The organism is Candidatus Thioglobus sp. (assembly GCA_028228555.1).
Lineage (GTDB): Bacteria > Pseudomonadota > Gammaproteobacteria > PS1 > Pseudothioglobaceae > Thioglobus_A.
Genome location: JAOJBP010000008.1, coordinates 1 through 57,671 on the forward strand (window position 1 = coordinate 1; position 57,671 = coordinate 57,671).

Sequence of the window (57,671 nt, forward strand, 5' to 3'; positions counted from 1 at the left end):
GTGTTCGAGTTCCTGGTGGTTTCGCAACAACTGCGCATGCGTTTGAAATGTTTCTCAAGCATAATAATCTAAAAAATAAAATTAATGAGCTGCTTAAAGACTTAGATCCTAATAACATCCAAGAACTAACAACTGTGGGATCTACTATTAGAGATTGGGTGCAAGAATCTCATTTTCCAGATGAAATACATGATGAAATTGTCAGTAATTATCAGCAACTTGAAAAAGAATTAGGAGAAACAGCTACATTTGCTGTGCGGTCTTCTGCAACTGCAGAAGACTTGCCTGAGGCTTCATTTGCTGGGCAACAAGAAACCTATCTCAATGTTCATGGTATCGACGACATACTTAGCTCAATTAAAAAAGTATTTGCCTCACTTTACAACGATCGAGCAATTTCATATCGCGTTCATCAAGGCTTTGAACACTCCGAGGTCTCCCTATCTGCTGGCATTCAGCAAATGGTTAGAAGTGATATTGGTGCTAGTGGTGTTATGTTTACTATTGATACAGAATCTGGATTTGATGAAACTGTATTTATCACCTCTGCTTATGGACTAGGAGAAACTGTTGTTCAAGGTTCAGTTAATCCTGATGAATTTTATGTACATAAACCAACATTACAAGCTAATAAATTGGCCATTCTTAGTCGCACTTTAGGCTCTAAAGAAATCAAAATGACGTATGCTCATGATGATCTAAAAAATACTGTCACTATTGAATCAGTCCATAAAGACCAACAGCAACAATTTAGTTTGAACGATGATCAAATTCAAGAATTGGCACGCTACGCTATTACTATTGAGCAGCACTATCAAAGACCCATGGACATTGAATGGGCACTTGATGGTAACAATAATAAACTTTATATCGTTCAAGCTCGACCTGAGACTGTTAAAAGTAGAGAAGATAATTCAAATACAATTGATAGATATAAATTAACGCAAAAGTCAGATGTGCTTATTGAAGGCAGAGCGATTGGTCAAAAAATTGGACACGGCCCTGCTCGCGTTATTAGCAACATTTCTGAAATGGATCAAGTCCAAGAAGGTGATGTTTTGGTCACAGATATGACTGATCCAGATTGGGAGCCAGTCATGAAACGCGCCTCTGCTATTATTACTAATCGTGGCGGGCGTACTTGTCATGCCGCTATTATTGCTCGAGAATTGGGCGTGCCTGCCATTGTAGGAACTGGCAATGCAACAGAAATACTGACCAACCAAACCCCTATTACCGCCTCTTGTGCACAAGGTGATACGGGTTATGTTTATGAAGGCATACTAGACTTTGAGCATACAAAATTATCTGTTGATGCGTTACCTGAAATTCCAACCAAAATCATGATGAATGTTGGCAACCCTAGTCGAGCATTTGATTTTGCAAACATTCCTAATTCGGGTGTTGGCTTGGCACGATTAGAATTCATCATTAACACTACTATTGGGATTCACCCGAAAGCCTTGTTAGAATTTGATCAATTGCCAGAAGATATGCAAGCAGAAATTAAACATAGGTCAGCGGGCTACAGCTCTCCTCTTGAATTTTATGTGAGTAAACTTACCGAAGGAATTGCCACTATTGCCGCTGCATTTTCTAAAAATCCAGTTATTATCAGAATGTCAGATTTTAAATCCAACGAATATGCAAACCTTTATGCAGGCACAAGGTATGAGCCTACTGAAGAAAACCCTATGATTGGCTTTCGAGGAACAGCTCGATACCTATCACAAGATTTCAGAGCTTGTTTTGAGCTCGAGTGTCAAGCGCTCAAAAAAGTTAGAGAGAAAATGGGATTGACCAATGTAGAAATCATGATTCCGTTTGTCAGAACTTTAAGTGAAGCCAAGCAAGTGATTGAACTTTTAAAAGTTAATGGATTGGAGCGCGGCGTTAACGGTCTTCGAATAATTATGATGTGCGAGATACCTTCAAATGCTGTACTTGCAGATGAATTCTTAGAATATTTTGATGGATTTTCTATTGGCTCAAATGACATGACGCAACTTACCCTAGGCATGGATCGTGATTCAGGCATTATTGCTGATGGCTTTGATGAGCAAGATCCTGCTGTTAAGAAAATGATTTCTATGGCAATCAAGGCCTGTCATGCACAAAATAAATACATTGGTATTTGCGGACAAGGCCCTTCTGATTATCCAGAATTTGCACAATGGTTACTAGAGCAAAAAATCAGCAGTATTTCGCTTAATCCCGATACAGTTATAAAAACGTGGTCACATCTTGGTCAATCAAAACAATAAAAATAGAGTTGTCTTCTTTATTTCTGACCGTACAGGAATAACAGCAGAAGCCTTAGGGAGTAGTCTTTTAAGCCAATTCGAAGGCTTAAATTTTACTAAAAATCATCTGTCTTTTATTGATACACTTGATAAAGTTCATGATGCCGTTAAGAAAGTTAATAGCGCATCTTTAGAGGCAGGTGAGCCAGTATTAGTTTTTAGCACTCAAATTCACAGCGAGTTTAGAGCCATGCTTTCTAAGAGTAATTGCGTGTTCTTTGATTTTTTTGAGACTTTTATCTCAAAAATGGAGAGATCATTAGATCTAAAATCTTCACATACTGCTGGGAAATCTCATGGCGTAAATCATAATAATAATTACTCAAATAGAATGAGTAGTATTAATTTTGCACTAGGTAGTGATGACGGATTAGGCTCTAAAACATATGAGAATGCTGATCTAATCTTGATTGGGGTATCTCGTTCTGGCAAAACACCTAGCTGCCTATTCATGGCATTACAATATGGTATCAATGCGGCAAACTACCCGCTCATCGAACAAGATCTAGAAAACACAAAACTGCCTGAAAGCTTGCAACAATTCAAACACAAACTATTTGGCCTAACCATTAACCCAATTCGCCTGCAAAAAATCAGAGATGAGCGAAGAAGTAATAGTAATTATGCTTCATTAAAACAATGTCAAAATGAAGTGAAACGCGCAGAAGATCTTTATCATTCAAACAATATTCCATTTATAGACACTACTCAAATTTCTATTGAAGAAATTAGTGCCAAAATTATCAATAAACTATCCTTAAGATAGCCATAAATAGCCTCATTTTCAAAAAATCTAAAATTTTTATTGGATTTTACTTCTATCTATCCTTTTAGCCATCAATTGGCTTATTTTTACTATAAAACCTTGGTTTTTAACTAAAAAATGGCTTTTTTAATGCTTAATAATCACTCTACAGCCCTTGTTAATAGTGTATTTGTACTCATTCTCATATTTTGCTAATTTTTTAATCCAACAGAAAGTAATAAATTTGTAATAAAGTGGTTGAAAGTGGTACAAAGTGGTATAAAATGTTTTTATAACTACTTGAGGAGAGTTATAAAAAAATGCAATTAATCACACACTTGGGAGAGAGAAATATGGAAGCTTTACTACATACATTTATCTACGCATCAGCAGCAGTTATCCTTTCATTAGGCCTTGCCACTATTGTTTAGCACTTTTAAAAAATGTTTAGAGGTGTGCACAATTTAACAGTCGATGCAAAAGGGCGAATAAAAGTCCCTACGCGTCATCAGGTTCAGATCGATAGTATTTGCGCCGGACAGATGGTGCTTAGTATTCATCCTGATGATCCTTGTTTATTGTTATACCCATTAAAAGATTGGCAAGCACTAGAAGAAAAAGTTAGTGCATTGCCATCTTTGAATATTCATACCAAACGCTTAAAACGTAAACTCATTGGGCATGCAACAGATTGCGAGTTAGACAAAGCAGCTCGTATATTAATTCCAGGCGCATTAAGAGATTATGCCAACATAGGTAAAAAAATTATCCTAAGTGGTCAGGGTCATAATTTTGAATTATGGGATGAAGAAACTTGGAATAAACAACTTAATAATTTAGACGCGTTAAGCAAAAAAGAAGTCATACCAATAGAAATATCCCAATTGTCATTATGACATCAAATCATCATCAATCAGTTATGTTTGATGAATCCATCAAAGCGCTCGAATTAATCGAAGATGGCATTTATATTGATGCTACTTTTGGCCGTGGTGGACACTCACAAGGCATTTTAGATCGTGTAGGTGATAATGCTCAACTGATTGCTTTTGATCAAGATATTAGCGCTATTAATTACGCCAAAGAAACCTTTGTCGACGCTCGTTTAAACCTAATCCACAGTTCATTTGCACAAATGCATACAGTAATTGAAGGCATGGGTCTTACTGGAAAAATTAACGGTATTTTGATGGATTTGGGTGTTTCTTCGCCGCAACTTGATAATGCAGAACGAGGGTTTAGTTTTAATAACGAAGGTCCTCTTGATATGCGCATGAATCAAACCACAGGATTAAGTGCAGCGCAGTGGTTAGCGCAAGCTGGTGAGGAGGAAATTGCTAATGTTATTTACCAATTTGGAGATGAGAAAAAATCTCGTCATATTGCCAGTCGTATCAAAAAATTTCAACTAGAACAGCCACTAGAGACCACTTTACAGCTAGCAAATATTGTTAGTGAAGTGGTTAGAGGTCAAAAGAAAAAACACCCTGCCACTCGAACTTTTCAAGCTATTCGTATATTTATCAATGAAGAGTTAAAACAACTCACAGAAACATTAGAGCAGTCCAAGCAAATGTTGACTTGCAATGGTCGGTTATCTATTATTAGTTTTCACTCTATTGAAGATAGAATTGTTAAAAGATTTATTCAGAAAAATTCACGACAAAAAACATTGCCAAAAGGTTTGCCAATTTTTGATCAGGCTTTAGAAAAAATGCCTTTTAAAGATTTAGGTAAGCAGTTTGCCAGTAAAGATGAAGTAACACATAATAAACGCTCACGCAGCGCCATTCTAAGAGTGGCTGCTAAAACCTAATGCTGCCTTCATACATTAGCAAGACTCAATTTAACTTAATAATACTCATTGGTATTATTACTCTGAGTCTATTAAGCATTATCTGGCATCATCAAACTTATACACTTTACAAGCAAATTAATCAAACAAATAGTGAGTATTATCAAGCGATGGCGCTTAATAAGCAGCTACTTAGTGAGCACTCTCAAATCATGAGTGGTAATGAAATTAAAGTACATGCGATTAACTCGCTGGGCATGAAAGAAGCGCAGAAAAAAGATTTTGGTCGATGGTATAAAGGCAATCTAGCGTTATGAAGTTTTCTTTATTTAAACTCATCCCTGGTGTTGAAAAAGTACAGGGATATTGGCGTCGACAAGGTTTTGTAAAATTTGTATTTGTTGCGTTATTTGGACTTTTCTCTTATCAAGCAATTTCGATTTCAAATACAAATCAATTAGGGCCATCTGTTCAAGAGCGCGCGCATAATCAAGCTAATAAAGTACAGACTAATACTGCAAGACGAGGAGACATTCTAGATAGAAATGGCAATATATTGGCCAGCTCTAGACTGCTTAAACGAGTTATCCTAGATCCTATGCTGATTGATCCAGAATTCATTCCAGGACTGGCAGCAGCATTGGACATGAATGAGGAGAAATTAAGCGTATTACTTGAAAGAAAAAGAGCAATAAAATCACGTTATTTACCCATTAAAAAAAACCTTACTCTCACCGATCCAATTCTTAAAAATTTGATTGCCTTTAAAAAACAAAAAACAAAAATTTGCAAGAAAAAACCGACTCATGCCAAAATCAGTCTACTTGATAAAGCACTTAATGCCATTCAATGGCAATCAGTTAAAGGTACAAAAATTATAATTGACAGCTGTTCAAATAAGCGAATTGGGCAAGCTGTCGTATTAAGACAAGACACTCAAAGGTATTACCCTAAGTCAGCCTCGATGGCGCCTCTTTTAGGACGTGTTAACTCAGAAAATAAAGGTGGCTCTGGCATTGAGGCAGAGTTTGAAAATATACTAGCAGGTGTTAATGGTAAAAATCATTTAAATTTTACCCATAATGCTGATAAGGCTTATTTCAATCCACAGGTGCAGTCTGAACTCACTCATGGTCATAATATTGAGCTCACCATTGATACAGATATTCAGTATCACGCTTATGCAGCTATTAAAACCTCTGTTTTAAAACATGAGGCCGATTCAGGTTCAGCTATTATTTTGGCGCCAAATGGTGAAGTGCTGGCCATGGTTAATTACCCTGCAGATGATCCTAATGATAAAAGTTTATACAACCCTGGGCATTATCGTAATCGTGTTTTGTCAGATAAAGTAGAGCCTGGCTCGACCATGAAGCCATTTACTATGCTTTTAGCACTTGATCAAAAAAAAATTAGTGCTGAAGATGACGAGCTGATAGATGTTAGTAAATCAATCGGGCATCTTAAAACGAATCGAGAGGTTATAAAATATGGTGATGCGATTACAGTTAAAAAAATACTACAAAAATCTCATAATTTAGGCACCGTTAACGTCTCTGAGCGACTCAGCAAACAAGATATGTACAATACTTGGAGTAAACTTGGATTTAGCCAGCCTTTGGGCTTAATTCCTAGTATTGAAAATTCAGGATCATTAAGGCATTATTCATCTTGGGGCTTAATGGATAAACGCACCCTTTCTTTTGGATACGGACCAATGAATACAAATCTCGCGCAACTTGCTAGGGCTTATCTTGTTTTTGCTAATGATGGAGCAATGCCTAATTTAAAACTTATTAAAAATATGTTTTATGATGAAGAAAAAGTGCAAATTTTTAATAAAAAATCAACTGATAAAATAGCAGAATTACTAGATAGCGTTGCTTCTAATGATGGCTCAGGCTATTGGTCAAGCATTAAGGGTTATAGCATTGCAGGTAAAACAGGTACAGCGGAGATGAGTATCAATGGCTCTTATGATAAGAATGGCGCTCAACGGACTTTCTTTGCAGGTTTTGCACCTGTTAAAGATCCGAAATATATTATGCTAGTCAGATTGGATCATCCTAAAAAGTGTTATTCGAAAGGCAAGAAACAAATCAAAAGAAATTGCCAAGGTTCCAACTCTGCTGCTATCGTATTTAATGAAACTATGAAGCACATTTTAACTAATGACAAATCAATTAGGATGAGCCTAAGATAACTAAGCCTTTCGCTTGCCTTTAAGAATGCCTTGCATAATTTGTTGTTGTTCTTCCAAGGTATGGGCATGATGAATGGAAGCTTTTATATGTTCAGCCTTTTGTTGGTTTTCTATGCTGGTTAGAATAGACAAAAACTCTTCTCGAGCTTGAACTTCACTTAAGTGAGGCTCAAGAACACATAACTGATTCAATCGTTTAAAAATTCCTTGCTTATCTTGAAAAGGCTTAATTAATTCTGATTGAGAAATATTCTCATCCATTTGTGCAGATCTAACAAGTTCTAATAGCACTTGTGAATTTTCAATAGCACGAACTCTAACCTCAATGGTTGACTCTGCTAACGTAGGATAATTTAATAATAAAGCTATCATCTTTGACATCAATACCTTTGTATTGGTCTTTTTGACTATAGGCTTATATTGGGCTGGCGACTGCTCTGCATAGCCTGAAAAACTAGACAGATCTATTTCATTAGGGATTTCGTATTCCGTATCCATCTCCGTATAAACTTGGATTGGTTCTTGCGCTTGGGGTTTTTGCTGGTCTGCAATTGAACGAACCTGATCAATACTTTGATCCACTACCTGGGCTAACCCTTCTAGTAATTGCTGTTGAAATACTTCGTAATTAACTGATTTTATTAAGGCTGTTGCTTTTTCTAAAAATAAGGTCTTACCTTCAATGGTATCAAAATCAACTTCTGCCTTAAGATGCTCAAATAAAAATTGAGACAAAGGCTGCGCTTTAGAAATTCGCTCTTCAAAAGCTTTGGCCGACTCTTTTTTTACTAATGAATCAGGATCCTCTCCATCGGGTAGGAATAAGAACTTAAATATTGCACCCGCTTTAATCACGGATAAAGTAATCTTTAAGGCTTTCCAAGCCGCTGCGCGACCTGCATCGTCTCCATCAAAACAAAAAACAACAACATTACTGGTTCGTATTAATATTTTCAGATGTTCTGGGCTGGTCGCTGTACCCAGCGTAGCAACTACCTTGGTGATGCCTGCCTGGTGAAGTGCCACAACGTCCATATAGCCTTCCACTACAAGCATATAATCCATTGACCTGGAATACTTGCGTGCATGATATATGCCGTACAATTCTTTTGATTTAGAAAAAATAACACTTTCAGAAGAGTTTAAGTATTTAGCCTTTACGTCTTTCTCAAATGCCCTACCACCAAAAGCGATAATATTACCTTTAGTGTTATGAATGGGAAACATAAGACGATCACGAAAAAAATCATAATCTCCGTATTGACCTTCTTTGACCAGTCCAAGTGTTTTTAAATCAGCAACTTCTTGTTCATTGTTTTCACAGTGCACAAGTAAATCTTTATTGCTCGGTGTTGCAAAGCCCAACTCGAAGCGTTTGGCAATGGTACCACTAATACCTCTAGCTTTTGCATATTGAACCGCTTTATCTTTGGCTGGTGAATTGCGTAATTGGGCTGTATAAAAGCCACCCACTTTCTTAGATAATAATCGATAGCGCTCAAATCTCGGATCAACAGGTTTAGAATTGGAATCATATTCAATAGCTAGTCCGCATTCACTGGCAATTGTTTCAATTGCTTCAACAAAATTCAAGTTGTCAAATTTTTGAATAAAACTAATAGCACCGCCACTCTCACCACACTTAAAACAATGATAAAATTGCTTGTGGGCATTGACTGAAAAGTTGCTATTTTTACCCCCGTGAAATGGACAAGGTGCGCGATAATCACTGCCAGATTTTTTAAGTGGCACGCGTTTATTGATCAAATCAACAATGTCGACTTGATTGGGGAGTTCGTCAATAAAGCTTTGACTAATATAAGGCATAAACCGTATTTTAATGAATAATCGAAAATTTTATCATCCTAAATTTCTACCAACTTGGCTACTAATCGGCCTTATGAAGCTGGGCGCTAAATTACCTTTTAATATTCAAGTAATGATTGGAAAACTAATGGGTATGACTTTATATCGACTTTTTAGTCGTCATAGAAAAATTGCTTTTATTAATATATCTCGCTGTTTCCCTAATAAAAATAAATCTGAAGTCGAGACACTCGTTAAACAAAATTTTGAGGCCTTAGGCATCTCAATTTTTGAAACTGCTAATGCCTATTTTGCAACAGATAACAAAATCAAATCTATGCTTAGCATTCGTAATGAGCATCATTTAACGCAGGCTATTGAAAACAAGCAAAGTGTTATTTTATTATCAGCACACTTTATGCCATTAATGCTCGGAGGTCGTGCGCTTTTACTAAAGCATCATATCGCTAATATTTACCGTCCTCAAAATAATCTCTTATTTGATACAACCATGCGTGAAGTTTATGAAAATCATGGTGCAACTATGATTAAAGCTAAAGATATTAAATCCTTACTTAATGCTATTAAAAATAAATTACCCATTTGGTATGCGCCTGATCAAGACTTAGGCGTCGAAAAATGCGTATTCGCGCCTTTTTTTGGTATTCAAACTGCCACGGTCTCTGCTACAGCTCGTCTTGCTAAAAACGAAAATACTGTTGTAATACCTTTTTTCTTTAATCGCATAGAGTCAGGCTATAGTATGAACTTTGAAGCACCTATTGATAATTATCCTAATGCTGATGCTATCATTAGTGCCACTATAACTAATCAGATAATCGAATCGCAAATTTTAAAATACCCTGAACAATACTTATGGACACATAAACGATTCAAAACGCGTCCTGAAGGCGAGAGCGATTTTTATTAACTTATTTGTCTAAATATTAGAACAATTATTCAAATTAGCGTATAATTAACCCTTTATTATTTTAAGTTTCAGAATTATTTATTATGCCAATTGATACACAAGCAATTATCAAAGAATACCAATCTACTGATGGAGATACCGGCTCTACAAACGTACAAGTCGCTTTATTAACAGCTCGCATTAAACATTTAACTGAGCATTTCCAAACGCATAAAAAAGATCACCACTCTAGAAGAGGTCTTTTGAACTTGGTTTCTCAACGTAAAAAATTACTAGCTTACCTTAAGGGTTCAAACGTGGATGCATACTCTGATTTGATTTCACGCTTAGGCCTGAGAAAATAATTTAAATTATTTTCACAAAAGCCCCTTTTGGGGCTTTTTTTATGTCCACTCAATAGTAAAATCAAGATCATGGAGCTATCACCTACTTATCAAAAAATTAATGACTTACTTGAGCGTTCAAGTTTATTGTCGACGCATCTTGAGTTGGAAGAAAAACAAGGTCGCTTAGAAGAGGTTTTACTCGAAATGGAAAATCCTGAAATATGGTCGAATCCAGATGAAGCTCAACTATTAAGTCAAGAAAAGATAAAGCTAGAAAATATTTGTCAAACATTTGAGCGAGCTGAAAATATTTTAGCAGATGCAGTGGAATTGCTCGACATGGCACAGGCAGAAAATGATGAACAGACTGCTGTTGGAGTCAAAGATGATTTAGAAGTTATCGAGTCATCTATTGCTAAATTAGAGTTTGAACGCATGTTTAACGGAGACTTAGATCCTAATTCAGCCTATCTTGATATTCAGTCAGGCTCAGGCGGGACAGAAGCCCAAGATTGGGCAGAAATGGTATTACGCATGTATTTACGCTGGGGTGATAAACATAATTTTAAAGTTAAACTTATGGAAGCTTCTGCCGGTGAAGTGGCGGGCATAAAATCTGCCACCATACATTTTGATGGTGAATATGCGTATGGCTGGTTAAGAAGTGAAATTGGAATTCATCGATTGGTTAGAAAATCACCTTTTAATGCTAATGGTAAACGCCATACATCCTTTTGCTCTGTGTTTGTCTCGCCAGAAGTTGATGATAATATAGATATTGACATCAACAAAACAGACATTCGTATTGACACTTATCGCGCTAGTGGTGCAGGTGGTCAGCATGTTAACAAAACTGATTCAGCAGTACGCATCACTCATCTACCCACTAACACAGTGGTTCAATGTCAAGATGGCAGATCCCAACATGCCAATAAAGATCAAGCCATGAAGCAGTTAAAATCAAAGCTTTACGAGCTTGAAATGCAAAAGCGTAATAGTGAAAATCAAGAGCTGGAAGACGCCAAATCTGATATCGGCTGGGGTCATCAAATTCGCTCTTATGTACTTGATCAATCTCGCATTAAAGATTTACGAACTGGGGTGGAGTCAAGCAACACTGGTGATGTACTTGATGGGAATTTAGACAAATTTATTGTAGCCAGTCTTAAAGCAGGCTACTAAACAACTGAAAAGCAAGACTCATTAGTTATACGGAGAATACAATGACAAATAAAACAACACATTATGACATGATTGCAATTGGTGCTGGATCTGGCGGCTTATCAGCAGTAGAAAGAGCTGCAGAATACGGTAAGAAATGCGCTGTCATTGAAGTTAAAACCATTGGTGGCACTTGTGTCAATGTGGGTTGTGTACCGAAAAAAGTCATGTGGTTTGCAGCTAACACTGCCACACAAATTAATAGCGCCAAAGGCTTTGGCTTTGATGTTGAAATTAAAAACTTCTCTTGGAAAACTCTAAAAGAGGGTCGAGATAATTATATTAAAGGTATCACTACTTGGTATGATGGCTACTTAGAAGAATTAGGTATTGACTATATTCACGGATTTGGTAAATTAATTGACCAAAATACAATCATAGTTAATGGTGTAGAGTATAGCGCTGATACAATCGTACTTTCACCGGGTGGTGAGCCTGCTGTGCCTCATGTTGAAGGTGCAAAATATGGCATCACTTCAGATGGATTCTTTGAGCTAGATGAGTTACCTAAAAAAGCTGCTGTAATTGGTGGTGGCTATATTGGAGTTGAGCTAGCAGGTGTGTTAAATGCACTTGGTTCGTCGGTAGAAATATTTGGCAGATCTGCTAAGTTACTTAGCGGCTTTGATCCAATGATTCAAGATGCGCTAGATAAGGATTATACAAATCACGGTATTAAGCTTCATCATAACACTCAAATTGACAAAATTTCAAAAGATAAAACCATACATACCAACAAAGGTGATTACTCTGGCTTTGATGTTATTATTTGGGCAGTGGGTCGAAACCCATTGACTCAACATTTAGGGCTGGAAAATGCAGGTGTTGAATCTGATCAACGAGGCTTTATTCCTACTGATAAATTCCAAACAACTAACATTAAACATATCTTTGCACTTGGTGATGCAACAGGTCGCGCACCTCTTACGCCTGTAGCTATTGCTGCTGGAAGAAGACTGTCTGATCGTTTATATAACGGCATGACCAATCGTCATCTTAATTATGATAATATTGCAACGGTGGTTTTTTCACACCCACCAATCGGTACGATTGGCTTAACTGAAATACAAGCAAATGAAAAATTTGACAAAGTCAAAGTTTACAAATCAGAATTTACACCAATGGCTGACGCTCTGCTTGATCATAAAACAACCACTGCTTTGAAATTAGTCTGTGAAGGTGACGATGAAAAAGTAGTTGGCTGTCATATTATGGGTCATGGTGCTGATGAAATGCTACAAGGTTTTGCCGTTGCTATTAAGATGGGGGCGACCAAGAAACAGTTGGATGATACAGTAGCAATCCACCCCTCTAGTGCAGAAGAACTTGTTACCATGCGTTAGTAACAATCTTAGTTAGTAAAGCCTATCGCTTCGAAAAATAAGAATAACGCAAACAAAATTAAAAGAACAAAGGTTAGATAAGTAAAGTTATCTTTTAGCAACTTGGCGCCTATCTTTCCAATAACGACATATAGAAAAAACATTAAGAATGATATTATCAGCATTGATGAGGCAAATAAAGCTGAGTTTATCAACATTCCTTGTTGCAACTGAATCGCTATAACTGCACCAGAGGGAAACAATAGCCATATCTTTGGCGACAGTAGCATCACCATTGCAAGATTTACAAAACTCAGCTGTGAATTAATATTTAACCGCTTACTATTCATAACCTTGAAGGCTAGATAGATAATATAAAGCCCACTCAAAATATAGAGCCAAAATCCAACATTAGAAAATATATTAAGTATATATTCTACAAAAATAACGCAAATAATAGCCTGGGGAACTTGAATAGACAAATTAACAGGCAAAAACGTTTTAAAGAAAAAATTCCAAATTTTTGCAAAAGACAAGTTACGAGTCACTTCCATAACTGACAACCATACTGGCCCAGGAGTAATAAAAAAAATTACCCAAAATAAAACTATTTTATTGACAATATTAATGTCCATAAACTCACCTTATAAATACAAAACTAACGTCGTTTCATTTTTCGCCATTTATATGGCTCGATAGGTGGCGTGTCAAAACCCCAAAAGCCTAATTTTTCTGATTTAGCTAAATCCTCTTCTTGACGATAAGTATCTTTATAAGAAAATGCCATACCCGACTCGACCATAAGCTTGCCAATGTTAGTATCACCTTTAAAAATACGAACCAAGATACGTTGATAATGATCAAAACCAGTAGGTTCTATTACAATTTTTCCTGGGATATTTTTAAGTAATTTTTGTAAATAGGCTTTCGATAGCCTTCCACAATCAATCATCTTAATTGCGCGCTTTCTACATGTTTGATTAATTTCTGGCGTATCTATGCCGGCAATACGCATTTGTAAACTCATACTATCGCCATCCACAATATACAGAGACCGCTCGCTATCAAGTGAAAAATTACCTACATCAGATAAAGCATTGACTGAGATAAGCAAGGCGAAAATAAATAATTTCATATACAATATTGGTAGCGGTAAAATTAATCATTTTATCTGATGAATGACACAAACTATGGATGCATTAGAGCAGCTAAAATTTGACGAGCAAGGGTTAATACCTGCCATTGCTCAAGATCATAAAACCAATGAAATTCTTATGTTTGCTTGGATGAACAAAGAGTCATTAGCATTGACCATCGAAAAACAACAGGCTGTGTATTATTCTCGATCTCGTAAGAAGCTTTGGTTTAAAGGCGAAGAGTCTGGTCACATGCAAATCATTAAAGATATTTATGCCGATTGTGATTGTGATGTTATCCTTCTAAAAGTTGAACAAGTTGGTGGTATTGCTTGTCACACTGGCAGAGCTTCATGCTTCTTTCAAAAATTAGATGATAATAACTGGCAAACTATAAGTAAAGCTATAAAAGACCCAAAGGATATATATGGATGATATTTTTAAACAATTAGAGATTATTTTAGAACAGCGAAAAAATGCAAGTGCCAGCAGCTCTTACGTCTCCTCTTTATATAGCAAAGGTACCGATGAGATTTTAAAAAAAATCGGAGAAGAGTCTGCTGAAGTTATTATGGCGGCAAAAGATGGTGTTGATAGCAAAATTATTTACGAAGTAGCCGATTTATGGTTCCATACATTAGTATTACTACGACACAAGAACATAGAAGTCGATAAAATAGAGCAAGAATTATCTAGACGCTTTGGTTTATCGGGGTTAGAAGAAAAAGCCAATAGAGATAAATAAACGAACAAACAAAATAGGAGAGAATTATGATGCCAGGACCTTTTGAACTGATTATTATTTTAGTAATTGTGTTGCTACTTTTTGGTGGTAAACGCCTAAAAAACATTGGTGGTGACTTAGGTGGCGCCATTAAAGGCTTTAAAAAATCGATGAAAGAAGGTGAGAACGACAAGCCAGCTAGCAAAGATGATGTCATTGAAGCTAAAGTTGTTGAAAGCGACAACGAAAAAGATACCAAATAAACAGTCTTCATGTTTGATATTGGTTTTTGGGAATTTGCCTTAATAGGTGTTATCGCCTTGGTCGTTGTGGGGCCTGAACGTATGCCTAGTATTGCTAGAGCGGCAGGCAAGTATGCTGGAAAAGCCAAGCGATTTATTGCCAAAATTCAAGAAGATGTAAGCGAAGAGTTAGAAGTTGACAAGCTTAAAGAGCAGCTCAGCGCTATGGACAAAGATGCCAATATTGTTGAGATCTTAGACGAAACCAAGAAAGATATTAATGACATCAAAACTGATGTTAGTAAAACAACAAAATGACCTCTAAAGAAATGACTTTTGTTCAACATTTAGTTGAACTACGTGATATTTTATTGCGCTCAGTAATTGCTATTTTGGTTGTTTTTATAAGTTTATTTCCTTTTGCCAATGAAGTTTATAGTTTCATTGCAGCGCCAATCATAAGTGCATTGCCTGAAGGTGGTAATATTATTGCTATTGGTGTTATATCACCCTTCTTAACGCCCCTTAAAATGGCACTAATTATGGCTGTTTATATTGCCATGCCTTATCTGCTCTATCAGATCTGGAAATTTATTGCTCCCGCTCTTTATAAGCGTGAAAAGCAAATGGTTGTGCCTTTAGTTGTCTCTTCAACTATTTTGTTTTATGCAGGCCTGTTGTTTTCTTTTTATGTGGTTTTTCCAGTTATCTTTGGGTTTTTATCTGACATCGGACCTAGCACTGTTGACTTTACACCTGATATTCAATATTACTTAGATTTTGTACTCAAAGTTTCTTTTGCATTTGGTGTGGCATTTGAAGTACCAATTGCTACCATTTTGCTTATTATGTTTGGCGCAACCACAATTGAAAACCTTAAAAAGAACCGACCTTATGTTGTGATTGGTGCCTTTATCTTGGGCATGCTATTAACCCCGCCTGATATCATTTCACAAACATTAATTGCTATTCCGATGTGGCTATTATTTGAAGCAGGTCTTATTTTTGCACCATTATTTAGTCGCAAGGATGATGAATCTGAGCCTGATGATACCGATCCTAATAATCCAGATAAACCTTCAAAATCAGATGATGACGATGATGAAGAGGAATGGGATGATGATAAGTTCGACGCTGAAATGGATAAAATTGACGAAGAATTCCAAGAAATGGATAAAGAGTTTGCTGCTTATCTAAAGAAATTAGACAAGGAAGATCCTAAAAAGGATAAGACTTAATAAGCTTATTCTAAAAGCTCAAAAGCATTAATTACACTCTCTGCCACATCAACAATACGCTTATTTTTATCCATAGCCATTTTTCTCAGCGATTGATAAGCCTCATCTTCATTAATTTTTTTGTGCTGCATCAATAGGCCTTTGGCTCTTTCAACTGCTTTACGCTCAGATAATTGGTTGCGAGTAGCATCTAGCTCATCCTTTAGCGCTTGAAACTCTCTAAATCTTGCCATAGCAACATCAATAATAGGCTGAACACGCTTCTCTTCAAGTCCATCTACAATATAAGCATTAACACCTGATTTAATAGCAGAGCTTGCCATTTCAGAACTAGACTCTTCAGTAAACATAACAATTGGCTTAGGCTTGGTTTTATTAACATCCGTCAAATTAGCAAAAACTTCTTCATCTGGAATATCAGCATTAACAATCACCACATCGGCATGAGTCATTTCATTGCTGTCTAGTAGGTTAGCGCTACTATTCATTCGACAGATCACTTCATGTCCTTTGTCTTGAAGTGCCCTGCGTAACATCGCAGAGCGTCCTGAGTTTTCATCAACTAAGATGATTTTTAGTGCTGTATTCATAAAAATAGGGTCCTAACTTACGAGATCATACAAGATTTAAAAATGGCTCTATTACATCGCCAATACTAATAATACCAATTAGCTTTCCATTTATTTACATTCTACATAATTAAACATGAAATTCCTAAGGGATTTATACCAAAAAACCCCGCTATAAGCGAGGTGAAAAATTGATTAAATTTTTACGGGAGGTTATTTTGTAAACTCTGGATAAGCTTCCAAGCCGCATTCAGCAAGATCTGCTCCAGAATACTCTTCTTCTTTAGAAATTCTTATGCCCATCAATGCTTTAAGTATTAACCACATTATCAGTGATGTACCGAATACCCAAACAAAGATTGTACCGGCGCCTGCTAGTTGTCCAGTGAATGAAACGCTTGGATTAGTTAATGGTACAGCTAACAAGCCCCACAAGCCAACAACACCATGCACTGAGATAGCACCTACTGGATCATCAATCTTGAACACCTTATCAAGCATTGAAATAGAAAGCACAACTAAGATACCACCAGCTGCACCAATTAAGGTTGCTTCTAATGCAGTTGGTGTATCAGGTCCAGCTGTAATTGCTACAAGGCCAGCTAATGCACCATTGAGCGCCATAGTAAGATCTGCCTTACCCCATAGTAATTTTACGAGTAATAATGCTGCAATAACACCACCAGCTGCCGCTGCATTAGTGTTTAGAAACACCATTGCAACTGCATTTGCACTTTCCTTGCTAGCCATTGCTAATACAGAGCCGCCATTAAATCCAAACCAGCCCATCCATAAAATAAATGTGCCTAAAGTTGCTAACGGCATATTTGCGCCTGGAATTGCATTTGATGAACCATCTTTATTGTATTTACCTGTGCGAGCGCCTAATATTATCACACCAGCTAGAGCAGCAGCAGCACCGGCCATATGCACAATGCCAGAGCCAGCAAAGTCTGAAAATCCTAAATCACTGAGCGTGTAAAGACCAAACACAGACTCTCCAGCCCATGTCCATGCACCTTCCATTGGATAGATGATGCCTGTAAAGACAATAGCAAAAGCGAAGAATGAAAACAACTTCATTCGCTCAGCAACAGCACCTGAAACAATACTCATTGCTGTTGCAACAAATACCACTTGGAAGAAAAAATCAGAGGCGTTTGAATATTTTTCACCCGCACCGCTAATACCATCTAAAAGAACGCCGCCACCATACATTAAGTCATAACCATAAACCATATAAGTTGTACAAGCAATGGCAAATAACCCAATATTCTTTGTTAAAATTTCTGCCGTATTTTTACTACGAACCATACCCGCTTCTAACATTGAGAAGCCTGCTGCCATCCACATCACCAACGCACCCATCATTAAGAAATAAAAGGTATCTAATGCAAATTGCATTTCTAAAATTGTATTTTCCATGTTGCCTCCTTTATAGCGCTATTGAGCCAGTTTCGCCCGTACGAATACGAACCACCTGCTCTAATGAAGTAATAAATATTTTTCCATCACCGATCTTGCCGCCTTCAGATTTTGCAGCAATGCTAATGGCTTCAATCACACTCTCTACTTGATCAGCAGAAATTGCAATTTCCAATTTAACCTTGGGTAAAAAATCAACTGTGTATTCCGCACCCCTATAAAGCTCTGTATGGCCTTTTTGACGACCAAAGCCCTTTACCTCAGTTGCCGTAATACCCGAAACACCTATCTGTGATAGAGCTTCTCGAACTTCATCAAGCTTAAAAGGCTTGATAATTGCCGTAATTATTTTCATTGTTTCCATCCTATTTTTAAACCAAAAAAAAAGCCAGCTATCTCAATTTGTAATAATTACAAATAAAAATAACTAGCTTCAATGCTATTTTTTGCACCACTCCCTCGTGAAGCGCGCAAAAAAAAACGTTTATTTAGATTCCCTAAAAAAGAAAACCTAAATAAACGTCTATGTTTGGTGTTAATTTCCCGTCTTTGGAAAACAACTAGGACGTATTATACCAAAAAAATAGGCTTAACTACAAAATTTATATCAAATAATACTAACCGAACTTATTCTCAAAATTATCCAAGAAATCATCGATTGATAAATAATGACTGCCATCACAAGAGAAGTTAAGCCCTATAGAGCCATTCATGATATTCAAACTGGCTGTTTTTAAGTATAGATTTTCATCCATAAAACGCAAATACTTAAACTTTTCAAATACGGTTTTAATTTGATCCTGGCTGACTTTAGCATTGTTGGGGTAATCTTTTTTTGGGTATAAAAGAAGAATATTAGGATTAATAATTTCATCTAAAACATGAACATGATAATTATAAGGATCATCCAAAGACCAAACTGTAGCCCTAGATGCAGGGTAATGAAGTTTTAAGTGAAATACACCCAACTCGGACAATAACTCTATCGCAATATCATGCACAGTATCCAAGGACTTATCCATGGCTGATTCGATACGTTGTTGATTAAACAAGTTTGATCGTATTTCAGGATCGCCTTTAATTTGTCGCCAATCTTCATGATTAAAATCTTGCTTAGGCAATGATAGCATCTCTATATCAAGGTCAAACACCAACATACCCATTATTTTGTCATCCCGACAAATAGTATGCACAATACTAATACATGGTTTTAATGTCGCACTAGAAATATAAGCATCAGAAATATAAATAGGATGATCACGGTCAATGGTGTTAAAAAAAGGTCGATCTGATAAATTCTGCCCTTGAAAGTCATCTGATATTTCTGACCTAGTAATATTGGCACTCAACTGCACGCCACTTTCATTTAAAACATATACCAAGTTGGCAAAATTATGGTTTTTCATATAAGACTGCAACAGCGCGTTTAAATGCTCCACATCTTTCTCAGCATCCAGATAATTATCACAAGCTTGTGACAATTGCATTAAACCTTCACTAAGTTGGTCTGTTAGAAAACTTTTTTGTTCAACAATAAGATCTGAAATATTCATAATAATAATATTCTACTGATTAATAAGTTTCAAATAATCTAATTCACTCAAAACTTCAACTCCAAACTCTTGTGCACTTTGAATCTTTTTAGGGCCTACATTTTCACCAACCACCAAATAATCGGTCTTTCGGCTCACGCCACTAGCAACCTTAATACCGAATGCTTTGGCTTGTTTTTTCATGCCTTCTCTCGAAGAATTCATCTTGCCAGTAAAGACAATACTTTTGCCAGATAGCTCATGAAAAAAATCTAAAGAATCTTGTTGCAAAGCTGTTGTTTCTAAATTAAATTGATAAGATTTTAATAAATCAAATTCTGGCTTAATAGCAAATAATCCGCTAACAATCATTTTTGACGTTAACTCAGCAAATCCATCTATTTCGGATATGCTAGATAAGTTTAAGCTAAATATTTCGTTCAAAGGATAAGCTTTCAATAGGTTTTCACAATTACCCATCCCCATTCTTGCCATTCCAAATGCTGCTAAAAAACGCCAATCTTCCACCTGTTCTGTGTGTGATCTTTTTAGTTGATTAATTAGGTTTTCACTTGTTTTTTCGCCAAAACCCATCGCCATTAATGCGCTATGATCTAATAGATAAATTTGTGAAATTTTGCGAATACCATGCTCATAGAGTTTTTCAATGGTGGCGATTCCAAAGCCATCATTATTAGCCAGTATTTTAAAAAAATACTCCATCTTACCAATCACTTGCGCAGGGCAAAGATTATGATTAACGCACATTAAGAAGTCAGACTCCCATTCTAATGGCGCCTTACAACTTGGGCAAAGCGCAGGAATATCAACATCTACGGATTTTAAAACCTTGTTAATCTTAGGAATCACTAGTCCAGAACGCATAAGCTCAATCACACTGCCAGCGCCCAAACCTTGTTCCTTGACTAAGCCATAATGATGTCCAGTCGCACGCACAATAGTTGCACCACTAAGCTGTGTTGGCTCTAATTCTGCAACTGGTGTAATCTTTCCGGTGCGTCCAACTTGCGGGGTAACTGACAAAACCTTAACTTGAGCTGTGTCTTTATTTTGTTTAAAAGCAACCTGCCAACGATGAAATTTTCGATTAGCGCCCATCTGTTTTTTTAACGCTTCATTAGTAGCCTCAAATACTACACCATCTACATCAAAATCAACCATGGATAATACATCAGCCACAATCAGATCAAAGCCATCAATAAGCTCTTTAATCCCACCCTGCCAGTTTGGTAATTGTGCAAATGGTACAAATAAAGCAGCTTTTTCGTTAATGGCTTGTTGGGCTTTTTTGTCCAGGGCTTTTTCTTTTATAAGGCTAGCTTGAAAATTACGAGGATATTCAAAACTATCAGATAAATGTGTTTGAAAATAGCTTTGCTTAATAACAATTTCACCAGCGCCCTGGCCACGACTTGAATCATTATAAACTTGGAGTCCGCGGGAAAATACTCTGGAAATATCACTGCCTTTTTTTCCATCTCCACGCGTATATAAACGCTCGCCATCATCAAAGCCTGCAAAGCCATCAAGCTTAGGCGTTGCTTTAAGTTGAATAGATTGAATATCTAGATTGATTTCAATGGCTGATTTTTCTAAGCGCTCAATCCATTTGTGAATTTCAATCCAAGAATAAGCTTTATCGGTAGAAAGCATGGCTTCAGGCAATAAAACCTTCTCCTCAGAAAATCCTTCTCCTTCTGGTTCAACCAATTGAAACAATGCATGTTGTGGAAGTCTTTGCTTTAATACAGGAAGATAAACGAAATCATAATCCTGATCACTAATGATAGGATTGCCATCACGATAAGTGGCATTAGCCAACTCGCAAAACTGAACTAAATCTTGGTCAGATAAATCATCCACCAAGATCTCCTGGCGAATAATTTGATCAATCGTCTGTTGTGACAATGTCACCTTGGCCCTAATTAGAATTGCTTAGCAACACTTCCCAAGAATTCATAACTAAAGTCAATGGTTGCTTGTTCATTTTCTTCGGAAAGATCATTAAAGTACACTTCTGTTTTTCCAGTATCAATCTGTTTAACGATAATTTGAAATGATTTCTTAATCGCATCATCACCAAACATGCGTGACCAAATACCCTGATCTTCAGTTCTGGCAATACTAATGTAGAAGCTACCTTCTTTAACATCTTTATCTTCAATTTCAGTATTTAGCTGATCTAGCGCCCAGCCCATATTATCCCAAGTGTCATATTGACCTAACGAGAAAGTCAACTTAGCATAGCCACCAATGCCTTTTCCTATCTCTACATTCAACACTTTATCTTCTTTAGCTTGGATAATTTTTTCTCTAGATGCCGCATGATCGCCACCTAAGAAGGTCATTAATCGATACAGCATTTCTGTTTCTAATGACTTATCTTTAGGACGAGACTGCCAAATGGTGTTCTCCTCATCTTTACCCTCATTAGTTAATACCTCTTCCATAGAGGTTAAAGATAAATAAACTTCTGATTTTTTACCATCAGCCATTGGCTCGATACGAATGCGATACTTGTCAACTATAGGTAATGCATAGCGAGCTGCGATAGCTTTTTTTAACATTGAGCGAATAATACCTAGAGAACGATCTGGAATTTCAGGCTTATTTTCTAAAAAATCTGTTTCCATCAAGCCAATTTTTTTATTGGTTTTTTTAATAGCAAAACCATTGGACTTAAAGAAGCTCTTTGATAAATTCCAAACTGCTTCTGGCGTTTTATCAACCGATAACCAACGACGATCTCCAGATTTTTTCACCTCAATATTAGACGGCGTTCTCAAGATACTTGACGCCTCTTTAATAGCTTCGTCTTTTTTAGAAAAACTAATCGTATCTTCTTGAATATTAGACACATAGTTCTCTAACTTAAATGCATTTTGCGAGCTAGGCTTGGTTAAATCTGGTGGGATTTCCAACGAAGAAACCGTCTTATTAGAGTAATATTTAATATCTCTTTCACCCAAACTTTGAGTTGGCTCTGGAGTTTTTTCTTCAAAAGAAAAACAACCTACTAAAGACAAAGAAAGTAGCGCTGTTAATGATATTTTGATCATACTATATAACTCCCAAATTAGATAAATCTTGCTCTAATACTACTCGAGCCTCTTGTGATAATTTTGTTAGCGGCAAGCGAATACCGCGCTCGCATTTGCCCATTTTATGCATCGCCCATTTCACCGGTATTGGATTAGACTCAATAAATAAACTTTGATGTATATTTGTCAGTGGCTGATTAATAGATATAGCCACCTCTTTGTTATCTTCAAATGCTGCTTGATAAGCTTTAGCCAAGGCCTCTGGTACAACATTAGCACTCACAGAGATGCCGCCATGGCCACCCATTAAAATAAACTCAATCGCTGTAGCATCATCACCACTATAAAGCAAGAAATCTTCTGGACACTGATCAATTAATGCACGAGCGACATTCAAATCACCCGTCGCATCTTTAATGCCAATAATATTTTTAACGGACGATAAACGCACCGCTGTTTCTACTGATAAATCTACCGCTGTTCTACCCGGAACATTATACAAAATTTGATCAATATCCACCGTTTCAGCAATCAACTTATAATGATGGTATAAACCCTCTTGTGTTGGCTTATTGTAATACGGTGTCACCAATAAACAGGCATCTGCACCTATATCTTTTGCAGCTTGTGTCAGCTCAATTGCCTCAGAAGTTGAATTCGCCCCCGTGCCTGCAATAACAGGAATCCGCGCATTAGCAAGCTTAACAGTTGCTCGCATGACTTCAATATGCTCATCTTGATTAAGGGTTGCACTTTCGCCCGTGGTTCCCATGGAGATAATCGCACGCGTGCCTGACGCCACATGAAAATCCACCAAAGATTCAAGCGCGGCATAATCTACCGATCCATCATCATGCATCGGGGTTATCAAGGCTACCATTGAGCCAGTTAAAGGGTGATTAAGTCGCATTGCCATAAACCATAAAATATTATTAAGATTATATACGAATTGCTTTTGTTGGGCATAAAAAAACCCAGCCGAAGCTGGGCTTATAAGTTTTAAAAATAAGCTTTAAAACTTAGTTACAAGAGTTAAGCCTGTAACATTAACTTTCTCAGAGTCAATTTTATACTTGCTATAATCTGCCCTTATGTCCATTTCAGGAGTTAGGTCGTACGTACCACCAACTCCAAAATATGTATCTGTTCCACTTGCTGTTGCAGATGCTGTGTCATACGCCCCTGTAGTATAATCAACCCCATTTACAGTCAAAGTTCCAGCTGTAAGCGTTCCAGATAGTCTAGCTGTTCCATCCCATTTGTAGATTCCTGCTTTTGCAAAAGCATCAATCTTCTCTGAAACTGGCGTTGAATATATGCCACCAAACGTCCATCCATAAACTTCTGCAGATACATCTACTGTACCAGCTAAATCTGATGTATAAGAATAAGAATTTCCTGCATAAGTTCCAGATACTGCAGAATTTACAGACCAAGAGCCACTAGCATTAATTAACTTATTCATGTCAAGGTAGCCACCTTCAAATGCAAAATTATCATTAACTTTATAGCCAATACCAACATGCATTCCATCATCATCCAGACTAACTCCGCCAACATCAGATGCATTTAAATCAAGCTCACTATTTTGCATACCAATATATCCATACCAATTATCATCTGTAGTAGCATTCACTGCCATTGACGCTGTGGCTAAAAATAAGGCTGCAATCGCAGTATTTAATTGTTTTTTCATTATCTTTTCCTTGTTATATAAAAATAATCTTATTAAAAATAGGGTTCATTAATAAAGCTAAAAATATTATATAATAATTAAAATTAGTAGCTCTTTATAAACTATTTTTTTCATTTAAGATAAGTTGTTAAAATTTTGCTATGGAATTATTATCAGAACGCATTAAACAGGCAAGGCTATTAAAAAACCTGTCCCAAAAAAATCTTGCCAGCAAGATTGGTGTTAGTGCCTCTGCCATTTCTCAATACGAATCCAACGCCGACTTTCATACTGAGCCCAGCATTAAGAAATTAATCGCCATTAGTAAGGCTCTTGACGTTTCTATCGAATGGCTGGCCACAGGCAGAGGTGCTAAAAATATCCAAAATTTTTTAAAAAACGAAAAATCACTTCCCTCCTGGCAATCCACCAAACAAAAAGAATTATTATCATTATTTGATAAACTCCCCATTGACTAAAAGGAAGAGCAGTTACAAGCTTTAAAGGCGATTACCAAACTACTAGAAAATAACAACTCAAAAATTTCGTAAATAATGCAAATGACACAAAAAACTGATTATTTGCATTCAAACAAGGTCTAATTCTCCTTTTTAATAGGTTAAATTTCACTTATTTGCTCAAAAACCACTGTTTTTTTTACCATAAACCTGTTTTTATTGCCGCAAAACCCTGTAATAAACTAGGATGATAAAAATAATTCACAAATAATGAAAATGGCTGATTTTTAGCCAAAAAAAACCCGCTAGAACAAAGTTTTTAGCGGGCTTTTGTTAGGTCAGATAAAAATTACAAATCGTAACCTCTTTCTTCATGAGAAACAATATCCAAACCTTGTTGTTCCTCTTCAGCACTCACTCGTAAGCCGGTGATCATGCCAACCACTTTTAGAATGATATAAGTTGCAAACGCGGTATAGACAATCGTTGCCACAACACCAATTACTTGAACGTTTAGCTGTGACATAATAGACATCCCTTCTGCTAAGCCTTGGCCTGAGAATATGCCCAGTTGATCTGATGCAAAAACAGCTGCCATTAGGGTGCCGATAATACCGCCCACACCATGAACAGGAAAAACATCTAAAGAATCATCAATTTTCCATTTTTGCTTGATCAAAATCACGGCATTAAAACACACAACACCTGCCACAATACCAATCACCAAACCACCTGCAGGGCCAACAAAGCCCGATGCTGGTGTAATGGTACCTAAGCCTGCAATCAAACCTGTTACTGCACCTAATGCGGTTGGTTTGCCATATTTAACCCACTCATAAAACATCCAAGTCATCGCACCTGCTGCTGCTGAAATATGCGTCACTAACATCGCCATGGCTGCATCGCCATTGGCTGCGAGTGCTGAGCCACCATTAAAACCAAACCAGCCAACCCAAAGCATTGCTGCGCCCGTGATAGTCATGGTCATGTTGTGTGGAGGCATCGGCTTTTTTGGAAACCCGTTTCTAGGGCCTAGCACAATAGCTGCTACCAACGCCGCAACACCGGCTGTAATATGCACGACAATACCGCCAGCAAAGTCAAGAATACCCATTTCACCTAACCAGCCACCACCCCATACCCAATGAGTAACCGGTGCATAAACAACAATTAACCATATTGCACTAAACAACAATACGGCTGAAAACTTCATGCGTTCGGCAAAGCCACCAATGATAAGAGCTGGGGTAATAATCGCGAAAGTCATTTGAAATAATGCAAATAAACTCTCAGGAATATCACCACTTAACGTATCTTCAGTAATGCCTGATAGCATAAATTTAGACAAGTCGCCAAAATACGCATTGCCATCTGTAAAGGCAATTGAATAGCCCGCAACTAACCAAAGAATTGACGCGATACCTGCAATGGCAAAACATTGCATAAGCACCGATAGGATATTCTTGGTACGAACCAAGCCACCATAAAACAATGCTAAACCTGGCAGGGTCATAAATAATACCAACGCTGTAGACGTTAGAATCCATGAAGTGTTTGCACCATCTAAACCTTCGGCAAACACAACCATTGGCATTAAAGCCAATATACTTAATAATTTTTTCATTTTTTACTCCTTAAAGTGCGTCTTGATCAGTTTCGCCTGTGCGAATACGAACGACTTTATCTAAATTAGTTACAAAAATTTTGCCATCACCAACTTTGCCTGAATTGGCAATATTGCTAATGGTGTCAATAACAACATCAAGTTTTGATGCAGGTATTGCCAACTCTAATTTAATTTTTGGTAAAAAATCAACTTGATATTCAGCGCCACGATATAACTCGGTGTGCCCTTTTTGACGACCAAAGCCTTTCACTTCGGTAACAGTAATGCCAGATATCCCCACTTCTGAAAGTGCTTCTCTAACATCATCTAATTTATGCGGTCGTAGAATTGCCGTTACAAATTTCATACTTCTCTCCTTTGGTAATTACAAATATTACTATTCGCAATTAGAAATAAACCCTTCATGGGCAACTTGTTAGCAACAATGCTTGATTACAACACTCTACGCCGTTGTAGAATAATGCAGTTATTATAAATTTTTTTTCTAAAAAAGCAAATAAACGCTATTTTTTAATGAGATCTTGACGCTTTCTTTTAGTGCTTTTAAGTGATTGATCTTCACGCCAAGCATCAATATTTGCCTGATGTCCACTGAGCAAAACTTCTGGCACTTGCTGGCCATCAATAATTTCTGGACGAGTATAGTGCGGATAATCAAGTAAACCATTAGCAAATGAATCATTCAGGGATTCTGCATTACCCAAAACGCCGGGTATATGTCTGCTCACACTATCAATTAAAACCATGGCGGCTAGTTCACCCCCACTAATCACATAATCACCAATGGACACCTCTAAGTCTACGTCATGCTCAATCACGCGCTCATCCACACCTTCGTAACGCCCACATAATAGTGTGACTGATTCAAGTTTAGAGATTTCAATGGCTAGTTGATGGGTGAGTTTCTGGCCTTGAGGTGATAAGTAAATAATTTTAGAATTTGATTTTTTTTGTTTTATTTGCTCAATGCAGCTTCGAATGGGCTTAACCTGCATCACCATACCAGCGCCGCCACCATAAGGTTTATCGTCAACATTGCGATACTTGTTATCAGAATAATCCCTGAGTTGCCAGGTATGAATTTCAAGCAATAATTTTTTAATACCTCGAGCGACAACACCTTCGTCCTTAATCGCACAAAACATGTCAGGAAATAAGGTGATGACGTCAAAACGCATCATATCAAACTAAGATATTTTTAAGAATACGATAATAAATTTCACTTAAATCATCTAAATCTTTGGCTGAAACGCACTCATTGACTTGATGAATCGTGGCATTAATAGGTCCTAACTCTACAACTTGAGCATTTAAAATCGGTGCTATGAAACGCCCATCAGATGTGCCGCCTGAAGTCGAGAGCTGAGTATCAACACCTGTAACTTTTTTAATCGCATCAACACAGCCACTTACCAATTCGCCTTTAGGTGTTAAGAATGGATAGCCCGAATGATTCCAATCAATTTCATATTCGAGGTTGTGCTTATCTAGAATAGCACACACCCTTTTTTGTAAACCTTCATGAGTTGAAACGGTCGAATAACGAAAATTAAACACCACTTCAATAGTGCCAGGTATGACATTGGTCACCCCAGTACCAGAGTGAATGTTTGATACTTGGAAACTGGTTGCAGGGAAATATTCATTACCCTTATCCCATAACTCTTCGCAAAGCTCATTTAACACTGGAGTAGCTAAATGAATTGGGTTATTTGCTAAATGAGGATAAGCAATATGACCTTGCTTGCCGACAATCGTTAGTGTGCCATTAAGAGAGCCTCGGCGGCCATTTTTAATTACATCACCTAAAATATTGGTCGCTGATGGCTCTCCTACCAAGCAATAATCAACATTTTGTCCAATGTTATTTAAGTGTTCACAAACCTTAATAGTGCCGTTAACAGCTGGCCCTTCTTCATCTGAGGTAATTAAATAGCCAATCGTACCTTTATGATCTGGATAATCTTTTACAAAGCGCTCACTAGCATCTAGCATAGCTGCCAGAGAACCTTTCATATCAGCTGCACCACGACCATGCAACATGCCGTCTTTTATTTCACCAGAAAATGGATCTAAATCCCATTTTGAGGCATCACCCACAGGCACAACATCAGTATGTCCAGCAAAAACAAATACAGGAGATCCAGTACCATGCTGGGCCCAAAAATTGTCTACCTCTTCAAATTTAAGATCGCTGATTTCAAAATTTGACTGCTTTAGATGATCAGTCATTAATGTCTGACAACCTTTATCATTAGGCGTTACTGAATCAATTTTAATTAGAGATTGAGCTAGTTTTATTGTTTTACTCATGTGTTTACTTTAGATTTAGAGTGACGCTTGGATTGTCTGCAATGGTAATAATTTCACTAGCAACCTGTATATCATCTGCTTGCTTCATCGCACCACCTGTTCTACTTATACGCACAACAACAATAGCTTCATCATATTGCGACAAAAGCTTATCTGACATAACAGAATTCATATCACTCAATACCACTTGACCATTAAAGGCTTTAATTGGTAACTTTTGAATAGCAATTGGCATTGGCCTGCCTTGGGCGGCCTTAGCGTAAATCATTAAATAATCATCAGCAGATCGGCTGGCTAATATTTCATCAGAAAGCACTACATTAACTGTTATTGTATTGCTAATATCGCCACTTTCAACACGATTTAACTCTGCCAAAATACTGATTAACGCCTGTCGATCAACGCTTTGCTCGGGTAGCACACTTAACGCCTTATTCCATAAAGTTTTAGCTAGATTAAAATCTTGAGCATTGGCGGCAAACAAGCCTGCTAAGTAAAGTGCATCAGGCGCATTCGGCTCAATCTCTAAAGCTTTTTTGATAAATCCCATAGGACGCGGTGTAAATTGGTCATCATTAGAACTGATTAAAGCAGATGCGTATTCGACTAATAACCTAGGATCATTAGGATCGATTTGATAAGCTTTTTCATAAGCCTTAAGCGACTCATCAATTTTATTTAAATCAAAATAACTCAAGCCGAGCATTTTCCAAGCCTTTACATCTTGTGGGTTTTCTTTTAAATGTTGCTCAATCTTAACAACACTTTGTTCAAGCGTTAAAGGCGGCAAGTCAATAACAGCTTGCTTACTAGCTGGCGTGTAATTGCTTAAATTTTGATAAACGCTGATTGTGAAAATAGGTAGCAGTAAAACGACCACACCGATCCAAATATTAGCATTTGGTTTGCTCAGTGTTTTAGAGTTTACTTGTGTAAGCTCTAACGCTAATGTATTTGATATCTCTTCAAGCGCTTGTTCAAATTGCTCTTGATCAATTAAACCCTGAGCAAGGTCAGCTTGCAACTCAATCTTTCTTTGCTTTGCAATGTCAATATTTGATTGCTCTAAATCAACGCCATTATCGGCCAATGGTCTTTTTAAAAACCATACTACCCAAGCTATAGATAAAGCCAACATAACCCCAAACCAAATAGTCATACTCATGATTTAACCCTCAGACGATATCTTCTATCAAATGCTGCAAATAAAGCGCCCAATGAAATAAACAAGCCACCAAGCCAAATCCATCTTATCAATGGCTTATAATAAATTCTCAAACTCCAGGCGCCGTCTCCTAAAGACTCACCTAAGGCAACATATAAGTCTCGATAAAAACTTGGATCAATAGCGGCTTCTGTCATTGGCATACCAGTGACATATTGACGCTTTTCTGGGTTTAATTCAGCAATCAAATCACCTTCTAAGTAAACTTCAACCTTACCTTTGCTGCCTTGATAGTTTTGTTGAGAAAAGTTCTCTACACCCTTAAAGACAAATTCATAACCTTTGATGGTTATTGGCTGATCCACTTCCATTTTTATATCTTTTTCTATACCAAGCTGTGTTGTAACTGTCGCCCCCAGCAAGAATATTGCAATACCAATATGAGCTAAAATCATGCCAATAAAGGCAAGACTGGTTGAACCTTTCTGGCGAATTCGGGTTACTAAGAGTGTTAAAGAATGCAGAACAATCCAAATAAACAAGAATACTGCCAACGAAACAAAAACATTATCAACGATTAAAAAGCTGACTATAAATAGCAGACCTACGCCCAACCATATTGGTTTTAAAACAGTCGAAATTCGAGAAATCGTATCTTTTTTCCAGCGTAAGAATGGAGCAATCACCATAGCTATGACAGCAGGAATCATGATTGGCACAAACACTGCATCAAAATACGGTGCGCCCACTGAAATTTTTCCCAAACCTAGAGAGTCTAATAATAGAGGATACATGGTGCCTAGAAAAACACTCAACATAGCAGCAACTAACAAAATGTTATTAACCAACAGCCCACTCTCTCTAGATAGCCAAGAAAAAGAGTTTTGGCTTCGCATCAGTGAAGCACGCCATGCATATAATGCTAATGATCCGCCGACAACAACAACTAAGAAAGCTAAAATAAAAGCACCTCTAGCAGGGTCGGAAGCAAAAGAATGAACCGACGTTAAAATGCCTGATCTGACTAAAAAAGTACCTAATAGACTTAAAGAAAATCCTGCAATGGCTAACAATACAGTCCAATGCTTAAAGGCGCCACGCTTTTCACTCACACTGAGTGAATGCACTAATGCAGTTGCCACTAACCATGGCATAAATGAGGCATTCTCAACTGGATCCCAGAACCACCAACCGCCCCAGCCGAGCTCATAATATGCCCACCATGAGCCCAGCGTAATACCAAAGGTTAAGAATGACCAAGCCACCAAAGTCCAAGGACGAGACCACCTGAGCCAAGTAGAATCAAGCTGCCCACGAATAAGAGAGGACAACACAAATGCAAAAGGTATGGCCATACCTACATAGCCCATATATAGCATTGGTGGGTGAATAATAAGGCCAAAATCTTGTAATAATGGATTAAGCTCTCGACCCTGCAAAGGGATAACATCTAATCGCTCAAATGGGTTTGAGGTAAGTAATAGGAATAATAAAAATCCAATACTAATGACACCTAGAATAATTAGAATATGAGTTAGAACATCTCTAGGCAGTCGTTTAGAAAAAATTGAAACTGCTAAACTCCAACTCGATAATACTAACGCCCATAATAATAACGATCCTTCATGTGCGCCCCACACAGCTGACACTTTGAATATATCTGGCAAATCAGTATTGGAATTATTAGCTACATACTTAACAGAGAAATCATCTACAACGAAAGCATATATTAAAACAGCAAAAGATACTAACACCCAAAAGAACTGAGCCCACAACATAGGGCGTGATAGCTGAGCTAGTGAAAAACTACCTTTAATAAGTCCTATTGTTGGCAATATAACCTGTAAACAAGTAAACGCTAATGCTAAAACTAATGCGAAATGTCCGAGTTCAACTAACATATTAAATTATTCATCAAATAAATCTATAATTTTATCTAATCCGCCAACATTAATGGAGATATCCGCCTGCTTTGCCACAATAGGTTTTGCATGGTAGGCAACTGACAATCCTGCAACTTTCATCATCTCCAAATCATTTGCGCCATCACCAACAGCAATCACTTGAATGGCGTCAAATGTATGCTGTTGGCACAGTTCATGAACAAAATCAGCTTTCGCTTTAGCGTTAATAATACTACCTTGAGTGATGCCAGTTAAGCAGCCATTGTCGACTCCTAAAATATTAGCCCTAGAATAATCAAGTCCAATATCTTTGGTCAATCGATCAGTAAAGTAAGTAAATCCACCAGATACTACCGCACTTTTGATATGCTTTCTCTTTAAAAAATCGATCAGTTCCTTTCCACCAGAATTTACCTGAAGCTTATTCGTATAAACCTTTTCCAAAACTGAAACATCTAGGCCTTTTAATAAGGCAACACGCTGAGCCAAAGAAGCATCAAAATCAAGCTTACCTTGCATAGTCAGTTCGGTAATTTTTGCTACTTGCGGTTTTAAATTGGCAAAATCGGCAATTTCATCAATACATTCAATATTGATTAAAGTTGAATCCATGTCACTCACTAAAAGTGCAGTTTTATCTGGCGAGAAAGACTCAGGTACAAAATTAAAATCGAGTTTAAACACCTCTCTCAAGGCGTCTAAATCAATAATTTTATTTGTGATAAAGCGAAAATGAGTTCGCTTATGTTGAATAACAGCGTCAACTTTTTTAGAAACAAGTTTTGCTATTGCCAAGTCTTGACTATGTAGAATAACCGTCTTCATAGGTCACCTTGTATAAATATGGTGCGGAAGGAGAGACTCGAACTCTCACGTCTTACGACACTGGAACCTAAATCCAGCGTGTCTACCAATTCCACCACTCCCGCGAAGAATTTGAAATTATACCTAATATAGGATATAGTGGGGACATTCAAACACAGGAATAAAAAAATGAAAGTTAATAACGCAGTTTCCGCTATGGCAGGCGCCATTATCATGGTCTCACTACTAATAAATAATAGCAATATGTTTGCAGAAGCAAGCTGGTTATGGCTAACTTTCTTTGTAGGTTTTAATTTATTCCAATCTGCTTTCACTGGGTTTTGTCCTGCAAGCAAAATTTTTAAATCAATGGGTGCTAAAGACTAGTCACTTGGATCAAACCAATTAAGTTTTTCTCTTAGCTTAACAACTTCACCAACAATAATTAACGTTGGTGCCTTGATTGGCTGAGTAGCTACAATTGTCGGTAACTCACCTAGCGTTGTTGTCCATACACGATGATCAGGTGTTGTACCTTTCTCAACTAGAGCCACTGGCATATTGCTACGCATTCCGTGTTCTATAAGCTTATCTGACAAGTGCTTTGCACCTTTAAGTGCCATATAAAATACTATAGTTTGCTGTTCAACTGCTAGTTCGTCCCAAGGTAGATTCATGCTACCGTCTTTGAGGTGGCCTGTTACGAAACGACAAGATTGTGAGTAATCACGATGTGTTAATGGGATACCTGAATAAGTTGAACAACCTGATGCTGCAGTAATACCCGGTACAACTTGAAATGGAATGCCATTTTCAGCTAAGGTTTCAATCTCCTCACCACCACGTCCAAAAATAAACGGATCACCGCCCTTTAAGCGACAAACGCGTCTACCTTTTTTAGCCAAATCAACTAATAACTGGTTAATACCCTCTTGAGGTACGCTGTGATTGTCACGCTCTTTACCAACATAAATAAGTTCAGCATCTCGCCTAACTAACTCCATCACATCTTTTGAAACTAAGCGATCATACAAAATAACATCTGCTTGTTGCATGAGGCGCAAGGCTTTAAATGTTAGTAGATCAGGATCACCTGGACCGCCGCCCACTAGATACACCTCACCCACTTCACTATCGCTAGAATTATCAAGTTGCTGCTGCATAGCGACCTTAGCATCATCTATTCTTCCAGAGAATACTTTTTCAGCAATAATGCCCGAAAAGGACCGCTCCCAGAAAAATCGCCTATCCTCAATATTGGTAAATTTTACTTTAACTTGGTCTCTAAAACTACCTGCTAACTCTGCTAATTTACCATAAGCATGGGGAATAGTACTCTCTAACTTTGCACGAATTAAACGCGCTAATACCGGTGTTTTTCCTGCTGAAGAGATGGCAATTATAATTGGAGATCTGTCAACAATTGAAGGCATAATATATGAACACAAATCTGGAGAGTCCACCACATTTACTGGAATATTAGCACTATGAGCTAATTGGGAAACTTGGGCATTCACTTGAGTATTATTAGTGGCAGAAATAATCAAGGCTTGAGAGCTTATATCACTTGCTTCAAAGTTTCTTTTGATTAGAGTAATTTTGTCTTGATCAGCCAAAGCTTGAACATTTGCACAAGCTGATTGATCAACACAAGTTACTTGGGCATTTGCCTTTAATAAAAGTGACATTTTTCGGTAGGCAATATCACCACCGCCAACCACTAAACAAGGCTTTTGCTTAATATCAATAAAAATAGGTAGGTAATTCATCAGATATTCGATCGTTCGCAATAAAAGCTTACATTATAATGTCTTAATGTAAATTAAATACACAAAACACCTATTGTTATGGCTTATGAACACTTCACTTGCCCCTTTTCACATTTAATTCTTAGCGGACGATGTGGCTGTAAATTTGCTGCCAAAGACTGTGTAGCTGAAAAAGAATTTGGCTCATGTTTAAATCATGACTCGTCAGATTCATGTCAATCCGTCTATTATCACTTACGAGATAATAGTGACTTCGTATTAAAAACTCATAATGTCAACAATCTTTCGGTTGGTCAGCAGTCCAAAATAAAAATGGGTGGCTTGCTGGCTTTACAAGAGCTAATGGGAGTGAATAATGGCGATAAAATTAATGATATTGCTAGCTTAGTAGATAAGATTAACGTACATTATCCAGATTTAACTTTAATTCCTTTTTCAAAACTTATGCCTAGAATTGCTAAGTTTAATTTTAGAAAAAAACGCTAGATTTTTAAAACTTTCTTCACGAAAGGAATTGAAATTGAACTTTTTTGCCTTAAAGATTCCTGATCCAGTTCATCAATCATAGATAATACTTCGCTTAGATCCCTAGAAAAGACTTTAAATAGATAGGCATAAACTTTATCATCGATATTAAGATTTTTATCTTGCATTTTGCGCTGAATTAAATCAATCTTTTCTTGATCATCAAGCTGCTCTAAACGGTAAACAACCGCTAACGATAATCGAGTTTTAAGGTCTTTTAATATGACTAATTCGCCAGATGGCTTAGAAGCTGAAACAACTAGCTTAGTCTTGGTTTGTTTAATTTGATTATAAAGATCAAACAACTCTTGTTGCTGAATTTCACTTAATTGATCGATATTGTCAATACAGACCCAATCATAATCAGACAATGTATTTAAAAAATGAGTGGGCAATACTTGCCTGATATCTACATAAACTGCTTTTAAATTCTGCTCTAATGCTTTAAAGATACAGCCTTGCAAGAGATGCGTCTTGCCGCTAGATTTATCGCCTGAAACAAATACAACTGATGAATGTTCTTGAGCAAATAAATTGTCAATAAAAGCAAGTAATGCTTGATTTTTTTCAGCAGAAAAATTACCTAACAGCATCTTTGTATCTAGAGAAATAGGCAGCCCAAGTTGTTTCATCATTTCCGTCTTATTTTTTTTCTTGGGAGATGACCTTTTCAATCCAAATCCAAATATAGTCCGCACCACTTAAGACTGTAGAAGTGGCAACAATGATAAAAAATATCGTACTCCATTGTGCCAGCAATGGATATAGCTGCATAACAACCAAAAATAAGACTAAAGCAATTTGCAATGCGGTATTAATTTTAGATAGCTTCGAAGGGGTAAGCAGTTCGTCCTTAGCGTTGCCAGAACCAATAAAACATCCTACCGTGCCAGATACAATCATGACATCACGCAAAAATACTAGCACCAATAACCACATCGGTAGCAAGCCAATAATATATAGCGTGATAAAGCTACTCACTAATAGTAGTTTATCTGCAACTGGATCAAGAATAGAGCCTAAGCGAGATTCAAATGAGTAGCGTTTAGCAATCCAGCCATCTAGTCCATCTGTAATACCAGCAATAAAAAACAACACCATTGCTAAAAAATATTGATCATTTAACAAAGTCATTACAACAGGTACTGTTAAAATAATGCGTAAAATTGAAAGTGCATTTGGCACACTAGAAAAATTCATTTTTCGACGAGTTCAATTGAGATCTAAAAAAATTAATTATACGGAAAAAACCATATGTCATCATTAACTTACCAAGACTCGGGTGTGGACATTACCAAAGGTAATGACTTAATCGAAAAAATTAAACCAATTGCAAAATCCACCATGCGTGAAGGTGTATTAGCGGGTCTTGGTGGCTTTGGCGCTATGTTTGAGTTGCCAATGCATAAATACAAAAATCCAGTTTTAATTTCTGGAACAGATGGTGTTGGTACAAAACTTAAGGTGGCCGAAATGCTTAATAAGCATGACACCATTGGTATTGATTTGGTAGCTATGTGTGTTAATGACTTAATTGTGCAAGGCGCTGAGCCGTTATTTTTTCTCGATTATTATGCGACTGGTAAGTTAAACATTGAATTAACTACATCGGTTATTCACGGTATTGGTGAAGGTTGTAAAATTTCTGGATGCGCTTTAATTGGTGGTGAAACTGCTGAAATGCCAGGCATGTATCAAGGTGAAGAATACGACCTAGCTGGATTTTGTGTTGGTATTGCAGAAAAAGACAAGGTTATCGATGGTTCAAAAGTATCTAATGGTGATCATATTGTCGCCTTAGCCTCATCAGGCCCTCATTCCAATGGTTATTCTCTGATTCGTAAAGTCTTAGAACAATCCAAGCCGACAGACGCTCAATTACAAGCGCTTATCGAGCCTACTAAAATTTATGTTAAATCAGTGTTATCTCTGATTGAAAAGCACTCAGTCCATGCAATTTCACACATCACTGGTGGCGGACTAATAGAAAACATTCCTAGAGTATTGCCGGATCACTTAGCTGCAAAGCTAGACAGTAAATCTTGGGTGATGCCTGAAATATTCCAATTTTTACAAGACAATGGTAATATTGACATCATGGAAATGTATCGCGTATTTAATTGTGGTGCCGGTATGGTTCTTGTTGTGCCTGCTGATCAAAGTGAAGCAGTCATTCAGCATATGAATGAGCAAGGTGAAAAAGCCTGGCTAATTGGTGAAATCGTTGCCAATGAAGGTAATCAAGTTATTATCTAAATGAAAGGTGTTGTCCTAATTTCTGGAAGCGGCTCAAATCTCCAATCTATTATTGATAATGCTGAAGAGATTGATCTAGATATTCAAGCGGTTATTAGCAACAAACAAGAAGCTTATGGGCTTAAACGCGCCCAAGATGCAAACATTCGCACCCATACACTTAATCACACAAAATTCTCTACTCGAGAAGCATTTGATCAACAACTAAGCCAAATTATTGATCAATATAATCCGGGTATTATTATATTGGCAGGCTTTATGCGTATTCTCACCGCAGGGTTTACACAGAAATATTCAGGAAAAATGCTTAACATTCACCCCTCTTTGTTGCCAAAATTTACAGGCCTTAATACGCATCAAAGAGCTCTTGATGCTGGTGAGAGCGAACATGGCGTAAGTATTCATTTTGTTACTGATGAGCTAGATGGTGGACCTATTATTGCTCAATCTCACGTTAAAGTCCTTAAAAATGATACCGCTGATTCACTCGCAAAACGAGTTTTAATAGAGGAGCATAAACTCTTCCCTAAAGTCATACATTGTTTTACCCAGAAACGATTATCGCTTAAAGATAATCGTGCTTTATTAGACAGCCAATGTCTATAAAAACTTCACTAATCATTATAATAGCGCTATTTTGCGCGAGCGCTCAGGCGCTTGAGCCTCATTTTGCTAAATATCAGTTATCTATTGATGGCTTAAAAATTGCAGAAGAGATTCGTACATTGCATAAACTGGAAGATAATTTTTTCTACACTGCTAACGCCAAAACTACGGGGATAGCTGAACTTGTTAAAAAATATTCTGCTGCTGCCAGCTCTTCTTTTACAATTGATGAGCTGGGTGTTGATGATATAAGTTATCAAATTATGGAGTTAGAAGATTCGCAAGTTAAAGAAAATTACTCGATTAATATTAACTCTAAACATCTTAAGGTTATATCAAACCTAACCAAAACTCAGCCTACTGCTCTAACTTGGGACACCAAGCCTGGTAGTATTGTGGATCCACTTAGTTTATTTTTAGCACTGGCTCATGACCTAGAGAAAACTCCAGATAAAACCGAATTTTTTTACCAAGTAGCTAATGGGAAGTCTGTCAAGCAGCATCATTATAAAAAAACTGGCAATCAATCAATTAGCTTAAATCAAAAAACAATTAAAGCTATTAAAATTGAAAAAATTGGTGATATTGACAAGCTAGAGGCCTATTTTTTACCAGAGTATCAGTATTTACCCATCTCAATTAAACAAGTTAAAAATGGTAGAAACTACCATTATCAAATTACTAATTATCAATTAGGTGCTTTGTAAATAACTCTGTAAGTATTGCCCTGTATATGATCCTTTAACTTTGCTCACAGTTTCTGGAGTACCTGTTGCCACGATACATCCACCTTTGTCTCCCCCTTCAGGGCCTAAATCAACAATCCAGTCAGCTGTTTTAATAACATCTAAATTGTGCTCGATAATAACAATGGTATTTTCTCTTTCACGCAGTCGATTAATTACTGATAACAATTGTTTAATGTCATGAAAATGTAAGCCCGTTGTAGGTTCATCTAAAATGTAGAGTGTTTGACCTGTATCAAGTTTTGACAATTCTTTTGCCAGCTTAATACGTTGCGCCTCACCACCTGATAAGGTAGTTGCATTTTGACCCAAGGTAATATATGACAAACCAACATCCATCAGAGTTTGTAATTTTTGCTTAATTTTTGGCATCGGTTCAAAAAACTCTACAGCCGTTTCAACTGTCATATCTAGCACCTGTGAAATGGTTTTACCCTTGTACATAATCTCTAAAGTTTCACGGTTGTACCTATCGCCATGACAAACATCACAAGGCACATAAATATCAGGCAAAAAGTGCATTTCCACTTTAATCAGCCCGTCTCCTTTACAAGCTTCACAACGACCGCCTTTGACATTAAAACTAAAGCGCCCTGCCTTATACCCTCGACTTCTGGCTTCTAGCGTTTGAGAAAAAAGGTCACGAACTAAAGAAAATATGCCTGTATAAGTAGCTGGATTAGAGCGTGGTGTTCTTCCAATTGGGCTTTGATCAATGTTGACGATTTTATCAAAATGCTCTAGCCCTGAAATACTTTCAAACTCTGCAGGTATCGTTTGTGCACGGTTTAAATCACGCGCTGCTAAGGCATACAAAGTATCATTAATCAATGTTGATTTACCCGATCCGGATACACCAGTGACACAAGTCATAACACCAACAGGAATAGCCAAATCAACCCGATTAAGGTTATTGCCATTAGCGCCTTTAATTTCAAGCCAACGATCTGAAGTTTTTCGTACACTAGGCACCTCAATACTTTGTCTGCCACTCAGATAATCACCCGTTAAAGATTTTGGATTGTCTGCCACTTCCTGTGGTGTGCCAGCTGCAATAATCTCACCACCATGCATGCCAGCACCAGGACCAATATCAATTACATAATCTGCTTGCATAATAGCATCTTCATCATGCTCAACCACAATTACAGTATTACCAATATCTCGAAGATACGTCAGTGTGTTTAAAAGTTTTTGGTTGTCTCGCTGATGAAGTCCAATAGAGGGCTCGTCTAAAACATACAAAACACCCATGAGTCCTGCACCAATTTGACTGGCCAGACGAATTCGTTGAGCCTCACCACCTGATAAAGAGTTTGCTCTTCGATCAAGGCTTAGATAATCAAGTCCAACATTTATCAAAAACTCCAATCGCTGGATGATTTCTTTTAAAACCGTATCAGCAATTTTGGCCCTAGAACCTTCTAGCTCGAGTGAATTTAAAAACTCATAGATATTAGCAATGGAAAGCTTGGTGATATAAGACAAATTTTTCCCGCCAATAAAGACATTTCTAGCTGCTTCGTTCAGTCGATCGCCATCACACTCTTTACAATCTTGACTGACCACATAGCGAGATAATTCTTCACGAACTGAGCGAATTTCACTCTCTTCATAGCGACGCATCATGCGCGGAATAACACCCTCAAAAGGTTTGGCTTTATTCGACCAACCCTTACGTCCTTTTATTTTGGAAAAATCAATCTCATCTTCACCACTACCATAAAGTACAATATTTTTGTGCTCATCGCTTAAGTCTTCATAAGTAGTTTCAATATCAAATCCATAAAACTGACCCACCAACATTAAGATTTGATAAAAATAAGCATTAGAGCGACCCCAGCCATAAATTGCACCATCGGCCAAACTAAGCCCTGGGTTTGCAACCACCTTGTGTGCGTCAAACATATCTTTAACACCCAAACCATCGCAAGTCGGACAAGCGCCCACTGGATTGTTAAAAGAAAAAAGCCTTGGCTCTAATTCAGTCAGTGAGTAGCCACATTCAATACAAGAAAATTTGGCAGAAAATACCATTTCATCCCAAGTTGGCTCCTCATCCATTGGCAATACTTTAACTAAGCCACTGCTTAAATTAAGTGCTGTTTCTAATGATTCAGATAGGCGAGATGCAATATCTTCACGAACTTTAAGACGATCAATAACAATTTCAATTGTATGGTTGGTTTTGCCATTCAACTCTTCCATTTCGTCCATATACATCACTTCACCATCAACTCTAGCGCGTAAAAATCCTTGATGTGATAATTCTTCTAGTAATTTTTTATGACTACCCTTGCGATTTTGCACGATGGGCGCTAATAGCATAATCTTTTCACCCTCAGGCAAAGCGATAATACTATCAACCATTTGGGAGATGGTTTGTGATTGAAGATCAATCTCATGCTCTGGACACTTTGGAATACCGGCGCGAGCAAACAATAATCTTAAATAATCATAAATCTCAGTGATCGTGCCAACCGTTGAGCGTGGGTTGTGCGATGTGGCTTTTTGCTCAATAGAAATTGCTGGAGATAATCCTTCAATATGGTCAACATCTGGCTTTTCCATAAGAGATAAAAACTGTCTTGCGTAAGCTGACAATGACTCAACATAACGCCTTTGTCCTTCTGCATAAATAGTATCAAAAGCCAAAGATGACTTACCAGAGCCAGATAAACCTGTGATGACCACCAGCTTATTTCTCGGTATGTTGACATCAATATTCTTTAAATTGTGAACGCGAGCGCCACGTATGCTAATCTGATCCATATGCAAGGTTAAATTATGTCGGACAAAGGGTTCATTATAACGAGCAAGCTAGGTAAAATCACTCTATTCTTTATATGACTATTACTAATACCTAAACTAAGCATGAACAAATACAAACGCATCTTATTAAAACTTAGCGGTGAAGCACTTGCCAGCTCTGAAAATACTGTTGATCCAGCCACTTTAGATAAAGTTGTTGGCATTATTAAATCTGTGCAGAATCAAGGCGTGGAAATTGGTATTGTTGTTGGTGGTGGTAATATTTTTCGCGGTGCGGCACTAGCCCAAGCTGGCATGAACCGTGTCACTGGTGATCATATGGGCATGCTCGCTACCGTCATAAACGCACTGGCTATTTCAGATTCTTGTCGTAAAAATGATGTTGATGTATTAGTTATGTCTGGCTTTCCAATTGGTGGTGGTGTTTGTGAGCCAATGGATCATAACAAAGCTAAGCAAGCACTGAGCGAAGGCAAAGTGGTTATTTTCTCAGCAGGTACAGGTTCTCCTTGTTTTACTACAGATACTGGTGCCACACTTAGAGCTATTGAAATTGGTGCAGATGCGGTATTTAAAGCCACCAAAGTAGACGGCGTTTATACTGCTGACCCAATGAAAGACCCTAGTGCAACGCGCTATGATACATTAAGCTTTGATGAAGCTATTTCAAAAAATCTACAGATTATGGATACCTCAGCCTTTGCCATGTGTCGTGAACATCATATTGAAATCTGTGTCTTTAGCATGCTTGAAGATGCTAACACGTTATCTAATATTCTTAAGGGTGAATCCTTAGGAACCATTGTAAGGAACTAATTATGTTAAATGAAATTCAACAAGATGCTCAAGATCGTATGACTAAAAGCATCGCATCACTTGAAACCAACTTTGGAAAAATTAGAGCAGGTCGTGCACACCCTTCACTGCTTGAGCAGGTTCAAGTAGAGTATTACGGATCAATGGTGCCTTTATCGCAAGTGGGCAACATTGTTGCTGAAGATTCACGCACACTTAAGGTTTCTGTTTGGGAAAAGGATATGTCAGCAGCAGTAGAAAAAGCTATCATGACTTCAGACTTAGGACTGAATCCTCAAACCATGGGTCAAGTCATTCGCATCCCCCTTCCTCCATTAACTGAAGAGCGAAGACGTAATTTAGTTAAAGTTGTTAGAGATGAAGCTGAAAATGCCAAAATTGCAATTCGTAATATTCGTCGAGACGCTAACTCTGATTTTAAAGATCTTTTAAAAGAAAAAGAAGTTTCAGAGGATGAGGCTAGAAAAGCTGAAGAAAATGTTCAAAAAATAACAGATGCCAGTGTTAAAGAAGTAGAATCAAAATTAGCTGATAAAGAAAATTCACTACTAGAGATTTAAACTTTTCTCTATACGAAAAAAAAGCCTGCAATTGCAGGCTTTTTTTGTTCTTGCTATAGTCTATTTAAATGATTCAGCATTAAAGCTAAAACGTCCAATACAGTTATAGTAATCTTCCCAACGCTCTGGAGAGAACAATGTACCCATTGAATCAATAGGACCAGTGTTGTATTCAGAACCAAGCGCTAGTGCAGCTTTAAATCTAGCAATGTTAGAATCTGATAAGCCTAATTTATCTTGACAAGCTTGATGTGCTCTTTGTGTTACCGCAACACCTGAGGGTGTTTTACCAATCACTTTGCTTAATGTCATTGTGTCTGGTGCTTGCTCAGTAATGACAGTTTTTTCAGTCACAGGCTGCATTGAGTCAAAAGACTCTACTGGACCCATGTCACGGTCATCACCACCAGCAATAATGCTAGTCGCTAATGTTATTGCTGCTACAAAAGTTAATGTTTTAATCGTCATATCTTCAATCTCCAAATAATTTAAAATTCATCTTTACCATTATATTTTATATCACCTTGGTTTTTTATGATTAACGATTTTGAAAAATATTGTAATATGACAATCCTATCATCTATTTGTGATCAATTAGTTGAATTATCAAACCAAGCATTCTCAGTAAATAATGGCAATATTCCCAAATGGGAGCGGGCAATTGCCGATATTCAACAAATACAGCCTGGTAAAGCTACGTTTAAGCATCCTTATGTTTGTATTGACACTCAAGTGGATATTGAAAACCTAACCCAGTCTTTAAAACAGCTTATGCCTTGGCGAAAAGGCCCTTATCAAATTGGCAATTTAGCACTTGAGAGCGAATGGCGTGGCGATATGAAATGGGATCGAATCAAGGATCATATAAAACCACTCGCTGGTAAGTCTGTTTTGGATGTTGGCTCTGGCAATGGCTATTTCACCTATTTAATGGCCATGCAAGGTGCTGAAATTGCTGTTGGTATCGAGCCATTTTTGCTCTTTAATTATCAATTCCAAGCTATTCGTACATTGATAAGTCAGCCACTAAAAGCTTATGTTTTGCCTTTAAAACTAGAGCAAATGCCTGAAGGATCTTCATTTGACAGTGTTTTTTCTATGGGTGTTTTGTACCACCAAAAAGATCACATGCTGCATCTTAAACAACTCATGAACGTCATGACAGATGATGCTGAACTTATTTTAGAAACTTTAATTATCGACCAGCAGCATGGTGATCAAATTATTCCACAAGATCGTTATGCTCGCATGCGAAATGTTTGGTGTTTACCATCCACTGACACACTACACACTTGGCTACAGACAGCGGGTTTTAAAAATATAAAGCTTGTTGATGTCACCAAAACCACGCCAGAAGAGCAGCGAGCCACACATTGGATTGGCGACAATACACAATCTATCAAAGATTTTCTAGATCCAAATGATGACAATTTAACCATCGAAGGATTGCCTGCACCTAAGCGGGCTGTCTTCATTTGCCAAAAATAGTATAATCACCAACATGAAATTTCACCTACCTTTTATCGCCCTGCTATTTGCCACTAATATCCTTGCCGGCCCAAACATTGTGGTGAGCATTAAACCCATTCATTCAATTGTAAGTGCTCTTACTCAGGGCGTTAGCACACCAACATTACTACTGAGTGGCAATCAATCAGCACACCATGCGCATCTAAAGCCGTCACAAATATCTTTACTTGAACAAGCTGATTTAGTAGTGATTGTTCATCCTGATTTTGAAGAAGGTTTAGCCAAATCTATTCGTAATATTCAAGCAGATAAAGTACTAACGGTTGATCAAAGTGAAGACGAGCAAGGTCACGAGCATGAGCATGAGCACGAGCATGAACATGAGCACGAACATACCGGCTCAGTTAATCATCATAGTTGGTTAAATATAGAAGATATGCGCAGTTTTACTCAGGCACTAGGCCAAAGACTTATAAAAATTGATGCAAAAAACAAAGCTATTTATCTTGCCAATTTAGACGCGCTTAAACTTAAGCTAGATGAGCTTCAAGATACTACTCAACAACAATTATCAAACTATACCAACCAGCCATTAATCACTTATAATAATGCATTTGAGCATTTTATTGAAAATTACAAGCTTAAGAGTGTTGGCAGTGTAAGTCGTCAACATGGTGAAAATCTAAGCATCTATAAAATCTTAAAAGCCAAACAAATCATCAAAGATGAGAAAGTTACTTGCTTGTTCTTCACTACTGAAACCCAGCATAAGCGTATTAACGCCTTAACCGAAGGTTTGAAAATTAAAACAGCAGATATTGATATTATCGGCTTTGATATTAAATCGGGTGCTGATCATTATTTAAAACTCATACAAGGTATCACTTATAAGGCTGTGCAGTGTCTCAAGTAAGAGCAGCTTTTAATAAAGCCTCAAGTGATTATGAAGAGCATGCATTCTTGCAAAAAGAAATAGCCACTCGACTCAGTAAAAAACTTGATGTTATTACCACCAAGTCTGATGTTATTCTTGATTTAGGTGCTGGTACAGGGCTACTGTCTCAGCAGCTTGAAAAGCGTTTTGTGAACTCGCAAATTATCTGCCTAGATTTTGCCCAAAACTCTCTTAAGCATAACCCAGCAAACCACAAAATTTGTGCTAATGCTAGTCATCTACCTTTGGCTGATAACAGTGTTGATATCGTTGTTTCAAGTTTAATGATGCAGTGGTGTCCTGATCTAAATCAGCTATTCTCAGAGATCCATAGAGTACTTAAAAATGATGGATTAATCCTATTCTCTACCTTTGGTCCAGACACCCTTAAAGAGCTAAAAAAGAGCTGGTCAGTGGTGGACAACGAAACCCATGTCAATACCTTCACTGACATGCACGACATTGGCGATCAACTCTTACAAAATGGCTTTCAATCTCCAGTGATGGAAATGGAGCATCTAACACTCACCTATCAAAGCGTTATTGATCTTCTAAGAGACTTAAAAGCCATCGGCGCACAAAGTGTTAACTCGCGCTCAAAATCACTCATGGGTAAGGATAAGTTTCAGCTAATGATCCAGATGTACGAATCTTACCGACAAGATGGCAAGCTCCCCGCTAGCTATGAAGTGATTTATGGCCATGCTTGGAAGCGAGTCTCTGAGCTTGGTGCAATTCAATTAAGCAACGGCTAAAAAAAATAGCAACCAAAGTTGCTATTTAAGAAAAACTGTACCATCTATCAATTACTACTCAACACTAAACTTCACAGCAAACGGACCCGAGCCCATGCTTCTTATATTGTTTATTGAATCCAGGCCAGTCCAGATAACTTGAGAACCTTGACTTACTGAAAAACTACTCACAAAAGTACTGGTATCATCACTAACAGTAATTACATCTCCAAGTGTAACAAACCCAACCAGCCTAGCAACAGCTGCAGAGGTAGTAGCCTGTACCAAATTTGTGTCAGTTAAATAGGCTTCAACCGTAGCGTCACCAACGGGTAGAGGGCCAACATGAGCATCTGCTGAATCGATGGAGATATCAGCACCGCCAAAAGAATCTTGAACATAAATAGTTTCTCCTGGTGCTGGCGTACTTCCACAATCGGCCAAATAAGTAGTCCTTGTGGCCGCATCCATTGCAACTAAAGTTCCACTTCCATCATATGCAGTTGTTGTTAGCGAATCTCTTGTAGTGCCTGCCAACGTCCAACATGTTGTTCCAGTATTTGCTGAGAGCCCTCTATAAGTCGTATTAAAGGTTTTTGTAGAAGTGATGCGGAATTCAGGTGCCATAATTACATAGCCATAGGCGTAGGTGCCATTATCTGGACGGGTAAAAGTGCCTGGTATGGCAGAATTAACACCGTTAGCGACCGTAATCAATCCGCCATTTGCAATTGTGCTAATTGGAGTACAGGCAGTTGCTAAGTTGGCCAGAGTTGGCGCTGTTGCGCATACGCCCATTTCATAAATTTTGATTTTATAAATATCTGGCTCTGTAAGACATTCCGGCGTACCAACAGATAAAGTAGTAGTAATTTTATCAGCACTTGATCCCGCTCCGGTACAAGCAACAGGGCCATCTGCATTGGACAAATTAGACCAAGTGACGAACAGTAAGAAAACAAAAAGGGTTGGTATGGTTTTTTTATAATTATTCATGATTAAAATCCTCTTGCAACAGCGCTAAATTTTGTCTGCTTAACAATACGATTTTCACGCTTGACTAAGTCGTATTTTTGTGTGGTTAGCTTGGTTAGTTGGTACGCAGTATCTGCTGTATTAAATAGAGTTGGGCGCTTGGCTTCATTACCGAAGTTCCAGTTGTAGCTCAGTGCAATTCTATTTTTATCTGGCGTTGCTGCACTATCATAATCCGTACGAATAATATTCAAAGTTAAATTATCAGATAACGCACCGCCTAAAGCATATTTTTTGCCTTTAGCATCTGTCGCGCCTTCAACGCCTTCCCATTTGTACTTAGTGTATTCAAAGAATGCACCTGGCATATATGGCAAAGCAAGCTTTAAGCTGATATCCTCACCATCAAGCGCTGATTGATCGGTGCCACTTTTATCAGTAATAAAGCCTGTAATAGCGTGATATTTGTTTGCTCGCAACTGTACTGCTGAGCTGACTAGCTCAGCACCAATGCTTGAGCGTTTGTGATCATTTGGAAATTCTTGATCATAAAAGGCATTCACGCCACCCATCCAAGTTTGATCAGCGTTGAGCATTCGATAACCTAAGCCTAAGTTAAGTGTGGTACGACTATCGAAACGATTAATACCGATTTGATTAAACAAAAATGCATTTGGGTTAGCCTCGTCATAAGCTTTAAGTGCGCCAAGTTCAAACTCTGGTGAGCCGTCGTTAAACTCTATGTTAAGTTCTACTTTATCATAGATACTGTTTAAGCCTTTTAAGCTAGCCTCTTCAACATAAGATTCAGTAGCATTAATAGCTTTGTTTTTTAAGCTGTCAACTACTTGACTGACGACTTGTGCATTGGCACCAAACGACAAGCCTAGGGCTAGTGTAACGCCAGCGCTGAGTACGGTAGTTTTTAACGGTTTAATCATGAGGATCTCTAATTAATTCAAAAAAAAATCAGTTTAATCAAAATAAGTTTTTTTTCAAGAACCATTTTGACCTATATCAAGATAATTGCGGAATACCGCTATATAAGAAAGAAAAATAGCAATAAAACTACTGCTTTAAATACAGTTGCTCAACTTTTTGTCTTGCCCAGGGGGTTTTTCGTAGAAACTTTAAGCTAGAATTAATACTAGGATTACTCTTAAAGCAGTTTATGTCAATACGCTTGGCCAACTCTTCCCAGCCAAAATGCTGTACTAAGTCAGTGACGATCGTTTTGAGTGTAAGACCGTGGAGTGGGTCTTGATGATGAATATTGTTTTCTTGATCCGAGCCCATTACTAATGCTTAAAGCTACTTAGCATCGTTTGTTTTTTCTGCTTTTTTGACTCTAATCTTATTGCCATTAACAGGTTTGCCATTAAGACCTTGTATAGCTGCTTTGGCATCGCCAACTTTTGCGATCTCGACAAAGCCAAAACCTTTAGATTCGCCTGTTGTTTTGTCTAATACGATTGTGCAAGATTGCACATCACCATAGGCTTCAAACAATTCTTTAAGTCCGTTTTCTAATAGTGTGCGAGGAAGGTTTCTTATTAATATTTTCATTGATTGAGCGTGTTGTGTTGAGTGCGAATAGTTTTTATTTCAATAGTATGAGTAATACCATGTAATGACTTATGCATTATAGGCAATCCACTCCAAGGGTTAGCGTTTTCTTGATTTAAAACTAGAATATCTTTGAAATAGTGCCAGATTATTGAAACTATCTTTTAAGAAATATTGGAAATAATCAAAATAGGGCCAAATTGTTATCAAATAAGGACTTTTACTAGATAAATACTCGTAAAAACCTTGGTTTATGGGCTTAAAGCGTGATTTTTATAAGAATTTTGGCAATTTATAGGTCAAATAACGCATACAAACACCAAAACTTATCAAGCTAATAAAAATTTGGCAAATATTGCCAATCAGCCCTTTAGAACAATGAAAGAGAGAGTTTTATCCAAAAATCTGGGAATATACCAACCACTAAAATTAATACTGCATTGATTGATAAAACTAGCTGCATATCCATCGGTGCAACAATAGTGATATCTTTATCAGACTCTTCAAAGTACATGGATTTGATAATTTGTAAATAATAATAAGCACTAATCACAGCAAACACCACCGCCACCACTGCAAGTGTTACAAAGCCAGCTGAGATGACTTGTTGCAGTATAAAGAATTTGGCATAAAAGCCAATAAAAGGTGGCACACCTGCCATGGATAGCATGACCACTAACATCATTAATGCAAACCAAGGTGAGTGCTTACTAAGGCCTTTAAAGTCTGAGATTTGATCCGCTTCAAAGCCTTTTTTGTTCAGAAGAATAACAATACCAAATGCCGCTAAGCTCATCAAAATATAGACAAATACGTAAAAAACTGCCGCACCATATCCACTGATAACACCGGTAACAAAGCCTAGCATAATAAAGCCAACGTGCGAGATGGTGGAATACGCCAATAAACGTTTGATGTTCGTTTGCATCAGTGCAACTACCGAGCCAAGTGCGATAGACAACACGGCTAGCACCATAAACAAATCTGCCCAATAAGCATGCATTGCACCTAGACCGTCTACCAAGATACGAACCAACATAGCAACCGCTGCTACTTTTGGCACGGTGGATAAAAATAGCGTTACTGAAGTTGGCGCACCTTGATAGACATCTGGCACCCACATATGAAACGGCACAGCACCTAGTTTAAAGGCAATACCGATGACTAAAAATACCAGGCCAAAATTTAAAATAAGGGTTTCTCTTGAAGCTAGGTCGGCGTTAGCAGCAAAATTAGCAATGTCGGTGATATTAATACTACCACTAATACCGTAAATCATGCTCATGCCGTAAAGTAACAAGCCTGATGCGATAGCGCCTAGCACAAAATATTTTAGTGCTGCTTCTACCGCACCTGCTCGCTCTCGTGCAATGGCGATAAGGGTGTAAAGTGATAAAGATAAAATTTCTAATCCGAGATATAGCGTTAATAAGCTATAGCCCGAAACCATTACCATCATGCCTAATACGGATAAAAGTACCAAGACAAAATACTCGCCTCTGAATAGTGCATGCTGAATAAGATAATGGCGGGTATAAACCATAGCCACCATAGTTGAGCCAATCATGAAGACTTTAAAGACCGAAGCCATGTTGTCTAAAATAAACGAGCCACTAAAGATGATGGTTTGCGGTTGATCGATTAAATTAAAAGCCATTACACCTGTGATGAATAAGCTAATTTGCATTAAATAATAGGTAGCTTGCTTGAAAGGCTTGGTTAAAAATAGGTCTAATAAAAGCACTACCACAATCGCACCTAATAAGAATATTTCAGGCAAAGCAGCCCATAAAGTTGATGTGTCAAATGTGTACATATTATTCATAATGCTAATACTTAAAGTTTAGAGGTTAAGGCTTGGTTTAATAAGTGCTCAATGGAAACATGCATAACGTCAATCACGGGCTGTGGGTATAAACCCATCGCAACCACTGCAACAGCCAGTATCGCCAAGATGCCAAACTCTCTAGCATTAATATCTGACAAGGTTGAAACAGCTGGGTTAGTTACTTCACCCCAAAATACGCGCTTAACCATCCATAAAGTATATGCAGCACCAACGATAAGCGTGGTTCCGGCTAAAACAGCGTACCAAATATTAGCTTGCATCACGCCAAGAATCACCATAAATTCACCCACAAAACCTGAGGTGCCTGGCAAGCCAGCATTGGCCATAGCAAATAACACCGCAAAGCCTGTAAACTTAGGCATGGAGTTGATTACACCGCCGTAGGTGGAGATTTCTCTTGAATGAAGACGGTCATATAAAACACCCACTACTAAGAACATAGCAGCAGATATAAAGCCGTGAGAAATCATTTGAATCATCGCACCCTCAAGACCAAGCAGCGCGCCTTCTGCTGCGCCTGGCGTGTAGGCTAGGAATAAAGCAAAGACACCAAGTGTTACAAAACCCATGTGTGAGATTGATGAATAAGCGATAAGCTTTTTCATATCGCGCTGAACCAAAGCCACAAAGCCAATATAAACAATGGCAATCAAAGAAAGAATAATTACGATTTCTGAAAACTCTAAAGAAGCATCTGGCGTGATCGGCAATGAAAAACGAAAGAAACCATAACCACCCATTTTAAGCATGATGGCTGCTAGAATAACTGAGCCACCCGTTGGCGCTTGAACGTGCGCATCTGGTAGCCAAGTGTGTACAGGAAACATCGGCACTTTAACGGCAAAAGCCATGAAGAATGCCCAGAAAATCCAAGCTTGCTCGCTAGCACTTAAGCTAAGATTATGCATATCTAGGATAGAAAATGAGCCACCTTTGTTGTACATATATATGAGCGATACCAACATAAATACCGAGCCCAAAAACGTATACAAGAAGAACTTGATCGCAGCATAAACTCGGTTGTCGCCACCCCACACACCAATAATCAACAACATTGGAATCAGTGATGCTTCCCAAAATGCGTAAAAAAGAATGCCGTCAAGTGCAGAAAACACACCAATGATTAATCCTTCCATCATCAAGAATGCAGCCATATAGTGTGCTGGGCGCGTTTGAATAACCTCCCAACCTGCAATCAATACCAAAATACTTGAAAATGTTGTAAGGATAATCAATGGCATTGAAATGCCATCTACACCAATATGATAGTAAACATCAAACTGAGAAATCCAAGAAACCTTCTCTTCAAATTGCATTAGATGAGTGCTTGAGTCAAACTCGGTGTACAAGCTCAGTGACATAATAAACACCACAATAGAGAGCGAAACACTCAACCAACGTGCTGTATTAGCTCGCTCGTTGCCCAGCCAAATAACCAATGCACCGCCAAAAATTGGCAGCCAAATTAACAAACTAAGTAATGAATTATCCATCGTTAAAGCTCAAGTAGTGGGTTATCACCTGCAAACAGTACCCAAGTTAAAATAATTAATAAACTAACAATCATGAAAAATGCATAATGATAAACATAGCCTGTTTGTATTGGGCGCACTATCGAGGCGATAAACCCAACAAATCTTGCACTGCCATTGACGAGTATTTTGTCAATTAGGCCAGAATCTGACACCTTCCATAAGAAGTTACCGAGTTTTTTAATACCGCCTACAAAGACAATATCATTAAAACGATCAAAACCATAAAGTGACTCTAAGACGTAGTTACTGCGATGAAATTTCTTTTGAATCCAGTCTGCCCATTGCGATCTATAAAGTGTCAACACCCAAGCACTAGCAATACCACCAACCATCATCCAGAAAGGTAGTGTTTGTAACGCATGAGGAATCATCCTATTGGCGCCATGAAAATTAGCTTCAAGACTTGCCATTGAAGTATGATTTGCAGCCACTGTGATGGCATTATCTAGCCAGCCATTAAACAGCATTGGGTCAATAGTAAGATAACCAATCACCGCAGATGGTATCGCCAAAGCCACTAGAGGTAAAGTAATACTAAAAGGTGATTCTTTGACATGTGACGCCGTATGTTCATCCATTCTTGACTCACCATGAAAGACCAAAAAGAACATCCTGAGCGAATAGAAGGCCGTAATAAAGACACCAATAACAACGGCGACATAAACCCAATCAGAAAATGGTAATTGAGAGAAATGTACCGCTTCGATGATCATATCTTTTGAATAAAAACCTGCAAAGCCTGGGAAGCCAATAAGTGCCAATGTACCAATTAATGAAGTCCAATAAGTGATTGGCATTTTTTTACGCAAACCACCCATCTTACGAATATCTTGTTTGTGGTGTAGTGCTACAATTACAGAGCCCGCTGCTAAGAAAAGTAGCGCCTTAAAAAAAGCGTGAGTCATTAGGTGAAAAATAGCCACTGAGTATGCGCTCACACCCAATGCTACAGTCATGTATCCAAGTTGTGAGAGTGTTGAATAAGCCACTACTTTTTTAATATCGTTTTGTACAATACCTAATAAGCCCATAAATAAGGCAGTAATCGCACCGATTACCATAACCACTATTAGGGCTGTTTCACTAAGCTCAAACATGGGTGACATACGAGACACCATAAAGATGCCGGCGGTTACCATGGTAGCCGCATGAATTAATGCTGAGATTGGTGTTGGACCTTCCATCGAACCAGGTAGCCAAACGTGAAGCGGAACTTGGGCAGATTTACCCATGGCACCTATGAATAGCAAAATACAAATAACAGTGATAACGCTGGTGCCGTCAAGCATGGTTACGCCAGTGACATTTCCTAGGCTTGCAAATACTTCGACATAATCTAGCGAGCCAAAATACATAAGCACCAAAGCAATACCTAGCAAAAAGCCAAAATCACCCACACGATTAACTAAAAAAGCTTTTAAGTTTGCTTCAACAGCGCTCTCTTTATGATGCCAGAAGCCAATTAACAGGTATGAGACCAAACCAACTGCCTCCCAACCAAAGAATAGTTGCATGAAATTATTACTCATCACCAGCATAAACATGGCGAAAGTGAATAGCGAGATATAGCTAAAAAACTTAGTGTAGCCGGCATCATCATGCATATAGCCAATCGTATAAATATGTACCATAAGCGATACAAACGACACCACTACGAGCATAATGGCAGTTAAGTTGTCGATTAAAAATCCAACACTAACATTAAGATCGCCAATTTGCATCCAGGTGTAAAGGTTTTGGTTAAAAACCTCACCACCTTCTAGCACATGATGATTGAAAACATAAAAAGATAGAATGGTGGATATTAGCACACCTGAAATTGTTATAACAGTGGTTGCCATTCTTCCAAGTAACGAGCCAAAAAATCCGGCAAAGATCGCTCCTACCAAAGGCGCCAAAGCAATTGTTAAATATATTTGCTCCATCATTACCCCTTCAAGCTGTTAGTGACGTCAACATCGATCGATCCGCGCACTCTAAATAAGAGTGTCAAGATGGCCAATCCAATGGCTACTTCTGCAGCCGCAACAGTCAAGATGAAAAATACAAATATCTGGCCCGCTTCATTACCCAGAAAATGAGAAAAGGCAATAAAATTAGTATTAACTGCTGCCAAAATAAGCTCTACACACATCAACAAAGTAATAATATTAGTACGGTTAACAAAAATACCCACTAAGCCAATACAGAAAATAACACTACTTAAAATTAAGTAATCACTCAAACTGACCATTACTTATTCTCCTTAGACGATGAGGTGATTGATACGATTCGCACTCTATCTTTTGCTCTCACATTAACCTGTTCAGAAATAGATTGTTGCTTTCGGTTGATTTCTTTTTTATGTACCAAAGTGATGGCAGCAATAATAGCTATTAGCAATAATACTGCAGCTAATTCAAATGGATATACATAGGTTGTATAAAGTTGTAAAGCCAACTCGGTAATATTACTATAATCTGCACCATGTCTTGCAGGTGCTGGAATAACGTCTAATCCAAATTGGGCATTACCTAATACTAACGTCATTTCAGCAATAATAATTAACGCGACAATAAGACCAAGTGGTAAATAACCAGCAAACTTAGCACGCAGTGTCGACTTGTCAATATTAAGCATTTTAATAACAAACAAGAACAGTACCATGACAGCACCCACGTAAACAAGAATCAAAGTAATGGCTAAAAATTCAGCCTCTAACAAGATCCAAACACTTGCCACTGAAAAAAAACTCAGCACTAAAAATAATACTGCTTTTGCTGCATTACGAGAAAATATCATGGCTAGCGAGGATGCTATCAACCAAAATGATAAAAAATAGAAAATTATTTGTTCGGAGCCCATTTTTGTTTATCCTTATCGATATTTAGCATCTTCAGATCTTGCTTGGCTAATGCTTTCTTCATTGTCATCGCCTACTTTTAACAATCGATCCTTAGTCATAATACTGCCGTCTCTTGATTCAAATGCATATTCAAATATCTGCGTTTCAACAATTGCATCCACTGGACATGCTTCTTCACAAAAGCCACAAAAAATACACTTAAATAAATCAATGTCATATTGGGTGGTGCGTCTTGTTCCATCGTCACGCATTTCAGATTCAATAGTGATCGCGTTAGCTGGGCAAACTGCCTCACACAGTTTGCAAGCAATACAACGCTCTTCTCCATTTGGGTAGCGACGCAATGCATGTAATCCTCTAAACCTTGGAGAAATTGGCGTTTTTTCTTCCGGATACTGCACGGTAGTTTTGGTATTAAAAAGCTCTTTTCCGGTAATCTTCATGCCCGAACGTAACTCACTTAAGCTAAGGCTTTTTATTATTTTTTTCAGTTTATTAATCATCTCTTAACCTTTTATGAAAACCACGGACCAATGTGTAATTGGGTCATTATTGCGACCACAAAAATCCAAAAAATAGTGATGGGTAAAAATACCTTCCAACTCAGACGCATAATCTGATCATATCTAAAGCGTGGAAAAGTTGCTCTCACCCATAAATACAGGAACATAAAGAATGTCGTTTTTGCTAATAGCCAGATAATGCCTGGCACCCAAGTAAAGATATCTTCAAGATAAGCAATTCCTTCAAATGGAGAGTGCCAGCCACCAAAAAATAGAATTACTGCCAGCACTGCCATTAGAATCATATTGGCATATTCTGCTAGGAAAAATACAGCAAATGTCATGCCAGAATATTCAACATGGGTTCCACCTACGATTTCTGATTCACCCTCGACTACGTCAAAAGGTGCTCGATTGGTTTCAACTAATGCTGAGATGAAAAAGATAATCATCATTGGAAATAAAGGAATAAAGTACCAATTTATAATGCCGCCCTGTTGGTCGGCCACAATGGTATTAAGATTAACACTGCCTGCAATCATAACAACCGTTACTAAGGCAAAGCCAATCACGATTTCATAAGACACTAATAGCGATGCACTTCGAAGTGCGCCTAGTAAAGGGTACTTTGAGTTAGATGCCCAACCAGCCAAGATAATACCGTACACGCCAATTGAACCAATCGCTAAAACGTACAGCAAACTTACATCTAAATTAGTTACGTAAATACCTTCATCAAAAGGAACAACCGCCCATACAGCAATCGCCGGTGCAATCGCCAAGATAGGAGCGAGTAAAAATAAATAAATATTAGCTTTGCTTGGGAAAATAATTTCCTTAGTCATTAGCTTTAAGGCATCCGCAATTGGTTGCAACCAGCCTTTAGGGCCGACACGATTTGGGCCAATTCTCAGCTGCATATAGCCAATAACCTTACGCTCTGCATAAGTAAAGTAAGCAACAACTAGTAACAGTGGCATAATGAGAGCCATTGCCTTAATTAAAATAATGACAATCGCGGCAACATTCCCATTAAACCAAGGCAATAACTCGTTCACCAACATAACAAAAGACTGCCAAATTTCCATCATGAGGCGCTCCTTATGTCAGTCGCTTGATTACTACTCACAAAGACACATCGATCGGCAACGCTATCGCTAACAACTACTGGAACCCCTAAATAAGTATTGCCGCATTCTAGTGATAATTCTTTTGCAGTAGCACTGTTCATTGAGGCTGAATTGGTTTGTCCAATTTTACTACTGCTTAATGATTTAGCGTGTCTTAACAATGCGTCGGAATGATAAGCAGAGTGTGTCCAAATTGTTTCAATAGACGATGATTTCTTTTCCAAATCTATTGTTGCATCATACTTATTCTCGTAAATTTTTTGATGTCTAAGCTCTTCTGATACCTGGGTAACATTTTCATAGTGAAAACCTGGAAGTTCTAATAAATCAGCAAATACTTTTAAAATTTTCCAAGCCGGCTTAGCTTCTTCTGGCGCTTTAACAGCTGCTGCAAACGATTGCATATCATGGTTGATATTAACATGGCTACCCGATGTCTCATACATCGCTGCCATTGGTAATAAAACATCAGAATATTGAGCTACTAACTCATTTTGAAAACTATTTAAGGACACTACAAATACATCTTCTTTTGACAAAGCTTCAACAGCCGAGTTTGAATGATGAAAATCGTATTCAGGGTATATATCTAGCAGCAAAAAGGCGCTCATATCGGCTGCTAGCATCTCATTGGTATTCATACCTTTATTCGTTGGTAAAAAATGGGCATATTGCGCACCGAGAGTATTGGCGCTACTACTCACATTTAATGTTTTACCATTGACTTGTTTAGCGATCTCAGTGACTAATTGAGCAATGCTAGCAGCTTGGGTATTGTTAATAACATGCTCACCTACTACAATCACTGAGCGTTCAGAGTCTAGTAATTTACCCGCTAGGTTAATCGACAACTCACTAGGGCTAAACTTCGCTAAGTACACTGGAATCTCTAAAGACTTTTTCTCCAAGATAACTTTCAATACGCCCGCTAATGTTGTTGCCATTTCATTAGGTGAAACGGTTGAATGACTGGTTTTATGGTTGTAATCAAATGCTTTCACATTTAAAGCAGAAATAGTGGCGCCAGCTAATTGAGCCTTGCGCAATCTGTGGTTAATCATTGGCTGTTCTAAACGCAAATTCGCACCAATAACCAACACATTATCAACACACTCTAGATCACTTAACTTAATATTAGAATCTAGGTGAATTGGACGATCTAGATCATTAACATTCAAACGATAGTCTATATTTTCACAACCTATTTCTCGAAGCATTTTTTGCATCAAATAAAGCTCTTCAGTGGTTGCTGTACTTGAAGCTAAACCACCTAATTTGTCAGATTTACGACTGTTTAATACATCTTTATTTAAGCCTTTAACAGCAAAATCTAGTGCAACATTCCATTCAACTTCTTTCCATTGGCCTTCTACTTTAATTTGTGGCAATAAGAGTCTATTTTTATGAGAAAGCCCCTCATATGAAAAACGATCTCTATCTGAAATCCATGTTTCATTGATTAATTCATTGTCACCTGAAACAACACGCTTAACTAGCCCTTTATAAGTTTGTGCATATAAGTTTGAACCGACTAAATCATGGCGCGCAACACTA

Annotated in this window: 61 protein-coding genes and 1 tRNA gene (1 of these 62 running past the window's edge); 26 read left to right on the top strand and 36 right to left on the bottom strand. The window is 37.7% G+C overall.

The annotated features are described in order from the left end of the window. The 6 genes from ppsA to N9Y32_05030 form a co-directional block, all read left to right on the top strand. A partial coding sequence (gene ppsA / locus N9Y32_05005; GenBank protein ID MDB2590371.1) for a phosphoenolpyruvate synthase occupies positions 1-2,264 on the top strand: 2,264 nt, incomplete at its 5' end. Then, positions 2,245-3,069 carry a kinase/pyrophosphorylase gene (locus N9Y32_05010; GenBank protein MDB2590372.1) on the top strand — a complete coding sequence of 275 codons (825 nt, stop codon included), beginning with the start codon at positions 2,245-2,247 and terminating at the stop codon, positions 3,067-3,069. The genes ppsA and N9Y32_05010, both read left to right, overlap by 20 nt. 434 nt (positions 3,070-3,503) lie before the next feature. Beyond that, positions 3,504-3,944: a division/cell wall cluster transcriptional repressor MraZ gene (gene mraZ / locus N9Y32_05015; GenBank protein MDB2590373.1), complete on the top strand. Its 441-nt coding sequence runs from the start codon at positions 3,504-3,506 to the stop codon at positions 3,942-3,944. Beyond that, positions 3,941-4,864, top strand: a complete 924-nt coding sequence (gene rsmH, locus N9Y32_05020) for a 16S rRNA (cytosine(1402)-N(4))-methyltransferase RsmH (GenBank protein ID MDB2590374.1) — start codon at positions 3,941-3,943, stop codon at positions 4,862-4,864. Before mraZ ends, rsmH begins: the two co-directional genes overlap by 4 nt. After that, positions 4,864-5,160, top strand: coding sequence for a hypothetical protein (locus N9Y32_05025; GenBank protein ID MDB2590375.1), 297 nt, complete (start codon positions 4,864-4,866; stop codon positions 5,158-5,160). Before rsmH ends, N9Y32_05025 begins: the two co-directional genes overlap by 1 nt. After that, positions 5,157-7,046: a penicillin-binding protein 2 gene (locus N9Y32_05030; protein MDB2590376.1), complete on the top strand. Its 1,890-nt coding sequence runs from the start codon at positions 5,157-5,159 to the stop codon at positions 7,044-7,046. The genes N9Y32_05025 and N9Y32_05030 overlap by 4 nt, the downstream gene beginning before the upstream one ends. On the opposite strand, the gene dnaG is transcribed toward N9Y32_05030, so the two are convergent. Further along, the gene (dnaG, locus tag N9Y32_05035; GenBank protein MDB2590377.1) at positions 7,047-8,873 is read right to left on the bottom strand and encodes a DNA primase; all 1,827 of its coding nucleotides are present in this window, start codon (positions 8,871-8,873) and stop codon (positions 7,047-7,049) included. A gap of 13 nt (positions 8,874-8,886) precedes the next feature. On the opposite strand from dnaG, the gene N9Y32_05040 reads away from it, so the two are divergent. The 4 genes from N9Y32_05040 (at position 8,887) to gorA (ending at position 12,673) form a co-directional block, all read left to right on the top strand. Next, positions 8,887-9,783 carry a lipid A biosynthesis acyltransferase gene (locus tag N9Y32_05040; GenBank protein ID MDB2590378.1) on the top strand — a complete coding sequence of 299 codons (897 nt, stop codon included), beginning with the start codon at positions 8,887-8,889 and terminating at the stop codon, positions 9,781-9,783. 83 nt (positions 9,784-9,866) lie between these two features. Further along, a complete protein-coding gene (gene rpsO / locus N9Y32_05045; protein ID MDB2590379.1) occupies positions 9,867-10,127 on the top strand; it encodes a 30S ribosomal protein S15 in 261 nt (86 codons plus the stop codon). A gap of 69 nt (positions 10,128-10,196) precedes the next feature. After that, positions 10,197-11,291 carry a peptide chain release factor 2 gene (gene prfB, locus N9Y32_05050; GenBank protein ID MDB2590380.1) on the top strand — a complete coding sequence of 365 codons (1,095 nt, stop codon included), beginning with the start codon at positions 10,197-10,199 and terminating at the stop codon, positions 11,289-11,291. A gap of 41 nt (positions 11,292-11,332) precedes the next feature. Beyond that, on the top strand, positions 11,333-12,673 hold the full coding sequence (gorA, locus tag N9Y32_05055; GenBank protein MDB2590381.1) for a glutathione-disulfide reductase: 1,341 nt from the start codon (positions 11,333-11,335) through the stop codon (positions 12,671-12,673). A gap of 8 nt (positions 12,674-12,681) precedes the next feature. Here gorA and N9Y32_05060 read toward each other — a convergent pair whose 3' ends face one another. Both N9Y32_05060 and N9Y32_05065 read right to left on the bottom strand, forming a co-directional pair. Continuing rightward, positions 12,682-13,287, bottom strand: a complete 606-nt coding sequence (locus N9Y32_05060; GenBank protein MDB2590382.1) for a hypothetical protein — start codon at positions 13,285-13,287, stop codon at positions 12,682-12,684. Between the two features lie 23 nt (positions 13,288-13,310). After that, the gene (locus tag N9Y32_05065; protein ID MDB2590383.1) at positions 13,311-13,787 is read right to left on the bottom strand and encodes a thermonuclease family protein; all 477 of its coding nucleotides are present in this window, start codon (positions 13,785-13,787) and stop codon (positions 13,311-13,313) included. A gap of 55 nt (positions 13,788-13,842) precedes the next feature. Between N9Y32_05065 and hisI the strand changes: the two genes are divergently transcribed. Genes hisI through tatC form a run of 5 tightly spaced genes read left to right on the top strand, consistent with a single transcriptional unit; the run spans position 13,843 to position 15,992 of the window. Continuing rightward, on the top strand, positions 13,843-14,223 hold the full coding sequence (gene hisI / locus N9Y32_05070; protein ID MDB2590384.1) for a phosphoribosyl-AMP cyclohydrolase: 381 nt from the start codon (positions 13,843-13,845) through the stop codon (positions 14,221-14,223). Beyond that, positions 14,216-14,533, top strand: coding sequence for a phosphoribosyl-ATP diphosphatase (locus N9Y32_05075; protein ID MDB2590385.1), 318 nt, complete (start codon positions 14,216-14,218; stop codon positions 14,531-14,533). Before hisI ends, N9Y32_05075 begins: the two co-directional genes overlap by 8 nt. A 26-nt stretch (positions 14,534-14,559) precedes the next feature. Beyond that, positions 14,560-14,775 (top strand): twin-arginine translocase TatA/TatE family subunit, encoded by a 216-nt coding sequence (gene tatA / locus N9Y32_05080; GenBank protein ID MDB2590386.1) that lies wholly within the window; start codon positions 14,560-14,562, stop codon positions 14,773-14,775. Between the two features lie 9 nt (positions 14,776-14,784). Further along, a complete protein-coding gene (tatB, locus tag N9Y32_05085) occupies positions 14,785-15,072 on the top strand; it encodes a Sec-independent protein translocase protein TatB (protein MDB2590387.1) in 288 nt (95 codons plus the stop codon). Next, the gene (gene tatC, locus N9Y32_05090) at positions 15,069-15,992 is read left to right on the top strand and encodes a twin-arginine translocase subunit TatC (GenBank protein MDB2590388.1); all 924 of its coding nucleotides are present in this window, start codon (positions 15,069-15,071) and stop codon (positions 15,990-15,992) included. The genes tatB and tatC overlap by 4 nt, the downstream gene beginning before the upstream one ends. 5 nt (positions 15,993-15,997) lie before the next feature. On the opposite strand, the gene N9Y32_05095 is transcribed toward tatC, so the two are convergent. From N9Y32_05095 to N9Y32_05130, 8 genes are all read right to left on the bottom strand, one after another. Then, entirely contained in the window at positions 15,998-16,582 is a 585-nt protein-coding gene (locus N9Y32_05095) for an ANTAR domain-containing protein (protein MDB2590389.1), read from the bottom strand. A 192-nt stretch (positions 16,583-16,774) separates the two neighbouring features. After that, entirely contained in the window at positions 16,775-17,986 is a 1,212-nt protein-coding gene (locus N9Y32_05100) for an ammonium transporter (protein ID MDB2590390.1), read from the bottom strand. A gap of 10 nt (positions 17,987-17,996) precedes the next feature. Further along, positions 17,997-18,341 carry a P-II family nitrogen regulator gene (locus tag N9Y32_05105; protein ID MDB2590391.1) on the bottom strand — a complete coding sequence of 115 codons (345 nt, stop codon included), beginning with the start codon at positions 18,339-18,341 and terminating at the stop codon, positions 17,997-17,999. Positions 18,342-18,603: 262 nt separating this feature from the next. Continuing rightward, complete coding sequence (locus N9Y32_05110; protein ID MDB2590392.1) at positions 18,604-19,539, bottom strand: hypothetical protein; 936 nt, start codon at positions 19,537-19,539, stop codon at positions 18,604-18,606. 12 nt (positions 19,540-19,551) lie between these two features. Further along, entirely contained in the window at positions 19,552-21,453 is a 1,902-nt protein-coding gene (locus tag N9Y32_05115) for a DNA ligase (protein ID MDB2590393.1), read from the bottom strand. Positions 21,454-21,464: 11 nt separating this feature from the next. Further along, a complete protein-coding gene (gene bamC, locus N9Y32_05120; protein MDB2590394.1) occupies positions 21,465-22,598 on the bottom strand; it encodes an outer membrane protein assembly factor BamC in 1,134 nt (377 codons plus the stop codon). 1 nt (position 22,599) lies between these two features. After that, positions 22,600-23,490, bottom strand: coding sequence for a 4-hydroxy-tetrahydrodipicolinate synthase (gene dapA / locus N9Y32_05125; GenBank protein MDB2590395.1), 891 nt, complete (start codon positions 23,488-23,490; stop codon positions 22,600-22,602). A gap of 102 nt (positions 23,491-23,592) precedes the next feature. After that, entirely contained in the window at positions 23,593-24,276 is a 684-nt protein-coding gene (locus tag N9Y32_05130; GenBank protein ID MDB2590396.1) for an outer membrane beta-barrel protein, read from the bottom strand. 140 nt (positions 24,277-24,416) lie between these two features. Here N9Y32_05130 and N9Y32_05135 point away from each other — a divergent pair, with 140 nt between their 5' ends. Further along, a complete protein-coding gene (locus tag N9Y32_05135; GenBank protein MDB2590397.1) occupies positions 24,417-24,734 on the top strand; it encodes a helix-turn-helix domain-containing protein in 318 nt (105 codons plus the stop codon). Between the two features lie 328 nt (positions 24,735-25,062). Here the strand turns inward: N9Y32_05135 and N9Y32_05140 are convergent, their stop codons facing one another. The 8 genes from N9Y32_05140 to N9Y32_05175 form a co-directional block, all read right to left on the bottom strand. Then, the gene (locus N9Y32_05140) at positions 25,063-26,337 is read right to left on the bottom strand and encodes an ammonium transporter (GenBank protein MDB2590398.1); all 1,275 of its coding nucleotides are present in this window, start codon (positions 26,335-26,337) and stop codon (positions 25,063-25,065) included. Between the two features lie 10 nt (positions 26,338-26,347). After that, on the bottom strand, positions 26,348-26,686 hold the full coding sequence (locus tag N9Y32_05145) for a P-II family nitrogen regulator (protein MDB2590399.1): 339 nt from the start codon (positions 26,684-26,686) through the stop codon (positions 26,348-26,350). Positions 26,687-26,843: 157 nt separating this feature from the next. Continuing rightward, complete coding sequence (gene trmD, locus N9Y32_05150; protein ID MDB2590400.1) at positions 26,844-27,518, bottom strand: tRNA (guanosine(37)-N1)-methyltransferase TrmD; 675 nt, start codon at positions 27,516-27,518, stop codon at positions 26,844-26,846. Positions 27,519-27,522: 4 nt separating this feature from the next. Beyond that, positions 27,523-28,653 carry a succinyl-diaminopimelate desuccinylase gene (gene dapE, locus N9Y32_05155; GenBank protein MDB2590401.1) on the bottom strand — a complete coding sequence of 377 codons (1,131 nt, stop codon included), beginning with the start codon at positions 28,651-28,653 and terminating at the stop codon, positions 27,523-27,525. Positions 28,654-28,657: 4 nt separating this feature from the next. Continuing rightward, positions 28,658-29,812, bottom strand: coding sequence for a c-type cytochrome biogenesis protein CcmI (gene ccmI, locus N9Y32_05160; protein ID MDB2590402.1), 1,155 nt, complete (start codon positions 29,810-29,812; stop codon positions 28,658-28,660). Positions 29,813-29,814: 2 nt separating this feature from the next. Next, the gene (locus N9Y32_05165; GenBank protein ID MDB2590403.1) at positions 29,815-31,719 is read right to left on the bottom strand and encodes a heme lyase CcmF/NrfE family subunit; all 1,905 of its coding nucleotides are present in this window, start codon (positions 31,717-31,719) and stop codon (positions 29,815-29,817) included. Positions 31,720-31,725: 6 nt separating this feature from the next. Then, entirely contained in the window at positions 31,726-32,547 is an 822-nt protein-coding gene (gene serB / locus N9Y32_05170) for a phosphoserine phosphatase SerB (GenBank protein MDB2590404.1), read from the bottom strand. 19 nt (positions 32,548-32,566) lie between these two features. Continuing rightward, a tRNA-Leu gene (locus N9Y32_05175) sits at positions 32,567-32,651 on the bottom strand. Between the two features lie 64 nt (positions 32,652-32,715). Between N9Y32_05175 and N9Y32_05180 the strand changes: the two genes are divergently transcribed. Continuing rightward, on the top strand, positions 32,716-32,913 hold the full coding sequence (locus tag N9Y32_05180; GenBank protein MDB2590405.1) for a DUF2892 domain-containing protein: 198 nt from the start codon (positions 32,716-32,718) through the stop codon (positions 32,911-32,913). On the opposite strand, the gene cysG is transcribed toward N9Y32_05180, so the two are convergent. Further along, positions 32,910-34,295 (bottom strand): siroheme synthase CysG, encoded by a 1,386-nt coding sequence (gene cysG, locus N9Y32_05185; protein ID MDB2590406.1) that lies wholly within the window; start codon positions 34,293-34,295, stop codon positions 32,910-32,912. The genes N9Y32_05180 and cysG overlap by 4 nt on opposite strands. A 78-nt stretch (positions 34,296-34,373) precedes the next feature. Between cysG and N9Y32_05190 the strand changes: the two genes are divergently transcribed. After that, a complete protein-coding gene (locus N9Y32_05190; protein ID MDB2590407.1) occupies positions 34,374-34,781 on the top strand; it encodes a hypothetical protein in 408 nt (135 codons plus the stop codon). Here N9Y32_05190 and hda read toward each other — a convergent pair. Beyond that, the gene (gene hda, locus N9Y32_05195) at positions 34,778-35,455 is read right to left on the bottom strand and encodes a DnaA regulatory inactivator Hda (protein MDB2590408.1); all 678 of its coding nucleotides are present in this window, start codon (positions 35,453-35,455) and stop codon (positions 34,778-34,780) included. The two genes, N9Y32_05190 and hda, sit on opposite strands and share 4 nt — an antisense overlap. 7 nt (positions 35,456-35,462) lie before the next feature. Then, positions 35,463-36,020, bottom strand: a complete 558-nt coding sequence (locus N9Y32_05200; protein MDB2590409.1) for a CDP-alcohol phosphatidyltransferase family protein — start codon at positions 36,018-36,020, stop codon at positions 35,463-35,465. Between the two features lie 54 nt (positions 36,021-36,074). Between N9Y32_05200 and purM the strand changes: the two genes are divergently transcribed. From purM to N9Y32_05215, 3 genes are read left to right on the top strand one after another with little or no spacing between them, the layout of a single operon-like run. Beyond that, a complete protein-coding gene (gene purM, locus N9Y32_05205) occupies positions 36,075-37,076 on the top strand; it encodes a phosphoribosylformylglycinamidine cyclo-ligase (GenBank protein ID MDB2590410.1) in 1,002 nt (333 codons plus the stop codon). After that, the gene (gene purN / locus N9Y32_05210; protein MDB2590411.1) at positions 37,077-37,682 is read left to right on the top strand and encodes a phosphoribosylglycinamide formyltransferase; all 606 of its coding nucleotides are present in this window, start codon (positions 37,077-37,079) and stop codon (positions 37,680-37,682) included. Further along, positions 37,673-38,389, top strand: coding sequence for a DUF3108 domain-containing protein (locus tag N9Y32_05215; GenBank protein ID MDB2590412.1), 717 nt, complete (start codon positions 37,673-37,675; stop codon positions 38,387-38,389). The genes purN and N9Y32_05215 overlap by 10 nt, the downstream gene beginning before the upstream one ends. On the opposite strand, the gene uvrA is transcribed toward N9Y32_05215, so the two are convergent. Next, positions 38,375-41,200: an excinuclease ABC subunit UvrA gene (uvrA, locus tag N9Y32_05220; GenBank protein ID MDB2590413.1), complete on the bottom strand. Its 2,826-nt coding sequence runs from the start codon at positions 41,198-41,200 to the stop codon at positions 38,375-38,377. The two genes, N9Y32_05215 and uvrA, sit on opposite strands and share 15 nt — an antisense overlap. A gap of 102 nt (positions 41,201-41,302) precedes the next feature. Between uvrA and pyrH the strand changes: the two genes are divergently transcribed. Together pyrH and frr are read left to right on the top strand one after the other, a co-directional pair. Then, positions 41,303-42,016, top strand: a complete 714-nt coding sequence (pyrH, locus tag N9Y32_05225) for a UMP kinase (GenBank protein ID MDB2590414.1) — start codon at positions 41,303-41,305, stop codon at positions 42,014-42,016. A 2-nt stretch (positions 42,017-42,018) separates the two neighbouring features. Beyond that, a complete protein-coding gene (gene frr / locus N9Y32_05230; GenBank protein ID MDB2590415.1) occupies positions 42,019-42,576 on the top strand; it encodes a ribosome recycling factor in 558 nt (185 codons plus the stop codon). A gap of 60 nt (positions 42,577-42,636) precedes the next feature. Here the strand turns inward: frr and N9Y32_05235 are convergent, their stop codons facing one another. Continuing rightward, complete coding sequence (locus N9Y32_05235) at positions 42,637-43,059, bottom strand: hypothetical protein (protein ID MDB2590416.1); 423 nt, start codon at positions 43,057-43,059, stop codon at positions 42,637-42,639. An 81-nt stretch (positions 43,060-43,140) separates the two neighbouring features. Between N9Y32_05235 and cmoB the strand changes: the two genes are divergently transcribed. From cmoB to bioC, 3 genes are read left to right on the top strand one after another with little or no spacing between them, the layout of a single operon-like run. Then, positions 43,141-44,064 (top strand): tRNA 5-methoxyuridine(34)/uridine 5-oxyacetic acid(34) synthase CmoB, encoded by a 924-nt coding sequence (gene cmoB / locus N9Y32_05240; protein MDB2590417.1) that lies wholly within the window; start codon positions 43,141-43,143, stop codon positions 44,062-44,064. Positions 44,065-44,077: 13 nt separating this feature from the next. Further along, complete coding sequence (locus tag N9Y32_05245) at positions 44,078-44,959, top strand: zinc ABC transporter substrate-binding protein (GenBank protein MDB2590418.1); 882 nt, start codon at positions 44,078-44,080, stop codon at positions 44,957-44,959. Next, positions 44,947-45,735: a malonyl-ACP O-methyltransferase BioC gene (bioC, locus tag N9Y32_05250; protein MDB2590419.1), complete on the top strand. Its 789-nt coding sequence runs from the start codon at positions 44,947-44,949 to the stop codon at positions 45,733-45,735. Before N9Y32_05245 ends, bioC begins: the two co-directional genes overlap by 13 nt. A gap of 54 nt (positions 45,736-45,789) precedes the next feature. Here the strand turns inward: bioC and N9Y32_05255 are convergent, their stop codons facing one another. The 12 genes from N9Y32_05255 to nuoG all read right to left on the bottom strand — a co-directional run. Next, positions 45,790-46,710 (bottom strand): hypothetical protein, encoded by a 921-nt coding sequence (locus N9Y32_05255; GenBank protein ID MDB2590420.1) that lies wholly within the window; start codon positions 46,708-46,710, stop codon positions 45,790-45,792. Positions 46,711-46,712: 2 nt separating this feature from the next. Next, positions 46,713-47,630, bottom strand: coding sequence for an inverse autotransporter beta domain-containing protein (locus N9Y32_05260; GenBank protein MDB2590421.1), 918 nt, complete (start codon positions 47,628-47,630; stop codon positions 46,713-46,715). A 127-nt stretch (positions 47,631-47,757) separates the two neighbouring features. Continuing rightward, on the bottom strand, positions 47,758-47,985 hold the full coding sequence (locus N9Y32_05265) for a VF530 family protein (protein ID MDB2590422.1): 228 nt from the start codon (positions 47,983-47,985) through the stop codon (positions 47,758-47,760). Positions 47,986-48,000: 15 nt separating this feature from the next. After that, the gene (locus N9Y32_05270) at positions 48,001-48,255 is read right to left on the bottom strand and encodes an RNA-binding protein (protein MDB2590423.1); all 255 of its coding nucleotides are present in this window, start codon (positions 48,253-48,255) and stop codon (positions 48,001-48,003) included. A 370-nt stretch (positions 48,256-48,625) separates the two neighbouring features. Then, a complete protein-coding gene (nuoN, locus tag N9Y32_05275; GenBank protein MDB2590424.1) occupies positions 48,626-50,080 on the bottom strand; it encodes an NADH-quinone oxidoreductase subunit NuoN in 1,455 nt (484 codons plus the stop codon). An 11-nt stretch (positions 50,081-50,091) separates the two neighbouring features. Further along, positions 50,092-51,597: an NADH-quinone oxidoreductase subunit M gene (locus N9Y32_05280; protein MDB2590425.1), complete on the bottom strand. Its 1,506-nt coding sequence runs from the start codon at positions 51,595-51,597 to the stop codon at positions 50,092-50,094. A 2-nt stretch (positions 51,598-51,599) separates the two neighbouring features. Further along, positions 51,600-53,564: an NADH-quinone oxidoreductase subunit L gene (nuoL, locus tag N9Y32_05285; GenBank protein ID MDB2590426.1), complete on the bottom strand. Its 1,965-nt coding sequence runs from the start codon at positions 53,562-53,564 to the stop codon at positions 51,600-51,602. Positions 53,565-53,566: 2 nt separating this feature from the next. Continuing rightward, a complete protein-coding gene (nuoK, locus tag N9Y32_05290) occupies positions 53,567-53,872 on the bottom strand; it encodes an NADH-quinone oxidoreductase subunit NuoK (GenBank protein MDB2590427.1) in 306 nt (101 codons plus the stop codon). After that, positions 53,872-54,483: an NADH-quinone oxidoreductase subunit J gene (locus N9Y32_05295; GenBank protein ID MDB2590428.1), complete on the bottom strand. Its 612-nt coding sequence runs from the start codon at positions 54,481-54,483 to the stop codon at positions 53,872-53,874. The genes nuoK and N9Y32_05295 overlap by 1 nt, the downstream gene beginning before the upstream one ends. A 12-nt stretch (positions 54,484-54,495) precedes the next feature. Next, complete coding sequence (gene nuoI / locus N9Y32_05300; GenBank protein ID MDB2590429.1) at positions 54,496-54,987, bottom strand: NADH-quinone oxidoreductase subunit NuoI; 492 nt, start codon at positions 54,985-54,987, stop codon at positions 54,496-54,498. A gap of 11 nt (positions 54,988-54,998) precedes the next feature. Next, a complete protein-coding gene (gene nuoH, locus N9Y32_05305) occupies positions 54,999-56,075 on the bottom strand; it encodes an NADH-quinone oxidoreductase subunit NuoH (protein MDB2590430.1) in 1,077 nt (358 codons plus the stop codon). Beyond that, positions 56,075-57,671, bottom strand: partial view of an NADH-quinone oxidoreductase subunit NuoG gene (gene nuoG / locus N9Y32_05310; GenBank protein ID MDB2590431.1) — the 3' portion only. The gene runs 662 nt beyond the window's last position; 1,597 of the gene's 2,259 nt are visible here — the last part of the coding sequence; the start codon falls outside the window, past its right edge — the gene reads right to left on this strand; its stop codon occupies positions 56,075-56,077. The genes nuoH and nuoG overlap by 1 nt, the downstream gene beginning before the upstream one ends.

Bases quoted from the DNA above. Each gene is read 5' to 3' on its own strand.
- rsmH (MDB2590374.1), top strand. From the start codon at position 3,941: ATGACATCAAATCATCATCAATCAGTTATGTTTGATGAATCCATCAAA.
- N9Y32_05025 (MDB2590375.1), top strand. From the start codon at position 4,864: ATGCTGCCTTCATACATTAGCAAGACTCAATTTAACTTAATAATACTC.
- N9Y32_05030 (MDB2590376.1), top strand. From the start codon at position 5,157: ATGAAGTTTTCTTTATTTAAACTCATCCCTGGTGTTGAAAAAGTACAG.
- dnaG (MDB2590377.1), bottom strand. From the start codon at position 8,873: ATGCCTTATATTAGTCAAAGCTTTATTGACGAACTCCCCAATCAAGTC.
- N9Y32_05040 (MDB2590378.1), top strand. From the start codon at position 8,887: ATGAATAATCGAAAATTTTATCATCCTAAATTTCTACCAACTTGGCTA.
- rpsO (MDB2590379.1), top strand. From the start codon at position 9,867: ATGCCAATTGATACACAAGCAATTATCAAAGAATACCAATCTACTGAT.
- prfB (MDB2590380.1), top strand. From the start codon at position 10,197: ATGGAGCTATCACCTACTTATCAAAAAATTAATGACTTACTTGAGCGT.
- gorA (MDB2590381.1), top strand. From the start codon at position 11,333: ATGACAAATAAAACAACACATTATGACATGATTGCAATTGGTGCTGGA.
- N9Y32_05060 (MDB2590382.1), bottom strand. From the start codon at position 13,287: ATGGACATTAATATTGTCAATAAAATAGTTTTATTTTGGGTAATTTTT.
- N9Y32_05065 (MDB2590383.1), bottom strand. From the start codon at position 13,787: ATGAAATTATTTATTTTCGCCTTGCTTATCTCAGTCAATGCTTTATCT.
- hisI (MDB2590384.1), top strand. From the start codon at position 13,843: ATGGATGCATTAGAGCAGCTAAAATTTGACGAGCAAGGGTTAATACCT.
- N9Y32_05075 (MDB2590385.1), top strand. From the start codon at position 14,216: ATGGATGATATTTTTAAACAATTAGAGATTATTTTAGAACAGCGAAAA.
- tatA (MDB2590386.1), top strand. From the start codon at position 14,560: ATGATGCCAGGACCTTTTGAACTGATTATTATTTTAGTAATTGTGTTG.
- tatB (MDB2590387.1), top strand. From the start codon at position 14,785: ATGTTTGATATTGGTTTTTGGGAATTTGCCTTAATAGGTGTTATCGCC.
- tatC (MDB2590388.1), top strand. From the start codon at position 15,069: ATGACCTCTAAAGAAATGACTTTTGTTCAACATTTAGTTGAACTACGT.
- N9Y32_05095 (MDB2590389.1), bottom strand. From the start codon at position 16,582: ATGAATACAGCACTAAAAATCATCTTAGTTGATGAAAACTCAGGACGC.
- N9Y32_05100 (MDB2590390.1), bottom strand. From the start codon at position 17,986: ATGGAAAATACAATTTTAGAAATGCAATTTGCATTAGATACCTTTTAT.
- N9Y32_05105 (MDB2590391.1), bottom strand. From the start codon at position 18,341: ATGAAAATAATTACGGCAATTATCAAGCCTTTTAAGCTTGATGAAGTT.
- N9Y32_05110 (MDB2590392.1), bottom strand. From the start codon at position 19,539: ATGAATATTTCAGATCTTATTGTTGAACAAAAAAGTTTTCTAACAGAC.
- bamC (MDB2590394.1), bottom strand. From the start codon at position 22,598: ATGATCAAAATATCATTAACAGCGCTACTTTCTTTGTCTTTAGTAGGT.
- dapA (MDB2590395.1), bottom strand. From the start codon at position 23,490: ATGCGACTTAATCACCCTTTAACTGGCTCAATGGTAGCCTTGATAACC.
- N9Y32_05130 (MDB2590396.1), bottom strand. From the start codon at position 24,276: ATGAAAAAACAATTAAATACTGCGATTGCAGCCTTATTTTTAGCCACA.
- N9Y32_05135 (MDB2590397.1), top strand. From the start codon at position 24,417: ATGGAATTATTATCAGAACGCATTAAACAGGCAAGGCTATTAAAAAAC.
- N9Y32_05140 (MDB2590398.1), bottom strand. From the start codon at position 26,337: ATGAAAAAATTATTAAGTATATTGGCTTTAATGCCAATGGTTGTGTTT.
- N9Y32_05145 (MDB2590399.1), bottom strand. From the start codon at position 26,686: ATGAAATTTGTAACGGCAATTCTACGACCGCATAAATTAGATGATGTT.
- trmD (MDB2590400.1), bottom strand. From the start codon at position 27,518: ATGCGTTTTGACGTCATCACCTTATTTCCTGACATGTTTTGTGCGATT.
- dapE (MDB2590401.1), bottom strand. From the start codon at position 28,653: ATGAGTAAAACAATAAAACTAGCTCAATCTCTAATTAAAATTGATTCA.
- ccmI (MDB2590402.1), bottom strand. From the start codon at position 29,812: ATGACTATTTGGTTTGGGGTTATGTTGGCTTTATCTATAGCTTGGGTA.
- N9Y32_05165 (MDB2590403.1), bottom strand. From the start codon at position 31,719: ATGTTAGTTGAACTCGGACATTTCGCATTAGTTTTAGCATTAGCGTTT.
- serB (MDB2590404.1), bottom strand. From the start codon at position 32,547: ATGAAGACGGTTATTCTACATAGTCAAGACTTGGCAATAGCAAAACTT.
- N9Y32_05180 (MDB2590405.1), top strand. From the start codon at position 32,716: ATGAAAGTTAATAACGCAGTTTCCGCTATGGCAGGCGCCATTATCATG.
- cysG (MDB2590406.1), bottom strand. From the start codon at position 34,295: ATGAATTACCTACCTATTTTTATTGATATTAAGCAAAAGCCTTGTTTA.
- N9Y32_05190 (MDB2590407.1), top strand. From the start codon at position 34,374: ATGGCTTATGAACACTTCACTTGCCCCTTTTCACATTTAATTCTTAGC.
- hda (MDB2590408.1), bottom strand. From the start codon at position 35,455: ATGATGAAACAACTTGGGCTGCCTATTTCTCTAGATACAAAGATGCTG.
- N9Y32_05200 (MDB2590409.1), bottom strand. From the start codon at position 36,020: ATGAATTTTTCTAGTGTGCCAAATGCACTTTCAATTTTACGCATTATT.
- purM (MDB2590410.1), top strand. From the start codon at position 36,075: ATGTCATCATTAACTTACCAAGACTCGGGTGTGGACATTACCAAAGGT.
- purN (MDB2590411.1), top strand. From the start codon at position 37,077: ATGAAAGGTGTTGTCCTAATTTCTGGAAGCGGCTCAAATCTCCAATCT.
- N9Y32_05215 (MDB2590412.1), top strand. From the start codon at position 37,673: ATGTCTATAAAAACTTCACTAATCATTATAATAGCGCTATTTTGCGCG.
- uvrA (MDB2590413.1), bottom strand. From the start codon at position 41,200: ATGGATCAGATTAGCATACGTGGCGCTCGCGTTCACAATTTAAAGAAT.
- pyrH (MDB2590414.1), top strand. From the start codon at position 41,303: ATGAACAAATACAAACGCATCTTATTAAAACTTAGCGGTGAAGCACTT.
- frr (MDB2590415.1), top strand. From the start codon at position 42,019: ATGTTAAATGAAATTCAACAAGATGCTCAAGATCGTATGACTAAAAGC.
- cmoB (MDB2590417.1), top strand. From the start codon at position 43,141: ATGACAATCCTATCATCTATTTGTGATCAATTAGTTGAATTATCAAAC.
- N9Y32_05245 (MDB2590418.1), top strand. From the start codon at position 44,078: ATGAAATTTCACCTACCTTTTATCGCCCTGCTATTTGCCACTAATATC.
- N9Y32_05255 (MDB2590420.1), bottom strand. From the start codon at position 46,710: ATGAATAATTATAAAAAAACCATACCAACCCTTTTTGTTTTCTTACTG.
- N9Y32_05260 (MDB2590421.1), bottom strand. From the start codon at position 47,630: ATGATTAAACCGTTAAAAACTACCGTACTCAGCGCTGGCGTTACACTA.
- N9Y32_05265 (MDB2590422.1), bottom strand. From the start codon at position 47,985: ATGGGCTCGGATCAAGAAAACAATATTCATCATCAAGACCCACTCCAC.
- N9Y32_05270 (MDB2590423.1), bottom strand. From the start codon at position 48,255: ATGAAAATATTAATAAGAAACCTTCCTCGCACACTATTAGAAAACGGA.
- nuoN (MDB2590424.1), bottom strand. From the start codon at position 50,080: ATGAATAATATGTACACATTTGACACATCAACTTTATGGGCTGCTTTG.
- N9Y32_05280 (MDB2590425.1), bottom strand. From the start codon at position 51,597: ATGGATAATTCATTACTTAGTTTGTTAATTTGGCTGCCAATTTTTGGC.
- nuoL (MDB2590426.1), bottom strand. From the start codon at position 53,564: ATGGAGCAAATATATTTAACAATTGCTTTGGCGCCTTTGGTAGGAGCG.
- nuoK (MDB2590427.1), bottom strand. From the start codon at position 53,872: ATGGTCAGTTTGAGTGATTACTTAATTTTAAGTAGTGTTATTTTCTGT.
- N9Y32_05295 (MDB2590428.1), bottom strand. From the start codon at position 54,483: ATGGGCTCCGAACAAATAATTTTCTATTTTTTATCATTTTGGTTGATA.
- nuoI (MDB2590429.1), bottom strand. From the start codon at position 54,987: ATGATTAATAAACTGAAAAAAATAATAAAAAGCCTTAGCTTAAGTGAG.
- nuoH (MDB2590430.1), bottom strand. From the start codon at position 56,075: ATGGAAATTTGGCAGTCTTTTGTTATGTTGGTGAACGAGTTATTGCCT.